The sequence below is a fragment of the Curtobacterium sp. MCJR17_055 genome, assembly GCF_003224335.1.
Classification (GTDB): domain Bacteria; phylum Actinomycetota; class Actinomycetes; order Actinomycetales; family Microbacteriaceae; genus Curtobacterium.
The window spans coordinates 568223-622309 of record NZ_QKLF01000002.1 but is presented as its reverse complement, the minus strand read 5'-3'; the positions used below and the strand labels follow the sequence as shown (position 1 = coordinate 622309).

General features: G+C 69.4%; 60 protein-coding genes and 1 tRNA gene (2 of these 61 only partly in view). 26 read left to right on the top strand and 35 right to left on the bottom strand.

Going from position 1 to position 54087, the window contains the following annotated elements; genetic code table 11:
• A protein-coding gene (locus DEJ16_RS07025) for a M81 family metallopeptidase (protein ID WP_110825625.1) crosses the window boundary here: on the top strand, window positions 1-1334 show its 3' portion. It extends 205 nt beyond the left edge of the window; only the last 1334 of its 1539 coding nucleotides appear in the window; its start codon lies beyond the left edge, outside the window; it ends in the stop codon at window positions 1332-1334.
• Complete coding sequence (locus DEJ16_RS07020) at window positions 1331-2104, top strand: copper homeostasis protein CutC (RefSeq protein WP_110825626.1); 774 nt, start codon at window positions 1331-1333, stop codon at window positions 2102-2104. The genes DEJ16_RS07025 and DEJ16_RS07020 overlap by 4 nt, the downstream gene beginning before the upstream one ends.
• 88 nt (window positions 2105-2192) lie before the next feature.
• Here the strand turns inward: DEJ16_RS07020 and DEJ16_RS07015 are convergent, their stop codons facing one another.
• Window positions 2193-3206, bottom strand: a complete 1014-nt coding sequence (locus DEJ16_RS07015) for an AraC family transcriptional regulator (RefSeq protein ID WP_220032666.1) — start codon at window positions 3204-3206, stop codon at window positions 2193-2195.
• 137 nt (window positions 3207-3343) lie between these two features.
• Here DEJ16_RS07015 and glgX point away from each other — a divergent pair, with 137 nt between their 5' ends.
• From glgX to DEJ16_RS15735, 3 genes are read left to right on the top strand one after another with little or no spacing between them, the layout of a single operon-like run.
• Window positions 3344-5362, top strand: a complete 2019-nt coding sequence (gene glgX, locus DEJ16_RS07010) for a glycogen debranching protein GlgX (RefSeq protein ID WP_110825627.1) — start codon at window positions 3344-3346, stop codon at window positions 5360-5362.
• Window positions 5363-5397: 35 nt separating this feature from the next.
• Window positions 5398-6285: an SDR family oxidoreductase gene (locus DEJ16_RS07005; protein ID WP_110825628.1), complete on the top strand. Its 888-nt coding sequence runs from the start codon at window positions 5398-5400 to the stop codon at window positions 6283-6285.
• 39 nt (window positions 6286-6324) lie between these two features.
• Entirely contained in the window at window positions 6325-6498 is a 174-nt protein-coding gene (locus DEJ16_RS15735; protein ID WP_181419503.1) for a hypothetical protein, read from the top strand.
• 105 nt (window positions 6499-6603) lie between these two features.
• Here DEJ16_RS15735 and DEJ16_RS07000 read toward each other — a convergent pair whose 3' ends face one another.
• Genes DEJ16_RS07000 through DEJ16_RS06990 form a run of 3 tightly spaced genes read right to left on the bottom strand, consistent with a single transcriptional unit; the run spans window position 6604 to window position 9502 of the window.
• Window positions 6604-7059, bottom strand: a complete 456-nt coding sequence (locus DEJ16_RS07000; protein ID WP_258365852.1) for a DUF4396 domain-containing protein — start codon at window positions 7057-7059, stop codon at window positions 6604-6606.
• Window positions 7056-9275 (bottom strand): cation-translocating P-type ATPase, encoded by a 2220-nt coding sequence (locus tag DEJ16_RS06995; RefSeq protein WP_110825629.1) that lies wholly within the window; start codon window positions 9273-9275, stop codon window positions 7056-7058. Before DEJ16_RS06995 ends, DEJ16_RS07000 begins: the two co-directional genes overlap by 4 nt.
• A complete protein-coding gene (locus tag DEJ16_RS06990) occupies window positions 9275-9502 on the bottom strand; it encodes a heavy-metal-associated domain-containing protein (RefSeq protein ID WP_181419502.1) in 228 nt (75 codons plus the stop codon). The genes DEJ16_RS06995 and DEJ16_RS06990 overlap by 1 nt, the downstream gene beginning before the upstream one ends.
• An 89-nt stretch (window positions 9503-9591) precedes the next feature.
• Here DEJ16_RS06990 and DEJ16_RS06985 point away from each other — a divergent pair, with 89 nt between their 5' ends.
• On the top strand, window positions 9592-9912 hold the full coding sequence (locus DEJ16_RS06985; RefSeq protein ID WP_110825631.1) for a metal-sensitive transcriptional regulator: 321 nt from the start codon (window positions 9592-9594) through the stop codon (window positions 9910-9912).
• Window positions 9913-10028: 116 nt separating this feature from the next.
• Window positions 10029-10493, top strand: coding sequence for a DUF4383 domain-containing protein (locus DEJ16_RS06980; RefSeq protein ID WP_110825632.1), 465 nt, complete (start codon window positions 10029-10031; stop codon window positions 10491-10493).
• An 81-nt stretch (window positions 10494-10574) separates the two neighbouring features.
• Here DEJ16_RS06980 and DEJ16_RS06975 read toward each other — a convergent pair whose 3' ends face one another.
• On the bottom strand, window positions 10575-10931 hold the full coding sequence (locus DEJ16_RS06975) for a VOC family protein (protein WP_110825633.1): 357 nt from the start codon (window positions 10929-10931) through the stop codon (window positions 10575-10577).
• 157 nt (window positions 10932-11088) lie between these two features.
• Here DEJ16_RS06975 and DEJ16_RS06970 point away from each other — a divergent pair, with 157 nt between their 5' ends.
• Window positions 11089-11388 (top strand): Dabb family protein, encoded by a 300-nt coding sequence (locus DEJ16_RS06970; RefSeq protein ID WP_110825800.1) that lies wholly within the window; start codon window positions 11089-11091, stop codon window positions 11386-11388.
• A 56-nt stretch (window positions 11389-11444) separates the two neighbouring features.
• Here the strand turns inward: DEJ16_RS06970 and DEJ16_RS06965 are convergent, their stop codons facing one another.
• The 5 genes from DEJ16_RS06965 to DEJ16_RS06950 all read right to left on the bottom strand — a co-directional run bounded on the left by DEJ16_RS06965 (window position 11445) and on the right by DEJ16_RS06950 (window position 14786).
• On the bottom strand, window positions 11445-11903 hold the full coding sequence (locus DEJ16_RS06965; RefSeq protein ID WP_110825634.1) for a BLUF domain-containing protein: 459 nt from the start codon (window positions 11901-11903) through the stop codon (window positions 11445-11447).
• Window positions 11904-12055: 152 nt separating this feature from the next.
• Window positions 12056-12787, bottom strand: a complete 732-nt coding sequence (locus tag DEJ16_RS06960; protein ID WP_110825635.1) for an OBAP family protein — start codon at window positions 12785-12787, stop codon at window positions 12056-12058.
• Window positions 12788-12790: 3 nt separating this feature from the next.
• Window positions 12791-12958, bottom strand: a complete 168-nt coding sequence (locus DEJ16_RS15730) for a hypothetical protein (protein WP_181419501.1) — start codon at window positions 12956-12958, stop codon at window positions 12791-12793.
• A 35-nt stretch (window positions 12959-12993) separates the two neighbouring features.
• Window positions 12994-13710 carry an NADPH-dependent F420 reductase gene (locus DEJ16_RS06955; RefSeq protein WP_110825636.1) on the bottom strand — a complete coding sequence of 239 codons (717 nt, stop codon included), beginning with the start codon at window positions 13708-13710 and terminating at the stop codon, window positions 12994-12996.
• On the bottom strand, window positions 13707-14786 hold the full coding sequence (locus DEJ16_RS06950; protein WP_110825637.1) for an LLM class flavin-dependent oxidoreductase: 1080 nt from the start codon (window positions 14784-14786) through the stop codon (window positions 13707-13709). Before DEJ16_RS06950 ends, DEJ16_RS06955 begins: the two co-directional genes overlap by 4 nt.
• Before the next feature lie 85 nt (window positions 14787-14871).
• Here DEJ16_RS06950 and DEJ16_RS06945 point away from each other — a divergent pair, with 85 nt between their 5' ends.
• Window positions 14872-15381: a MarR family winged helix-turn-helix transcriptional regulator gene (locus DEJ16_RS06945; RefSeq protein ID WP_110825638.1), complete on the top strand. Its 510-nt coding sequence runs from the start codon at window positions 14872-14874 to the stop codon at window positions 15379-15381.
• Between the two features lie 25 nt (window positions 15382-15406).
• Here DEJ16_RS06945 and DEJ16_RS06940 read toward each other — a convergent pair whose 3' ends face one another.
• On the bottom strand, window positions 15407-17134 hold the full coding sequence (locus tag DEJ16_RS06940) for an AMP-binding protein (protein WP_110825639.1): 1728 nt from the start codon (window positions 17132-17134) through the stop codon (window positions 15407-15409).
• Between the two features lie 199 nt (window positions 17135-17333).
• Between DEJ16_RS06940 and DEJ16_RS06935 the strand changes: the two genes are divergently transcribed.
• Window positions 17334-18323, top strand: a complete 990-nt coding sequence (locus tag DEJ16_RS06935) for an AraC family transcriptional regulator (RefSeq protein WP_146236376.1) — start codon at window positions 17334-17336, stop codon at window positions 18321-18323.
• 22 nt (window positions 18324-18345) lie between these two features.
• Here the strand turns inward: DEJ16_RS06935 and DEJ16_RS06930 are convergent, their stop codons facing one another.
• Window positions 18346-18681, bottom strand: a complete 336-nt coding sequence (locus tag DEJ16_RS06930) for a hypothetical protein (RefSeq protein WP_110825641.1) — start codon at window positions 18679-18681, stop codon at window positions 18346-18348.
• Between the two features lie 158 nt (window positions 18682-18839).
• On the opposite strand from DEJ16_RS06930, the gene msrA reads away from it, so the two are divergent.
• On the top strand, window positions 18840-19361 hold the full coding sequence (gene msrA, locus DEJ16_RS06925; protein WP_110825642.1) for a peptide-methionine (S)-S-oxide reductase MsrA: 522 nt from the start codon (window positions 18840-18842) through the stop codon (window positions 19359-19361).
• Between the two features lie 104 nt (window positions 19362-19465).
• On the opposite strand, the gene DEJ16_RS06920 is transcribed toward msrA, so the two are convergent.
• The gene (locus DEJ16_RS06920; RefSeq protein WP_110825643.1) at window positions 19466-19972 is read right to left on the bottom strand and encodes an ATP-binding protein; all 507 of its coding nucleotides are present in this window, start codon (window positions 19970-19972) and stop codon (window positions 19466-19468) included.
• Between the two features lie 120 nt (window positions 19973-20092).
• Between DEJ16_RS06920 and mtnN the strand changes: the two genes are divergently transcribed.
• The 6 genes from mtnN (at window position 20093) to DEJ16_RS06895 (ending at window position 28337) form a co-directional block, all read left to right on the top strand.
• Window positions 20093-20827, top strand: coding sequence for a 5'-methylthioadenosine/S-adenosylhomocysteine nucleosidase (mtnN, locus tag DEJ16_RS06915; RefSeq protein ID WP_110825644.1), 735 nt, complete (start codon window positions 20093-20095; stop codon window positions 20825-20827).
• A 562-nt stretch (window positions 20828-21389) separates the two neighbouring features.
• Window positions 21390-22502: a hypothetical protein gene (locus DEJ16_RS06910; protein WP_110825645.1), complete on the top strand. Its 1113-nt coding sequence runs from the start codon at window positions 21390-21392 to the stop codon at window positions 22500-22502.
• Window positions 22503-22540: 38 nt separating this feature from the next.
• A complete protein-coding gene (locus DEJ16_RS06905) occupies window positions 22541-24493 on the top strand; it encodes a hypothetical protein (protein ID WP_258365851.1) in 1953 nt (650 codons plus the stop codon).
• A gap of 4 nt (window positions 24494-24497) precedes the next feature.
• Window positions 24498-25565 (top strand): hypothetical protein, encoded by a 1068-nt coding sequence (locus DEJ16_RS06900; RefSeq protein WP_110825647.1) that lies wholly within the window; start codon window positions 24498-24500, stop codon window positions 25563-25565.
• On the top strand, window positions 25555-27399 hold the full coding sequence (locus tag DEJ16_RS15525; protein WP_146232837.1) for a hypothetical protein: 1845 nt from the start codon (window positions 25555-25557) through the stop codon (window positions 27397-27399). Before DEJ16_RS06900 ends, DEJ16_RS15525 begins: the two co-directional genes overlap by 11 nt.
• Window positions 27399-28337, top strand: coding sequence for a carbohydrate kinase family protein (locus tag DEJ16_RS06895; RefSeq protein WP_110825801.1), 939 nt, complete (start codon window positions 27399-27401; stop codon window positions 28335-28337). The genes DEJ16_RS15525 and DEJ16_RS06895 overlap by 1 nt, the downstream gene beginning before the upstream one ends.
• A gap of 375 nt (window positions 28338-28712) precedes the next feature.
• Here the strand turns inward: DEJ16_RS06895 and DEJ16_RS15520 are convergent, their stop codons facing one another.
• Window positions 28713-29009 carry a helix-turn-helix domain-containing protein gene (locus DEJ16_RS15520; RefSeq protein WP_146232836.1) on the bottom strand — a complete coding sequence of 99 codons (297 nt, stop codon included), beginning with the start codon at window positions 29007-29009 and terminating at the stop codon, window positions 28713-28715.
• A gap of 288 nt (window positions 29010-29297) precedes the next feature.
• Window positions 29298-30422, bottom strand: coding sequence for a hypothetical protein (locus tag DEJ16_RS15515; protein WP_146232835.1), 1125 nt, complete (start codon window positions 30420-30422; stop codon window positions 29298-29300).
• A 420-nt stretch (window positions 30423-30842) separates the two neighbouring features.
• Here DEJ16_RS15515 and DEJ16_RS06885 point away from each other — a divergent pair, with 420 nt between their 5' ends.
• Together DEJ16_RS06885 and DEJ16_RS06880 are read left to right on the top strand one after the other, a co-directional pair.
• On the top strand, window positions 30843-31082 hold the full coding sequence (locus DEJ16_RS06885; protein ID WP_110825649.1) for a hypothetical protein: 240 nt from the start codon (window positions 30843-30845) through the stop codon (window positions 31080-31082).
• A 139-nt stretch (window positions 31083-31221) separates the two neighbouring features.
• Window positions 31222-31416, top strand: coding sequence for a hypothetical protein (locus DEJ16_RS06880; RefSeq protein ID WP_110825650.1), 195 nt, complete (start codon window positions 31222-31224; stop codon window positions 31414-31416).
• A 165-nt stretch (window positions 31417-31581) separates the two neighbouring features.
• On the opposite strand, the gene DEJ16_RS06875 is transcribed toward DEJ16_RS06880, so the two are convergent.
• On the bottom strand, window positions 31582-31932 hold the full coding sequence (locus DEJ16_RS06875) for a hypothetical protein (RefSeq protein WP_110825651.1): 351 nt from the start codon (window positions 31930-31932) through the stop codon (window positions 31582-31584).
• A gap of 192 nt (window positions 31933-32124) precedes the next feature.
• Here DEJ16_RS06875 and DEJ16_RS06870 point away from each other — a divergent pair, with 192 nt between their 5' ends.
• Window positions 32125-32622: a hypothetical protein gene (locus tag DEJ16_RS06870; protein WP_110825652.1), complete on the top strand. Its 498-nt coding sequence runs from the start codon at window positions 32125-32127 to the stop codon at window positions 32620-32622.
• Between the two features lie 172 nt (window positions 32623-32794).
• Here the strand turns inward: DEJ16_RS06870 and DEJ16_RS06865 are convergent.
• Window positions 32795-32884 (bottom strand) — tRNA-Ser (locus tag DEJ16_RS06865).
• Between the two features lie 141 nt (window positions 32885-33025).
• Here DEJ16_RS06865 and DEJ16_RS06860 point away from each other — a divergent pair.
• Complete coding sequence (locus DEJ16_RS06860; protein WP_181419500.1) at window positions 33026-34054, top strand: SGNH/GDSL hydrolase family protein; 1029 nt, start codon at window positions 33026-33028, stop codon at window positions 34052-34054.
• A 9-nt stretch (window positions 34055-34063) separates the two neighbouring features.
• Window positions 34064-35425, top strand: a complete 1362-nt coding sequence (radA, locus tag DEJ16_RS06855) for a DNA repair protein RadA (RefSeq protein WP_110825654.1) — start codon at window positions 34064-34066, stop codon at window positions 35423-35425.
• 22 nt (window positions 35426-35447) lie between these two features.
• On the opposite strand, the gene DEJ16_RS06850 is transcribed toward radA, so the two are convergent.
• Genes DEJ16_RS06850 through DEJ16_RS06840 form a run of 3 tightly spaced genes read right to left on the bottom strand, consistent with a single transcriptional unit; the run spans window position 35448 to window position 37324 of the window.
• Window positions 35448-36563, bottom strand: coding sequence for a VanZ family protein (locus tag DEJ16_RS06850; RefSeq protein ID WP_110825655.1), 1116 nt, complete (start codon window positions 36561-36563; stop codon window positions 35448-35450).
• Window positions 36564-36609: 46 nt separating this feature from the next.
• The gene (locus tag DEJ16_RS06845; protein ID WP_110858042.1) at window positions 36610-36993 is read right to left on the bottom strand and encodes an SseB family protein; all 384 of its coding nucleotides are present in this window, start codon (window positions 36991-36993) and stop codon (window positions 36610-36612) included.
• Window positions 36994-37036: 43 nt separating this feature from the next.
• Complete coding sequence (locus DEJ16_RS06840) at window positions 37037-37324, bottom strand: hypothetical protein (RefSeq protein ID WP_110825657.1); 288 nt, start codon at window positions 37322-37324, stop codon at window positions 37037-37039.
• Window positions 37325-37518: 194 nt separating this feature from the next.
• Between DEJ16_RS06840 and DEJ16_RS06835 the strand changes: the two genes are divergently transcribed.
• Together DEJ16_RS06835 and DEJ16_RS06830 are read left to right on the top strand one after the other, a co-directional pair.
• On the top strand, window positions 37519-38625 hold the full coding sequence (locus tag DEJ16_RS06835) for an acyl-CoA desaturase (RefSeq protein WP_110825658.1): 1107 nt from the start codon (window positions 37519-37521) through the stop codon (window positions 38623-38625).
• A 122-nt stretch (window positions 38626-38747) separates the two neighbouring features.
• A complete protein-coding gene (locus DEJ16_RS06830; protein ID WP_065963953.1) occupies window positions 38748-38954 on the top strand; it encodes a cold-shock protein in 207 nt (68 codons plus the stop codon).
• 129 nt (window positions 38955-39083) lie between these two features.
• Here DEJ16_RS06830 and DEJ16_RS06825 read toward each other — a convergent pair whose 3' ends face one another.
• Together DEJ16_RS06825 and DEJ16_RS06820 are read right to left on the bottom strand one after the other, a co-directional pair.
• Window positions 39084-39770 (bottom strand): hypothetical protein, encoded by a 687-nt coding sequence (locus DEJ16_RS06825; protein ID WP_110825659.1) that lies wholly within the window; start codon window positions 39768-39770, stop codon window positions 39084-39086.
• Between the two features lie 64 nt (window positions 39771-39834).
• Window positions 39835-40377, bottom strand: a complete 543-nt coding sequence (locus DEJ16_RS06820; RefSeq protein ID WP_181419499.1) for an amino-acid N-acetyltransferase — start codon at window positions 40375-40377, stop codon at window positions 39835-39837.
• Between the two features lie 125 nt (window positions 40378-40502).
• Here DEJ16_RS06820 and DEJ16_RS06815 point away from each other — a divergent pair, with 125 nt between their 5' ends.
• Window positions 40503-40955 carry an SRPBCC family protein gene (locus tag DEJ16_RS06815; protein WP_110825660.1) on the top strand — a complete coding sequence of 151 codons (453 nt, stop codon included), beginning with the start codon at window positions 40503-40505 and terminating at the stop codon, window positions 40953-40955.
• Between the two features lie 140 nt (window positions 40956-41095).
• Here the strand turns inward: DEJ16_RS06815 and DEJ16_RS06810 are convergent, their stop codons facing one another.
• Window positions 41096-43618 (bottom strand): ATP-dependent Clp protease ATP-binding subunit, encoded by a 2523-nt coding sequence (locus tag DEJ16_RS06810; protein WP_110825661.1) that lies wholly within the window; start codon window positions 43616-43618, stop codon window positions 41096-41098.
• 237 nt (window positions 43619-43855) lie between these two features.
• On the opposite strand from DEJ16_RS06810, the gene DEJ16_RS06805 reads away from it, so the two are divergent.
• Window positions 43856-44788, top strand: a complete 933-nt coding sequence (locus DEJ16_RS06805; protein WP_110825662.1) for an NAD(+)/NADH kinase — start codon at window positions 43856-43858, stop codon at window positions 44786-44788.
• Window positions 44789-44966: 178 nt separating this feature from the next.
• Here DEJ16_RS06805 and DEJ16_RS06800 read toward each other — a convergent pair whose 3' ends face one another.
• The 12 genes from DEJ16_RS06800 to ftsH all read right to left on the bottom strand — a co-directional run.
• Window positions 44967-46019, bottom strand: a complete 1053-nt coding sequence (locus DEJ16_RS06800) for a sigma-70 family RNA polymerase sigma factor (RefSeq protein WP_110825663.1) — start codon at window positions 46017-46019, stop codon at window positions 44967-44969.
• Window positions 46020-46361: 342 nt separating this feature from the next.
• Window positions 46362-46493, bottom strand: a complete 132-nt coding sequence (locus DEJ16_RS15940; protein ID WP_258365850.1) for a hypothetical protein — start codon at window positions 46491-46493, stop codon at window positions 46362-46364.
• Window positions 46494-46602: 109 nt separating this feature from the next.
• Window positions 46603-46806 carry a hypothetical protein gene (locus tag DEJ16_RS06795; protein WP_110825664.1) on the bottom strand — a complete coding sequence of 68 codons (204 nt, stop codon included), beginning with the start codon at window positions 46804-46806 and terminating at the stop codon, window positions 46603-46605.
• Window positions 46807-46883: 77 nt separating this feature from the next.
• Window positions 46884-48428, bottom strand: a complete 1545-nt coding sequence (gene lysS, locus DEJ16_RS06790) for a lysine--tRNA ligase (protein WP_181419498.1) — start codon at window positions 48426-48428, stop codon at window positions 46884-46886.
• Window positions 48429-48501: 73 nt separating this feature from the next.
• Window positions 48502-49194 (bottom strand): Rossmann-like and DUF2520 domain-containing protein, encoded by a 693-nt coding sequence (locus DEJ16_RS06785; RefSeq protein WP_110825805.1) that lies wholly within the window; start codon window positions 49192-49194, stop codon window positions 48502-48504.
• Window positions 49191-51008 carry a PH domain-containing protein gene (locus DEJ16_RS06780; RefSeq protein WP_110825665.1) on the bottom strand — a complete coding sequence of 606 codons (1818 nt, stop codon included), beginning with the start codon at window positions 51006-51008 and terminating at the stop codon, window positions 49191-49193. The genes DEJ16_RS06785 and DEJ16_RS06780 overlap by 4 nt, the downstream gene beginning before the upstream one ends.
• A gap of 6 nt (window positions 51009-51014) precedes the next feature.
• Window positions 51015-51536, bottom strand: coding sequence for a PH domain-containing protein (locus tag DEJ16_RS06775; protein WP_110825666.1), 522 nt, complete (start codon window positions 51534-51536; stop codon window positions 51015-51017).
• Between the two features lie 50 nt (window positions 51537-51586).
• Complete coding sequence (locus DEJ16_RS06770; protein WP_146232834.1) at window positions 51587-52063, bottom strand: DUF3180 domain-containing protein; 477 nt, start codon at window positions 52061-52063, stop codon at window positions 51587-51589.
• On the bottom strand, window positions 52060-52596 hold the full coding sequence (folK, locus tag DEJ16_RS06765; RefSeq protein WP_110825668.1) for a 2-amino-4-hydroxy-6-hydroxymethyldihydropteridine diphosphokinase: 537 nt from the start codon (window positions 52594-52596) through the stop codon (window positions 52060-52062). The genes DEJ16_RS06770 and folK overlap by 4 nt, the downstream gene beginning before the upstream one ends.
• Complete coding sequence (gene folB, locus DEJ16_RS06760) at window positions 52593-52985, bottom strand: dihydroneopterin aldolase (protein ID WP_110825669.1); 393 nt, start codon at window positions 52983-52985, stop codon at window positions 52593-52595. The genes folK and folB overlap by 4 nt, the downstream gene beginning before the upstream one ends.
• Entirely contained in the window at window positions 52982-53944 is a 963-nt protein-coding gene (gene folP, locus DEJ16_RS06755) for a dihydropteroate synthase (RefSeq protein WP_181419497.1), read from the bottom strand. The genes folB and folP overlap by 4 nt, the downstream gene beginning before the upstream one ends.
• Before the next feature lie 6 nt (window positions 53945-53950).
• Window positions 53951-54087, bottom strand: partial view of an ATP-dependent zinc metalloprotease FtsH gene (gene ftsH, locus DEJ16_RS06750; protein ID WP_110825670.1) — the 3' end only. 1852 nt of this gene lie beyond the right edge of the window; only the last 137 of its 1989 coding nucleotides appear in the window; its start codon lies beyond the right edge, outside the window; its stop codon occupies window positions 53951-53953.

Sequence of the window (54087 nt, the reverse complement as noted above, 5' to 3'; positions counted from 1 at the left end):
CGCTGCCCGGTGGCGTGGTCCTCCGCGAGTCCTTCGAGGAGCTCAGCACCGAGATCACCGACCGGCTGTCCGCGATCGCCGCCGAGACGATGATCGACGGCCTGTGGTTCGACATCCACGGCGCCATGGTGGTCGAGGGGCTCGACGACGCCGAGGCGACACTGCTCGAGCGCATCCGCGTCGTCGTCGGGCCGGACGTCGTCGTCTCCGCGTCGATGGACCTGCACGGGAACGTCTCGCGGGAGCTCGCCCACCAGTGCGACCTCATCACCTGCTACCGGATGGCCCCGCACGAAGACGCCCTCGAGACGAAGGAGCGCGCGGTCCGCAACCTGGTCGACGTGCTCACCACCCGCCCGGCCGGAGCTCGACGCCCGGTGAAGGCGTGGATCCCGGTCCCGGTCCTGCTGCCGGGCGAGAAGACCTCCACCCGCATCGAGCCCGCGGCGTCCGTCTACGCACAGGTGGCCGACATCGAGGCGACCGACGGCGTGCTCGACGCAGCGATCTGGGTCGGGTACGCCTGGGCGGACCAGCCGCGGAACCGTGCCGTCACCGTCGTCACCGGGTGGGACGAGGCCGCCGTCACCGCCGGTGCCGAACGCCTGGCCCGGGCGTTCTGGGACGCCCGCGATGACTTCGCGTTCGTCGCCCCGACCGGGACGTTCGACGAGTGCCTGGCCGCCGCCCTCGCCCCCGGTGCCGCACGTCCGTACTTCGTGTCCGACTCCGGCGACAACCCGACCGCCGGCGGCTCGGGCGACATGACGTGGGGGCTGACGCAGCTGCTCGCCCGGGAGGAGTTCCAGAGCGCCGACGGCCCGGTCGTCCTCTACGCCAGCGTCCCCGGCCCCGCCGCGGTCGCCGCCTGCGTCGAGGCCGGCGTCGGGGCGACCGTCACCGTGACCGCCGGTGCCGAGGTCGACGACCTGCACGCCGGGCCGCTCACGATGACCGGACGCGTGCACGCGGTCAAGCACGGCGACCGGGACGCCCGGACCGAGGTCGTGCTGCAGGTCGGCAGCGTCTTCGCCGTCCTCACCGAGCTGCGGAAGCCGTACCACCACGAGCACGACTTCACCGACCTGGACCTCGACCCGCGGAGCGCCGACCTGGTCGTCGTGAAGATCGGCTACCTCGAACCCGAGCTGTACGACATGGCCGCGGACTGGATGCTCGCGCTCACGCCCGGTGGCGTCGACCAGGACCTGGAACGCCTGGGCCACCACCGGATCGAACGGCCGGTGTTCCCCTTCGACCGGACGTTCCCGGAGCCGCCGGACCTGCACGCCCGGATCATCCCCGCGTCGGACCGACCGCTCGTGCACGCGTGAGCACCGACGACCGCCGGGCCCCGGCGCCGACCAGGCCACCGACACTCGAGATCGCCGTCACCTCACCGACCGGCGCCACGATCGCGCGCGCTGCCGGAGCCGACCGGGTCGAGCTGTGCAGCGCGCTCGAGCTCGGCGGCTTGACGCCCTCGCAGGGGCTCGTCGAGGCCGCCGTCGCCGTCGGACCGCCGGTGCACGTCCTGGTGCGCTGCCGCCCGGGCGGGTTCGTGCACGACCCCGACGAGGTCGACCTCATGGCGCGGGAGCTCGTCGCCGTCCTCCGCTCCGGTGCCGCCGGGGTCGTCGTCGGCGCGCTCCGCCGGGACCGCACGCTCGACACGGACACGCTCGCCCGGTTCATCGACATCGCCCGGTCGGAAGTGCCCGGTGCGGAGGTCACCCTGCACCGGGCGATCGACCACGCGGCCGACCCAGTGGCCGCGGCGGCGGGCCTCGGTGACCTCGGCTTCACCCGTGTCCTCACCTCGGGCGGCGCGGCGACCGCACTCGTCGGCGCGGACACCATCACGCGGATGGTCGCCGTCGCGGGGGACGTGCAGGTGATGGCGGGCGCCGGGGTCACACCCGCTGACGTCCCGGTCCTGCTCGGCACGGGGGCGGCGGCCGTGCACCTGTCCGCCAAGCGCCTCGCCGACACCGCGCACGGGGGCGTCCCGATGGGCGCCGGGGACACCGGGGCCGGGCACTTCGAGACCGACGCCGAGGTCGTCCGAGCAGCGCGGGCGGCGGTGGACGCGTACCGGGCCTGACCGCGCTGGCGACGGGCGGCGCGCCCTGACCGGACCGGTCGACACGGACCGCGTCCGGCCTCCGGTGCAGCCAGGAGCCGGTGCCGGTTCAGGAGCCGGCGCCGGCGCCGGCGCCGGTGCCGGTGCCGACCACCCCGTCGGTGTCCGCGCTGCCGCCGCGGTCGGCACGCAGGGACGCACTCGGCAGCTCGCCGAAGCGGTCGCGGTACGCGCCGGAGAACCGACCCAGGTGCGCGAACCCCCACCGCCGTGCGACCTCGGCGACCGACGCCGTGAGCGGCTCCGAGCGCACGAGTTCGTCGTGCACGGCGTCGAGCCGGACGTTCCGCAGGTGCGAGAGCGGGGAGACGCCCACCGACCGGTTGAAGGACTGCTGGAGTCCGCGTGCGCTCATCCCCGCGGCGGCGGCGATGTCCGCCAGCGTGACCACGGTGTGCGCGTGCTCCTGGATGTACGTCAGGGCGTCCCGCAGGCGTTCGCTGCTCGTGGTCGCCGGCACGTCGACCGGGAAGGTGCCGACGACGACCCGGGCGACCCGGGCGTTCAACTCCGCCCGCTGCCTGCCGGCCACGTCCGGGTCGGTGATCGTCCGCCCGAGGGACTGCAGCACGGTCCGGAGCTCCGCCAGGTCGGCGTCCGCGGTGGTCCGGCGGAACCGCAGCGGCCCGACGACCTGCGTGCCCTCCGCGGTGAGCGCCGCCCGGAGCAGCCGGTCGGACAGGTGCATCATCGAGACGCGGCTCGTCGCGGCCTCGAACCGGTAGCGGACGGTGGCGGCGAGGAGGAACGGTCGGCCGGGCCGGACCACGTCACGGGTGCCGTCCTCGTCCGTGATCGTCGCGGTGCCGTCGCCGATCCAGAACAGGATGTGCGTCGGTCGCGGCTCCATCGTGCCGGAGCGCCGGCCCTCGACCGCGGAGCCGCTCAGCGTGAGGTCGGCGTCACCCGCACCGGTGTACCGGAAGGCGGACCGCTCGTCACCGATCCCGGCACCGGTGCCGTAGGCGTCGTCGAGGACCGCGGGGCGGGTCGCACTGGTGCCCTCGAGGCGCACGGCACGGAACCCGTCAGGGCTCCCCGGTACCGGGTGGAGATGGGTCACGATCTGATCTTCCCATGCCCGTGCACCGATCGCGAGCGGCCCCGAGCCGGACCAGGCCCGTCGCCACGGGGCGGTACGCCCGGGCCCGGGGTACGCGGATCGGCGGCGGGCTCAGTCGGCGACCGGTAGAACGGATCATGACCTCTTCCACACGGAACCCGCTCGGCGTCACCCTCGTCGAGGGCGGCGCCAACGTCGCCGTCTTCTCCAGCACCGCCGAACGCGTCGAGTTCTGCCGCTTCGACGACGACGGCACCGAGCACCGGACCGAGCTGACGAACCGCACCGGCTACACCTTCCACGACGTCGTGCCGGACGTGACCGTCGGGACGAAGTACGGCTTCCGCGTGCACGGCCCCTGGGACCCGGCGAACGGCCTGCGCCACAACCCGGCCAAGCTCCTCCTCGATCCGTACGCCACGGCGATCGACGGCGACTACGCCTGGGGCCAGGAGCTGTTCGGCCACGACATGAACGAGCCGGACCAGATCGACGAGTCCGACTCCGCCGCCGCCATGCCCCGCTCCGTCGTGGCCGACCGCTCGTTCGACTGGGAGGGCGACACCCGCCTCGACACCCCGTTCGCGGACACGATCGTCTACGAGGTGCACGTCAAGGGCTTCACGAAGCAGCACCCCGACGTGCCCGAGGAGATCCGCGGCACGTACGCGGGCCTCGCGCACCCCGCCGCGATCAAGCACCTGACCGACCTCGGCGTCACCGCCGTCGAACTGCTGCCGATCCACCAGTTCGTGCAGGACTCCACCCTGCAGGACAAGGGCCTCCGGAACTACTGGGGCTACAACAGCATCGGCTTCTTCGCCCCGCACAACGAGTACGCCGCCTCCGGCACCGCCGGCCAGCAGGTCGCGGAGTTCAAGGAGATGGTGAAGGCCCTGCACGCCGCGGGCCTCGAGGTCATCCTCGACGTCGTCTACAACCACACCGCCGAGGGCAACCACATGGGCCCGACGCTGTCCTTCAAGGGCATCGACAACCAGTCGTACTACCGCCTGGTCGAGGGCGACGAGGCGAACTACTTCGACACCACCGGCACGGGCAACAGCCTCAACGTGTCGCACCCGTCCGCGCTGCAGCTCATCACCGACTCGCTCCGGTACTGGGTCGAGGAGATGCACGTCGACGGCTTCCGGTTCGACCTCGCGACGACGCTCACCCGCCAGGACGGCGCGGCCGAGAAGCACTCCGCGTTCCTCGACATCATCCACCAGGACCCGGTTCTGCGCGAGGTGAAGATGATCGCCGAGCCGTGGGACACCGCGGGCTACCAGGTCGGCGGGTTCCCGGCCGACTGGTCCGAGTGGAACGGGAAGTACCGCGACGACCTCCGCGGGTACTGGCGCGGCGACGAGGGCACGCTCGGCGACGCCGTGCTTCGCGTCCTCGGCAGCCCGGACGTCTACGAGGGGTCGCGCCGTTCCCCGCTCTGCTCGGTGGACTTCATCACCGCACACGACGGCTTCACGCTCGCCGACCTCACCATGTACGCCGAGAAGCACAACGAGGCGAACGGCGAGGACAACAACGACGGCGAGAGCAACAACACCTCCTTCAACGGCGGCATCGAAGGTCCGACCGACGACGGGAGCGTGAACGACTACCGCAACCGCCAGCGCCGGAACTTCCTCGGCACCCTGCTGCTCTCGGCCGGTGTGCCGATGATCCTGGGCGGTGACGAGATCGCCCGCTCGCAGGGCGGCAACAACAACGCGTACTGCCAGGACGACGAGATCTCGTGGTTCGACTGGGCGGCCGCGGACCAGGACCTGCTCGCCTTCACCACCGCCGCGATCGCGTTCCGCAAGGAGCACGTCGCCCTGCGCCCGCAGTGGTACCGCACGGCTCCCGGCATCTCCCCCTCGACCGTGCAGGTGCTCCGCGCCGACGCGAACGACTTCGAGGAGGGCGACTGGACCGACGGCGGCAACCGTGCCGTGATCCTCGTCCTCAGCGAGGGCGACGACTCGGTCGCGGTGCTGCTGAACGCCTCGGAGACGACCGTCGAGTTCACGCTGCCGGAACGTCCGGGTGGCGGCACCTGGACCCTCGGGCTGTCGAGCGACCCCGACCAGGCCGTGGACGGCGACGCGACGACCCTGCTCGTCCGCGACGCCTCGTTCACCGCGCTGCACTAGAGCCCCGTCAGCCGACCGAGAGGACAGTGGCCCCCATGAGCCAGTACGAGAAGAAGGACCCGACCACCCTCTACCCGGTGCCGCCGTTCCCGAAGCAGGAACAGTCGCTGCCGGGGGCCGCGTGGAAGATGGACCCGAAGCCGGACCACGGCGAGGAGAGCTACGTCGGCAAGGGCCGGCTCGAGGGCTTCCGCGGCATCGTGACCGGGGCGGACTCCGGCATCGGCCGCGCCGCCGCGATCGCGCTGTCCCGCGAGGGCGCCGACCTCGTCCTGTCGTACCTGCCGGACGAGCAGGAGGACGCCGAGGAGGTCCGCGACCTGCTCGAGGGCGAGGGCCGCAAGGCCGTGCTGTTCCCGGGTGACATCTCCGACGAGCAGTACTGCATCGACCTCGTGCAGAAGGGCGTCGACGAGCTCGGCGGACTCGACACGCTCGTGATGGTCGCGGGCCGGATGGACAGCAACGACGACATCCTCACCCTCGAGACGTCGATGTTCGACTCGACCTTCAAGACGAACATCTACTCGCTGTTCTGGCTGACGAAGGCCGCCGTGCCGCACCTCGAGCCCGGCTCGACGATCGTCACGACGGGCTCGATCCAGGCATCGACCCCGTCGCCGGACAAGATCGACTACGCGGTGTCGAAGGGCGCGATCAAGCTCTTCACCGAGGCCGTCGCCCAGCAGCTCGCACCGAAGGGCATCCGGGTCAACTCGGTCGCGCCCGGTCCGGTGTGGACCCCGCTGCAGCCGGGCTCCGACGACGCCGAGACCGTCTCGACCTTCGGGCAGCAGTCGCCCTTCGGCCGACCGGGTCAGCCGGCCGAGCTCGGTGCGGCGTACGTCCACCTCGTCAGTCCAGAATCGAGCTACCAGTCCGGGTCGACGATCACGATCGCCGGCGGCACCCCCGCCTTCTGACGGTCGTCGCACCCGGCCAGCACTGCGAAGGAGCACACGATGAGCAACGACAGCACGGCGCACGACCCCGAGGGCACGCCGAAGGCGGACGGCCTGGGCGACGACGGCACGGTCCCCAACGAGCCCGAGGGCCTCGCGGCCGGGTTCGTGGGCGACGCATCGCACTTCAACCCCGAAGAGGACGACGCCGCCGAGGGTGACTCCGAGGCCTGAGCGACGCGGCGCACGCGCGACCACACGACGACGGGAGGCCCGGTACCAGCTGGTACCGGGCCTCCCGTCCGTTCCGTGGTCCGTCGCGTCGGCGATGTCCACCGCTCAGTGGTGCGCGTGCACCTTCGCGTGCCCGAGCCCGCGGCGCATCAGCGCCCGGTTCACCGGCGTCGTGACCACGAAGGCGATCGCGAGCGACAGCGCCAGGGCGCCCCAGAACAGCCACTGGTCGAGCCCCGCGTCGAGCGCCCCCGGGATCGCGACGACCACGGTGTTGTCGACGACCTCCATGACGGCGATGGACACCGTGTCCGCGGCGAGCGCCACCCGGAGCGCCGCGCCGAGCGACAGCCCGGACCGGAGCACACCGCGCATGGTGAGCGCGTACCCGAAGACGAAGGCCAGCACGATCGACAGCACCACGGTGCCGGCGTTGTGCAGACCGGTGGCGCTGCCGATCACCATGCCGAGGACCTCGCCGATCGCACACCCGGTCAGGCAGTGCAGCGTCGCCTGGGCGGCCATCGACCACGTGGTCGTGCCGTGCGCGTGCCCGCTCACCGTGCGCTCCCGTCGACGGACCGGAAGCGGCGGAGGCGCAGGCTGTTCGTCAGCACGAAGACCGACGACAGTGCCATGGCGGCTCCCGCGATGACGGGGTTCATCAGGCCGGCCATCGCGAGCGGGATCGCGGCGACGTTGTAGGCGAAGGCCCAGAACAGGTTCGTGCGTATCGTCCGGAGGGTCCGGCGGGCGAGCCGGACCGCGTCGACCGCTGCCCGGAGGTCGGCGCGCACGAGGGTGATGTCCGCGGCCTCGACCGCGGCGTCGGTTCCGGTGCCCATGGCGATGCCGAGGTCGGCAGCGGCGAGCGCCGCCGCGTCGTTCACCCCGTCGCCGACCATGGCGACCGTCCGGCCCGCGGCCTGCAGCTCGGTGACGATGCGGTACTTGTCCTCCGGTCGGACGCCGGCGGTGACGCGGGTGATGCCGACCTGTGCGGCGACGCTCCGGGCGACCCCGTCGGCGTCACCGGTGAGGAGCATGGTCTCGAGACCGAGCTCGTGCAGGTGCCCGACGGCTTCGGCGGCACCCGGCGCGACCGTGTCGGCGACGACGACGAGGCCGCGGATCCGACCGTCCCAGGCGACGGCGACCGACGTCCGACCGGACCGCTCGGCATCGGCGGCCGCGGTGGCGAGCGCGCCGGTCATCGGGACGGACCACGCGTCGCGCAGCCAGGTCGGCCGCCCGACGAGCACGAGGACGCCGTCGACGACGGCCTGCACGCCCAGACCCGCGGTGGACGTGAACGCCTCCGGTCTGCCCACGTCGGGGACCGCGGCGACCAGGGCCCGGGCGATGGGGTGCTCGGACCCGGACTCGGCGGCGGCCCCGGCGCGGAGGACCGCGTCGGGGTCCTCGCCGTCGGCCGGCAGCACCTCGGTGACCCGCATGATGCCGGTGGTGACGGTCCCGGTCTTGTCGAGCAGCACGGTGTCGATCCGCCGCGTGGCCTCGAGGACCTGCGGCCCGCGGATGAGGACGCCGAGCTGCGAGCCGCGACCGGTGCCGACGAGCAGCGCGGTCGGCGTCGCGAGGCCGAGCGCGCAGGGGCAGGCGATGACGAGTGTGGCGACGGCGGCGGTCAGGGCGGCCTCGACGTCGCCGGTGAGCAGCAGCCACCCGACGAGGGTGAGCGCGGCGAGCCCGAGCACGACGGGGACGAACACGCCGGAGACGCGGTCGGCGAGCCGTTGGACGTCGGCCTTGCCGGTCTGCGCCTCGGTCACGAGCTTGCCGATCCGCGCGAGCTCGGTGTCGGCGCCGACGCGGACGGCCTGCACGGTGAGCATGCCGCCGACGTTCACGGTCGCGCCGGTGACGGGGGCACCGGGTCCGACCTCGACGGGGACGCTCTCCCCGGTCATGACGCTCGTGTCGACGGCGCTCGTGCCCGCGACGACGGTGCCGTCGGTGGCGATGCGCTCCCCCGGGCGGACGACGAACCGGTCGCCGACACGGAGCGACCCGACCGGCACCTCGACCTCCCGGCCGTCGCGGAGCACCCGTGCGGTGCTCGCGCCGAGTGCCAGGAGCGCACGGAGCGCCGCGCTGGACCGGGTCTTCGCGCGGCCCTCGGCGTACCGGCCGGCGAGCAGGAACACCGTCACGGCGGCGGCGACCTCGAGGTACGGCTCCGGAGCAGCACCCCGGGGCGCCGTGAACGCGAAGGCCATGTGCATGTCGGGTCCACCGGCGCCGCCGAACACCAGCGCCCAGACCGACCAGAGCCCGGCGGCGACGACGCCGAGGCTGACGAGCGTGTCCATCGTCGCCGAACCGTGCCGGGCGTTCAGCGCAGCCGCACGGTGGAACGGCCAGGCGCCCCAGGTCGCGACCGGGGCGGCGAGCACGAGTGCGACCCACTGCCACCAGGGGAACTGCAGCGCGGGCACCATCGACAGCGCGACGACGGGGACCGCGAGCGCGGTGGAGACGACCAGGCGACGCCGGAGCGGAGCGAGCGCGTCGCCGTCCGGCTGCTCGGGCTCCGGCAGCCGCGCGCCGTACCCGGCCTGCTCGACCGTCGTGATGGCGTCGTCGACCGCGGTGCCGTCCGGCAGCGAGACGGTGGCCGTCTCGGTGGCGTAGTTCACGGTGGCCGAGACACCCGGCATCCTGTTGAGCTTCCGCTCGATGCGGTTCGCACACGAGGCACAGGTCATGCCCTCGATCGCGAGCTCGACCGGGGTGCCCGTGGTCGTGCCCGCCATCAGCGCGCGACCAGGGTGTAGCCCGCCTCGTCGATCGCGGCGCCGACGGCGTCGTGGTCGAGGGGTCCGGTGCTCGTCACGGTGGCGGTGGACCGGCCGCCGGCCACCAGGTCGACCCGGACGTCGGTGACCCCGGGGAGCTCGCGGAACGCCTCGTCGACGCTCATCACGCAGTGGTCGCAGGTCATGCCGTCAATGCCGTAGGTGACGGTCTGCTGGTCGGTCATGGCGGTCCTCCTCGTCGTGCACCCCGGATCGGGCGGATACCCTAGGGGGGTACCACTACCGTAACGCCGACGACGAGGATCTGTTCCCGATGCCCGAACCCACCGCATCCGACACGACCGAGCACCAGCACCACGGCTACATCTCCGCGAAGGACGACTACCTCACGCGGCTGCGGCGGATCGAGGGCCAGGCGCGCGGACTCCAGCGGATGGTCGAGGGCGAGGAGTACTGCATCGACATCCTCACGCAGGTGTCCGCGATGACGAAGGCACTGCAGGCGGTGTCGATGGGCCTGCTCGAGGACCACCTGCGCCACTGCGTCACGGACGCGGTCGCCCAGGGCGGACCGGCTGCGGAGGAGAAGATCCAGGAGGCGACCCTGGCCATCAAGCGCCTCCTCCGGTCATGACGACCACTTTCCGTGTACTGCTGGGTTCTCCCACCAAACCGACTGCTGGTCCACTCCGAATGTCCTGCGAGGCGCATGGCAACCGACCGCGTCGACTCCTGACGAAAGGTTCCTTCATGACCACCAACGCATCGACCCGCACCGACCACGGCTACGGCCGGACGCTCACGCAGAAGGGCGCGCTGGTCTTCGGCGTCGTCTTCCTCATCGTCGGCATCGCCGGCTTCATCCCCGGCCTGACCATGGACATGGGCAGCATGATGGCCGCCGGCAACGACTCGAACGCGCAGCTCCTGGGCCTGTTCCAGGTGTCCGTCCTGCACAACATCGTCCACCTGCTGTTCGGCATCGTCGGCCTGATCGCCGCGCGCTCGTTCGGCTTCTCGCGCCAGTACCTGCTCGTCGGCGGCATCATCTACGCCGTGCTCTTCATCTACGGCCTCTTCACCGCCGGCATGTCCAGCGCCGCGAACTTCGTGCCGCTGAACAGCGCCGACAACGTGCTGCACCTGATCCTCGCCGTCGCGATGATCATCCTCGGCATCGTCCTCCCGCGCTCCGGGGCCCGCACCGCCCGCTGACCCCAGCGTCGGACGCACCCCACCAGCAGCATCGACAGAGCCCCCGGGTCACCCCGGGGGCTCTGTCGTGTCCGCGGCCGCTCAGCCCTGCGGCGGCGTGTACAGCTGCAGGTCATTGCCCTCGCTGTCCTTGAACGGGATGATCTTGCCCCACGGGTGCTCGCTGATCTCGCCCTGGATGTCCGCGCCGCGGCTCCGCAGCGCGGCGACCTCGTCCTCGATGCTGCCGTCGGGCTGGAACGAGACGACCGCGCCGCCGGAACTCGACCCGCCGGCCGACTCGCGCCCGTTGAGGCCGATCATGAGCCCACCGGCATCGATCTCGCTCCAGTCCTCCGACTGGTCCTGCACGGTGAGACCGAGGGTGTCACGGTAGAACGCGACCGCGCGCTCCATGTCGCTGACCGGGACCCAGACTGCTGCGACTCCACTTGCCATGGTGTTTCCTCTCGTCGTGGTGTGCCCTGGACGGTAGGCCGCGCCGTGCCGAGGACACCCAGTCCGGCGGCGCTCCGGGGTACGTCCAGGCCCCGCGGCGCAGGCTCGGTCCGGACACCGTCGGACGGCCGGTGGTGCAGTGGAGGAGGGGTCGCCGATGACCGAGATCGTGCACGTCGTGCTGGTGGAGTGGGACACGGAGGACACTGCCGTGCCGGAACGGGCGACGGCGCTCGCACACGAGCACCTGCCCGGCATCGACGGCGTGGTGTCCGTCGAGACCGGCCCGAGCGTCAGCCCCGAGGGGCTCGAGGGCGGCTTCGACTGGATGCTCGTCGTCAGGTTCCGGGACGCCGCTGCGCGGGACGCGTACCTGCCGCACCCGGCGCACCAGCCGGTCGCCGACCACATCGGCGCGCACAACGGGCGAGTGGTCGTGTTCGACGTGGCTGCCTGACGGACGGGAGGCCCGTGGCACGCTCGCCACGGGCCTCCCGTCCGGCGCACGCCCGGTCAGGCGGTTCGGAAGCGGTCCGGTCGCGCCTCGAACCAGCGGATGAGCTCGCGGAGCGCCGGCGAGGCCACCGACGAGACGGCCCCCGGTGCCGGCGTCTCGGTCGAGACGGCCTCGACGTCCTCGAAGGTCGAACGGTACCCGGGCACGTCGTCGAGGTCGGCCTCGGACGTCGGCGCGAACGCCATCGTCCACCCGGGGAACTGTCGCTCCTCGATGAGCTCCTCGACCAGCATGGTCACCTTCGTGTGCCGCGGGTCGGTCTTGATCGTCGCCATCTTGCCGCGGACGGCTGCGTCGGGACCCTCGAGCAGCTGCAGGAAATAGCCGTTCCGGAACAGCAGCATGCCGGTGACGTCGTTCCGCTCGTTCGCGTCCCGGCTCTGCGTGAGCAGGTCCGCGAGGGCATCGTCGTCGAACACGTCCGTCGCGACGCTCGAGTAGATCAACGACAGCATCTGGGCACCGCTTCCGGTCGACCGGCCCGGCACACCCGTGGTGGACGGGCGAGGAACCGGATGCCAGCGAACTCCGGCACGGCTGGGAGGACCGTCCCGCTGTCCGATCAGGGACGGTCGCGCCGGCGCGGGCGCCGGCGCCGGCGCGACCGTCAGGGTCGGCCGTCCTCCGCGTCCACGACGCCCGGCGTCGGGGTCGTGCCGGTGAAGTCGTCGCGCATCGTGCCGACGCCACGCTGCGGGTGCGCCCGGTCGAGGTGCTTCGCCCGCGAGGCCTTCCGCGGCTCGGGGTCGGTGTGCATCGCGGTGTTCCGGTCGTCCTGCAGCGCGGACTGCACCTCGCCCTCGCGGTTGAACGACCACATGAGCATCGGGTCGCCGACGGGCAGCGGGTCGGCCTCGTGCCCACCCATCGGGGCGCTGTGCCAGGTGTGCCAGGTCTTGCCGTACGAGTTGACGAGGTGCCCCATCAGCTCGGTCTCGACCGCGATCGGCAGCCCCGGGGCGACGAGCTCGCCGGAGAAGACCTCGTGGTTGTGCGGGTGCCACGACGGCTTCTCGTCCTCGGGCAGCCCGTCGAACAGCCGCTCGGAGACGATGTACTCGACGCCGATCAGGTTCGCGTCCGCGGTGTTGCCGTCGAACAGGACGCACTGCAGCATCTCGGCGTTCACGACCTTGCAGTAGTGGTGGGCCTCCATCTGCACGTCGGGCTCGCCCTTGACGCAGTGGAACCCGACGACGTAGACGTCGAACCCCTTGAGCGGGTCCGTCGGCTGCAGCAGGTCGGCGCCACGGTCGAGCAGGGCCAGGCGGAACCCCCGGTCCGCGCCCGGTGGGGTGACGCCGGTGGCACGGGCCGGGACCGCGGGGTTCCGCGGCACGGGTCAGCCCTCCTCGGGCTCGGTCGGCTCCCCGCCGGAGTCCACGTCGCTGTCCTGCTGCGGGTCCTGCGTGGCGTTCCCCGAGGCGGAGCCGTCGGGCAGCTCCTCGGTGCGCCGGGCCTCCTCGTCGGAGATGTCGTCCGGGCCGGTTCCGTTCGTCGTGTCGCTCATGGACGCGACCGTACGCGGTGGCGGTCCTCGCCGGTTCAGGCCGGGAGGCCCGCCCGCGCCGCCGCGACGGCCCGCCCCCGGTCCGTGGTCGGGAAGCGCTCGATGAGCGCCACGAGTTCCGGAGCCGGGACGTTCGCCCCGAAGGCCTCGGCGTGCGGTTCGAACGCCACGCTGTCGCTGAGCGAGCCCGCGGCGACGGCGTCGAAGCCGAGCTCGTCGACGAGCGCCGCGACGGCCGCCACGGCCGCCTCGTCGTCGCCCGCGACGGCGATCGCCTTCCGCTCGGGGTCGCCCGCGGGACGCGCGCCGGCGTCGAGGTCGTGGTACCCCATGTGGTTGAACGCCTTGACGACGGTGGCTCCCGACAGGTGCTGCTGCACGAGCGCACTCGTCGACACGCGGCCGTCCTCGAGGTCGGGGCGGTGCCCGTCGACCTCCCACCAGTGGTTCATCGCGTCGATGACGACCGTGCCGCGGAGCCGCTCCGCGGGGATCGTGTCGAGGCGTCCGAGCGGCAGGGCGAGCACGACGACGTCGGCCTGGTCGACGGCGTCGGCGGCGCGGACCGCCTCGGTCCCGGGTGCCACGACGGACAGGATCAGGCGGATGCGGTCCGGGTCGCCCGAGCCCGCGACGAGGACGCGGTGGCCGGTGTTGACGAGCAGGCGACCGAGGACCGTCCCGAGCTTCCCGGCGCCGAGGACCGCGACGGTCCGGAACGGCTGGGTACCGGTGGTGTCCGTGCCGCTCATGCTGCGGCCTCCTGGCGATCGGTGTCCTCGGTCCGGGCGGTGTCGCCGCGGTCGGCGAGCAGTTCGCGCACCCGCGGGACGACGACGCCGCCGTACAGCTCGACGGCTCGGGTGCGGGCCCGCATCGACTGGCCGCCGGAGGTGTAGATCATGTCGAAGCGGCCGACGCCCATCGTGTCGACGGCGTGGGCGATCCGCTGCGCGACGGTCTCCGGCGAGCCGATGTACATCGAGCCGGTGGCGACCTCGCGGTCGAACTCGGCGCGCGTCACCGGCGGCCACCCGCGCAGGGCGCCGATCCGGTCGCGGACGACCCGGTAGTGCGGCCAGAACAGCTCCGTGGCCTCCTCGTCCGTGTCGGCGACGAAGCCGGGCGAGTGCATGCCGACCGGGTGCGCCGTCGTGCCGAACTGCTCGGCGGCCCGGCGGTACAGGTCGAGGTACGGCGCGAAGCGCTCGGGCTGCCCGCCGATGATCGCGAGCATGAGCGGGAACCCGTACTGCGCGGTCCGCACGACCGACTGCGGAGACCCGCCGACGCCGACCCAGGTGCGCAGGCCGTGCTCGGTCTTCGGGAAGACGTCGGCGTCGACGAGCGGCGCGCGGGTCGTCCCGCTCCAGGTGACGGGCTCCTCGCGCAGGAGCTGCGCGAACAGCTCGATCTTCTCCTCGAACAGGACGTCGTAGTCGGCCAGGTCGTGGCCGAACAACGGGAAGGACTCGGTGAAGGACCCGCGGCCGAGGATCACCTCGGCACGACCACGGGACAGCGCGTCGACCGTCGCGAAGCGTTGGAACACGCGGACGGGGTCGTCGGAGGACAGGACCGTGACGCCCGACCCGAGGCGGATGCGCTTCGTCACCGTGGCGAGACCGGCGAGCACGGTCTCGGGGGACGACACGGAGTACTCGGGCCGGTGGTGCTCCCCGACCGTGAACACGTCGACGCCGAGTTCGTCGGCGATGACGGCCTCGTCGACGAGCTGCCGGATCGACCGGGCGTGGCTGACGAACGCGCCGTCGTCGTCCGTGGGGACGTCGCCGAACGTGTCGAGGCCGAAGGTGATGTCGGGCATGGTGCCTCATTTCGTTGTCGCTTCAACCAAGTGATTGACGTGTCAATCATGTGCCGCTACCGTCGAGGAGTCAAGAGGAGGCCGCATGGGTGACGACGGACAGCAGACGCGGGGCCGGCGATCGCCGACCGTCGACGAACTGGCGACCTGGCGCGACTACGTCGAGACGTCGGAAGCGGTCCGCCGTGCGCTCGCCGCGGCGCTCCAGTCCGCGTCCGGGATCTCCGACGGCGACTACCGCGTGATGCTCGCGCTGAGCGAGGCGCCGGAGCGCACACGCCGCTCCGCGGAGCTCGCCGACGAGGTCGGGTGGGAACGCAGCCGGCTCTCCCACCACCTCCGGCGGATGGAGGAACGCGGCCTCGTCACCCGCGACCGGGTCGGACCGGACGCCCGCGGCACGGCCGTGACCTTGAGCGCCGAGGGCGTCCGGCTCTACCGGAGCTCCTCGGCCGCCCACCTCCGCGCGGTCCGACAGGTCTTCGTCGACGCCTTCACGCCCGAGGAGCTCGCCGCGGTCCGCGTCGTGTCCGGGGCCCTCCGCCGCCACCAGGCCGCGGGCCTCCCGGACCGAGGCCGGGCCGACCGGACCTGACCCGTCCGGTCACACTCGCCGCGGGTCAGGCGTCGCGACGCCCGGTGCGGAGGCCCGGGAACTGCTCGTCGCGCCACTCCCCCTCGAGCTGCGGGCCGCCGAACGCCTCCTGTTCGCGGGCGCGCAGTTCGACGCGGCGGATCTTGCCCGACACGGTCTTCGGCAGCGCACCGAACTCCACGCGTCGGACGCGCTGCCAGGCCGGCATCGCGGAGCGGGCGTGCGCCAGGATGTCCCGCGCGGTCTCGGCGGTGGGCTCCCACCCGGACGCGAGCGTGACGTACGCCTTCACCACGGTCAGGCGCTCCTCGTGCGGCGCCGGGACGACCGCGGACTCGGCGACCGCGGGGTGCTGGAGCAGCGCGCTCTCCACCTCGAACGGCGAGACCTTGTAGTCCGAGGACTTGAACACGTCGTCGGTGCGGCCGACGAACGTCAGCGAACCGTCCTCGTGCCGGGTGGCGACGTCGCCGGTGTGGAAGAAGCCGCCGCGGAGCGCGTCGTCGGTCCGCTCGGGCGCGCCGAGGTACCCGGCCATGAGGTTCACCGGCGTCGTCGTCAGGTCGAGGCAGACCTCGCCCTCGCTGGCGCCGGGTTCGCCCGTGACCGGGTCGAGGAGCGTGATCGCGACCCCGGGCAGCCCGTGGCCCATCGCGCCGGGCCGCACGGTGTCACCCGGGGCGTTGCCGACGATCGCGGTGGTCTCGGTCTGGCCGTAGCCGTCGCGGATCGTGCGGCCCCAGGACTCCTCGACGAGCCGGATGACCTCGGGGTTGAGGGGTTCGCCGGCCGAGACGACCTCGCGGAGGGCGGTCGGCCGACTGCCGAGGTCGGCCTGGATGAGCAGGCGCCACACGGTCGGCGGGGCGCAGAAGGACGTGACCTGGGCCTGCTCGAGCTGGTGCAGCAGGCCCACCGGGTCGAAGCGCTCCTGGTTGTACACGAACACCGTGGCCTCGGCGATCCACGGCGCGAAGAAGCAGCTCCACGCGTGCTTGCCCCATCCCGGCGAACTGATCGCCAGGTGGACGTCGCCGGGCTCGAGCCCGATCCAGTACATGGTCGTCAGGTGCCCCACGGGGTAGGACGTCTGCGTGTGCACGACCATCTTCGGCTTGTCCGTGGTCCCGGAGGTGAAGTACACCAGGCACGGGTCCGTGGCCGCCGTCACCGCCTCGGGCTTCCACTCCCCCGCGGGTGCGGGTTCGCCGAGGTCGCTCGGGTACGTCGTCCAGCCGTCCACGGTGCCGCCGACCACGATGCGGGTGAAGTCCCCCGTCAGGTCCGCGTACTTCGGCGTCTCGCGCAGCGTGGTGACGACGTGTGCGACCTGGCCGCGGTCGATGCGGTCCTGCAGGTCCGCGGCGCCGAGCATCGTCGACGTCGGGAGGATCACCGCGCCGGCCTTCATGACGGCGAGCATCGACTCCCAGAGCTCGAGCTGGTTGTCGAGCATGAGCAGCACGTGGTCGCCCTTCGCGACGCCGAGGTCGTGGAACCGTGCCGCGAGCCGGTCGGAACGGGCGGACATCTCCGCGTAGGTGGTGTGCGACTCGCGCCCGTCCTCCTCGACGATGACCAGGGCGTCCCGGTCGTTGCCCGCCGCGATGACGTCGAACCAGTCGATCGCCCAGTTGAACGTGGCACCGACGTCCGGCCACCGGAACGTCTCGCGCGCCGCAGCGCTGTCGGTGCGGGCGGCGATGAGGGCGTCTCTGGCGGCGCGGAGGGCGGCGGCGGGTTCGGTGCGCATGTACCGACCTTGCCCCATCGAGGTGGGTCCGCGCACGGCCGACGCCCAACTACCACAGCATGGAGAAGCGATCAACCCCTCGCGGGGATGATTCCCGGTCCGTAACGTGCTCATGGAGGCACCGAACGTGTGCTGCTCGCTTCCGATGCGGGGCCGCCCGGGCCAGCACGACACCATGAGCGAGAGGATCGGACCGACGATGACACTGATCGACGAACGGCCCGGCCTGACGGGCACCGCCCCTCGCAGCACCGTCCGCATCGAGGCCATGGGGCATGCACCCGACGCAGCGGTCCTCGACCTCAGCGGGTTCTACGCCGGGCGGCAGTGGTCCGCCCGAGCGACCGAGCAGCCCTTCCGCTACCGCTACACCGCGGTCGGCGACGCCGACCTGACGCTCCGTCGGGCGCAGGTCTCCGGGTTCCTCCGCGGAGCCATCCCGGCGTCCGACGAGTACATCGTCCAGTGGCTCACCGCGGGGCAGGGCGTCCCCGACGTCCTGCAGGACCGCGTGCCGATGACCGGTGACGTGCCGATGCTCTTCCCGACCTGTCGGGACTTCGTGTTCGAGTACCAGGACTACGACCAGCGCGTCGTGCACCTGTCCCGACGGGTCGTGCACGAGGTCGCCGACGAGCAGTTCCACACCGGGCAGGTCGCGGACCTCGGCCTCGACCACCTGCGCACCCTCGACCCGGCCGCCGTGGCGCAGTGGAAGAACAGCCTGGCGCTGCTCTCCCGCGAGCTGCGGACGGGCGGCGTCGACTCCCTCCTCTGGCACACCCTCGTCCGCGGGACCGCAGGTGCGTTCCTCCGGATGTACCCGCCGACCGTGACCACGTTGCCGCCGGCCGTGCTCCTGCCCCGACGCGCACGCCTCCGCGCCGCCGTCGAGTACGTCCACGAGCACGTCGCCGAGCCGATGAGCGTCTCGGACGTCGCCGGTGCCGCCGGCCTCAGCGTCCGGGCGACCCAGGAGGCGTTCCAGCGCCACCTGGGGGTGACGCCCATGCAGTACCTGCTGCAGGTGCGCCTCGAGCAGGTCCGCCGCGAGCTGCTGCAGGCCGACCCGACCACCGCGGCCGTGCAGACGATCGCCCGACGGTGGGGGTTCGCGCACCTCGGTCGCTTCTCCGCCGCGTACCGGAACGCCTACGGCGAGTACCCGCGGAACACGCTGCGCCGCTGACGTCGGTCCGGACGGGGCGCGGTCAGTCGAAGTCGTAGTCCTCCGGGCGGACGTCCGGGTCCTCGTGGACCGGGCGCACCGGCCCGGCGATGTCCGCCAACCGGTGCACGTGCTCCACGAACGCGGAGTCGTCGACGTCGACACCCCGTCCGTCGTCGGGTGCCGGGCTCAGGGTGATCTGGCTCGACGGACCGATCAGCAGGGTCTCGACGACCGGCAGTCCCTGCTCGTCGACCGTCGGGACGTCCAGGGTGTCGGTCTTCCGGTTCGCCCCGAGCACCGCCGCGTAGTGGATGACGGCGTCGGCTGCGTCGTCGCTCGTCCGGATCGCCCGACCTGCGTACTGGATGTCCTTCATCCGCCCAGTCAACGCGCGACGCGTGCGGCGGGGCTCAGGTCCTCCACGAGACGCAACCGCCCGGCCGACGCGGCATCCGCTCGGATGGAACAGACGGAGCCGTCCCTCTGTTGCACCGGGTACTGTCGCAGCCAGCGTCACGAACCACGGAGGTACCGATGACCACCACCGAGACCGCGATCCTCGCCGGCGGGTGTTTCTGGGGAGCGCAGCAGCTCCTCCGCCGCCGACCGGGAGTCCTCAGCACCCGTGTCGGCTACTCGGGCGGCGACGTGCCGAACGCCACCTACCGCAACCACGGCACGCACGCCGAGGCGGTCGAGATCGTCTTCGACCCGTCGGTGATCTCCTACCGTGAGCTCCTCGAGTTCTTCTTCCAGATCCACGACCCGTCGACGAAGAACCGCCAGGGCAACGACGTCGGCATGAGCTACCGCTCGGCCGTCTTCTTCACCTCGGACGAGCAGCGCGACGTCGCCCTCGACACCATCGCCGACGTCGACGCCTCCGGTCTGTGGCCGGGCAAGGTCGTCACCGAGGTCACCCCCGCCGGCCCCTTCTGGGAGGCCGAGGAGGAGCACCAGGACTACCTCGAGAAGATCCCGAACGGGTACACGTGCCACTTCGTGCGCCCGGGCTGGGTCCTGCCGAAGCGCAGCGAGGCGGCCGCCACGGCCTGACCGGTCGCGCCGTCACAGCCCACGGACGGGAGGCCCGGTACCAGCTGGTACCGGGCCTCCCGTCCGTCGTCGGGTCGTCGCCGTCGCCCCGGCGACCAGGCGCGTCAGCGCGGGGCGTCGCCGCCGGTGTCCTCCGCGACGTCGTGCTCGCGCTGGAGCGATTCCGGGAGTCCCATCACGAGGCGCCACCGGTTGCCCTCGGGGTCCCGCTCGTAGGAGAAGTCGTCCATCAGGAGCTCGATCATCGCGATCCCGCGGCCGGACTCGGCCATCTCCTCGGGGTCCGGCATCTCGGTGCGGAACGGCACCTGCACCTCGGCGCCGCTGTCGCTGAGCACCGCCTCGAGCGTGGTCGACGTCCGCCGCAGCGTCAGCTGGCACACCAGCCGTTCGTTCCCCTCGGCGTGCTCGATGACGTTCCCGGCGAGTTCGAGCAGCGCGGTCTCGAACCGCATCCGCTCACCCGGGCCGAGGTCGGCGTTGCGGTGCCAGAGGTCGTCCACCGAGTCGTGCACCTCGTCCACGTCGTTCGGCGGCACGACGAGCAGCACGGTGCGCTCCCATGCCGGGCCGGAGATCGCCGAACCGTCAGCAGTGCCGTCAGTCACCATGCGCACATCCTCACATCTCGGTGGGGGTCTGCGGCAGTACCCCGAACGCCCTACCCCTCTCCTCGCTCGCTCACGCGCTCGCTCGCCGGGTCCGTGCCGTCCGTGTGGGAAGATCGCGGGGTGGACGCCACTCGACGACCCGCGGCCGTCGTCATCGCCGCGATGAGTGAAGAGGTCTCGGCGTTCACGGACCTGTTCGGCGGCGGCCCGGTCCTCCGCGGCCCGACCGGCGGCCACGACGAGCACCACCTCCTCGACGTCGGCGGCGCCACGGTCGCCGTCCGCCGGAGCGGGATCGGCTTCACGAACGCGACCGCTGCCGTCGCCCACGCCTTCCACGACTTCGGCCCCGGCGTCCCCGTCATCAGCGTGGGCACCGCCGGCGGCCTCGCCCAAGAGGTCCAGCTCGGCGACGTCGTCGTCGGGGACTTGTACGTCAACCTCAACGCCGATGCCACCGCATTCGGGTACGTGCTCGGTCAGGTGCCGGGCATGCCTCCCGAGTACGGCGCCGACGCCGATCTCATCCGTCGCGCCCGCGAGGTCCCGACCGACGACGTCGTCCGCACGGCGTCGATCGGCTCGAGCGAGGTCTTCGTCACCGACGGCCGGGCCCGGGACCTCCGCCGCACCTTCCCGACGGTCGCAGCGGTGGACATGGAGTCGGCGGCCATCGCGCAGTTCGCCTCCGTGCACGCCATGCCGTTCGTGTCGATCCGCGGCATCAGCGACCTGTGCGCCCCGGACGGCGACGAGTTCCGGGAGCACCTCGACGACGCGGCTGCGCGGGCGGCGCGGGTTGCGCACCGGGTCGTCGTGGGGTTGGCGCGGGGTGCGGTGCTGCCGGGGGGCTGACGTCTGTGCACATCGACGAGGAGGGACCTGATCACCTGGACCCCGGCACGGAGTCGCTCCACGACATCGCGCTCACCACGACCGGCCAGGGTGGCTCCGTAACGCTGCACATCCCGATGGGGCCGACACTCCACGAGCACGCAGTCCTGGACAGTCTGCATCCACCGGAGGCTCGATGAGAACACCCACCAGCCGAGTGGCTGCGACCGTCGCACTGCTCGTCGCCGTCCCGTTGCTCCTCACCAGCTGCCAGCGAGGACCGGCAGTGCAACGGAACGAAGCGAAGAAGGACGTCGTCGATGTCTCCGTCGGCGGAAGAAGCACTTCGCCTCACTCGCGCCCAGGCGCTCCCCCATGCCAGAGTTCGTTCACGCTTCCAGCTCCCCGTAGTCGATGGTCTCCACTAACGCCCGCAGCACCGGCCCGCAGCGGAGTTCGAATGGCAAATCAAGACTCCGCGCCGACGGCACCCACGCCACCCCGATGGGGGCCAGCGGACACTAGCTGAGGAACACTACACTTTCCTTCGGTCAGCGTGAGATCACGCCGAGAACGGGGTAGCGTGCGGAATTCACTCGCGCAGACGGTCCTTGCTGAGGTGACATCAGAGCACGATCTCGAGCGCCTGAGCGAACTGCTGTCAAAGCTGCAGGTTCTCAGTCGAACCAAGTACGATGAATATGGCGGCTACATGCCCGGTGTGAAGTTCATCGAGTCTTTGGCAACATGGCTCGACTGCTTCGACCGAGGCGACCGGACCGTGGCGCTCGAGTTCGTTCTCCAACGCCTGGTGTTCATCTCGGCGGCCGAGATGGAGCATCTTGTATCGACTGTATACCAGGATTTTTTGAGACCCTGGTTCCGCCGACAAGCAGCAGAGCAGCTCGGGCTGCCTTTGTGGCAGGTTGCGCGCATAACTGCATCGGATGAGTTCAAAGCGGTGCAGCGGCGGACCTTGGTTCTTGGGATGAGTGACGGCGCGCGGCTTGATCGCCTCCGGCGGGCGAGCAACATGTCGACAGAACAGTTCCACCTCGACTACGTCATTGACACCGAAAAAGCGAAGGACATGCGGGCGACGCTCGAGGAGGCCCTTGAGAAGCAGGGTCTGCAGGCGGAGCCAACCTTCCAGTCAGTCCTCGTCGTCGACGACTTTTCCGGCTCCGGCGCGTCCATGCTACGTAAGGAACATGACGTGTGGAAGGGCAAGGTTCCGAAGATACTGCGCCAAGTCGACCTGTTGCACAGCGAGGGCGTAGTCGCGGATGATGTACAGGTCACGGGTCTGCTTTATCTGATGACAGAGAACGCCGAGTCTACCTTGCGGACCCGACTCATCGAAGCCGGGTACGCCGACCGTTTCACAGTCAAGTCTGCATACACGTTCCCCGAAACGTTCCCTCTCAGCGATGCCCGCGACAGCGACTTCCTCGCATTGTGCGATCGGTATTTCCGCGCCACGTGGGTTACTGACGCCACGAGAGTCGGGGGTGATGACCTCCGATTCGGATTCGGCGGCTCCGCTCTCCCGCTTGTCCTGCATCACAACGCGCCGAACAACGCACCGCCGATCCTGTGGAAGGATGACGGAGCAGACGCCGAACGCTCACCGGACGCGAGCCCGTGGACCGGCGTGTTCCCCCGGCACGAACGACACCACCCCGGACGACCATGAGCCCATCAGGTAACCCATTCCGATCCCGCTACACGGAAATGCAGCGGGACCGCGCCGGGTTCCTCACCACCTTCAGCACCACAATGCTCGAAGCGCTTCCGGACGCCGCGGTCGCATGGAACCGCCTGGTCGTCTTACGCAGCGCTCCCGGCGCTGGCAAGACGTCGATGCTTCGGATGCTGACGCCGGACAACCTCGCAGCGTTCCGGAGTCCCACTCGCGATGATCACCTCGAAGAGCTTCGATCCGCGCTGAATTCCAGTGGAGTCCTCAGCGACGGCAGGCCCCAGCTGCTCGGGCTGATGGTGAGTGTGGGACGCGACTATCGTTCCCTCGTCGATCTCGGACCGCAAGGCGCCGGTGCTCTGAAGATCTTTTTCAAGCTTCTCGACGCGCGAATATTGACGCGGGCGGTCGAAGCAGCTCTCACGGCGACTGATCAGCGCTTCCCCGACGGCGCCTCGTCGGTCGAGTTCCAACCGAACGCCGGGCCCGACACCGAACGCGCACGGGCACTCGCAAAACGTCTCTTCAACATCGACAACGCTCCCTTCAACGGGCAGCAGATCCTCGATCAGTTGCGCGAGAAGGAACGAACCGTTCTGGACTTACTCGGCTCTTTAATGCCAGTTGATTGGGAAAGCGTCGACGGTCACCCGGATCTTCTCTCGCTGGAATTCCTCGCAACGACAAGAATCTTCATCAATGGCTCTGAGCTTCACGCCCGGCCGGTGCTGCTCTTTGATGACGTGCACGACCTTGACCCCGATCAGAGAACCGCTCTCTACAACGCGCTGATCGTCCGAGAACCGCGAGTTGGCCGTTGGATTGCGGAACGACGGTCGGCCGTCCCTCTCAATGAACTGCTGATCGGTCGAACGGAGGGCCGAGAATACAGCCTCATCGAGATTGAGAAGCATCTCGACCGACCGTTCAAGCAGCGGCAGATCATGACCGCAATCGCTGACAGCAGAGCGATGCGCCCGTTGCTGTCACAGGGCAGGAATGAGCTATTCTCGATGCTTTTGAGCAACACTGAGTCTATCCCGGATGGTCTCATGGAACGTGCTCTTGCGGAAGCGGAACGGGATGCCTCCGCCGCGGTCGAGGCGCACCCTGAGCATCGGCAATGGCTCGCACGCTTGACCGAGCAAGGTGAAGCACAATCGGTTCTTGAACGCGCAGTCGGATTTCGCGAGCTACGAATCCTAATTGAACGGAACTTGAACCGTCAAGCTCCTACATTGTTCGATTTTGTGGAAGAACTTGACCCGGACCGCGCTGATAAGCTTTCAAGCAGCAGCACCCGCGCAGCTGCAAAATTATTCCTCGCTCGTGAACAAAATATTCCTTATTACTTCGGGCCGAACGTCCTTGCGGAACTATCCAGCAGAAACATCGAACAGTATCTCGCTCTCGCCGGTGACCAGTTCGACCTCATCCTCTCGGCGTTAATGATCCGGGGCCGCTCCCCGTATTTACTTGCCTCTGAACAGGATGTCCGCGTGCGGCGAGGCAGCAAGGAGATGTGGAACACTATTCCACGTCGAATACCCAACGGCATGGATGTGCAAGCTCTGCTGTACTCCATCGCCGAGCGCGGGCGAGCCGAGACGTATCAGCCGACCGCGCCATACGCGCCGGGTGTGACCGGCATGGCTCTTGAATGGTCAGAAGCGCAGCGCCTGTTCCGCGCACCGCAACAGGACAGCAACCTGGAGCGCCTTCGAAACGCCTTTGGCCAAGCAGTGGCCAACAACTTGTTGGAGACCACCGCCGAACCGCAGTCAGTGAAGAACAGCCGCTTCCAAGTGTTCTATCTCAATCGGATGCTGCTTCCGCATTTCTCGCTACCGCTGCAACGAGGCGGGTTCCGAGAACAGAGCGTCGCACGGACTCTGAACCGTTGGACGCGCGCGGCCGCCCGGCTTGGCGGGCACCTCCCGGACATCGATGACGACGTCAGCCTCCCAGACGAACGGCTTCTGTAACCCCATGGCTCCTGATCTGAGATGGCTTGACTACGTCTTTGCCGATAGTTCCGATGAGTCCGTCCACTTCTGGCGCGCCGCCGCGGAAGCGGGCGGCCGAACACTGCTGCTCTGCGGCGCCGGCTTCGACCCGCGTACGCTCGACGTCCCCCACCGAGTCGCGCAAAGCATCACCGACCTAGATGTCCTCGCCCTCGAACTCGCACCGCCCGGCTCCCACGACACCGCCGACCAAGTGGCAGCTACGCACCAGGACGAACTGCGCAACCTGTTCTCATCCCAACTTCGGTTCGTTCCACGAGTCACATCCTCGGATCCGTCGAGCCAGTCCGCAAAGCTCACCCGGGCCCTCGTGCGGGACTACGCCCTTCTGCAGTACGACACCATCTTGCTGGACATGTCGGGCCTGCCTTCGATGGTGTCGTTCGCGATCCTGCAACTGCTGCTCACCCAGGCCGGTCAGCACATCAACCGATTCGCCGGAAACCTCCTCGCGATCGCATCCGAGGACCCCGTCACGGACAGCAGGATCATCGCGTCCGAGCTCGACGAACCCGAGATGCTCCCCGGGTTCGCGGGTGCCGATGAGACGGCGGCAACCACGATCTGGATCCCCGTACTCGGACGCAGCTCCGTCGATGAAGTCCAAGCTCTCAGCACCTTCCTGCAGCCTGAAGAGGTGTGCGCGGTCATCCCGTTCCCGGCCACCGATCCCAGGACCGGCGACGATCTCCTGCTTGAGCATCGGCAACTCCTTTTCGATGAGCTGCAGCTCGAGCAGCGGAACGTCTTCTACGCGAGCGAGTCCAATCCCTTCGATCTGTACCGTCAGCTGGTCAACCTCGCGGACCGGTACCGCCAGGCTCTCCGTCCGCTCGGGTCGACCGCCGTTGTCGTCAGTGAACATACGAGCAAGATGCTCGGACTCGGCGTCGTCCTCGCTGCGCACGAACGAGGTCTCTCTCTAGCGCATGCCCGTCCCATGTCGTACCGGCTGCACGAGGCACCTCCGGGTAGACGAACGGTCAATATCTCAACCGCATGGCTATTAGGAGCACCGTATGCCGTCTGATCCGACTGCGGACTACCGGGCCGAATCAGGCGAACTCCCGCAGGTGTACCGCCTCGCAGCTGCAGTGACAGTCGACAAAACGTTGCGCCGACTAATGTCGTCGCGGCATGCCTACATGATCGCGTCCGGAGGCGCCGCGCCCGCAGCAGCCATCGCAGCGAAGCTACATTCCGACAACGGCGCATCAGCGGAAGTCGTCTCCCCGCTCGCGTTCATCGAGCGCCGAGCATTACCAACTGATTCAATTGCCGTGGTGTTCTCGGCGCGCGCACGTCACCCGGACTCATCAATGGCGGTCAGTCACGCTCTCGCTCATGGCCTTCATGTCGTTCTGTTGACAACACGCTCACCATCGGAGCTCGCTGCCCCTTTCAACAGCTTTCGGGTGCACGTAATCACTGTACCGACCGCCCGACCCAAGGACGGGTTCCTTGCCACCGGGAGCGTGCTGTCGATGAGTACCGTGGTCGCACGCGCCTACGAAAGCACCCTTCCCCCCACATTAAGCCTTCCCGCCCTGCCAGAACTGACTTCTGAAGGGCCGTTGGTCGTCCTCTACGGCTCCGGGGGTTACCCGGCGGCGTTAGACATCCAGATCAGATACGAAGAACTCGGTTTGGCTCCGGTAGAGCTTGCCGACTACCGCAACTTCGCACATGGAAGGCATGTGGGATTGCAGCGGCGCGCATCGCACGCCGCAGTGCTAGCGCTGATCACTCCGGAAGTCGAAGCGATCGCTGAGCGCACGCTCCGCACCGTCCCGAGCGCCATCCGGATCGTCCGAATTCGAACGACTACACCAGGCGTTGCCGGATCACTGCAGCTACTCGCCGCCGCAATGCAGACGCCGACGCTGCGCGCCGCTGCGCAGAATTTGGCGCTCAGCAAGCCGCCGGTTCCCGCATTTGGGCGCGAGCTCTACCATCTTCCGTTCAAACGGTTGTTCCCGACCCCGGAGGACAATCCCGTCACGCGGAAGGCACGTGCCATCGGCACAACGTCGTCCGACGCGCTACCGCTAGTGCGGGTAGCGTACGACCGGTGGCGACTGTGGGTAGGGCGCCAGCGGTTCACGACGATCGTCTTGGACTACGACGGCACGTGCGTGGACACCACGGCTCGGTACGAGTTGCCCCGGGCAGAAATCCGGGACGCCCTTCTGCAACTCCTACAGAACGGCCTTCAGCTTGCGTTCGCTTCTGGCCGTGGGAGCAGCCTCTACACGGCGCTTCAAGCGTGGGTGCCGGAGCATCTCCGCTCGCAAGTTCAGCTCGGGTTACACAACGGCGCTTGGGAGCAGGCGCTCGACGCGCCGCTGACCCCGCCAAAAGATGAATCCGCGTGGGTTCAAGAAGTCTGTGCTTCCCTCGCTGCATTTGTTGAACTCGGCGCCATCGTCGTCCGGCAAGGGCACCAGCAGGTCGGCGTCGAGCCCGCCGGGAACGGCGCGTCCGTCGCCGCTGCGCGGAGCATTGTGAACTCTGTCGTTGAGCTCCTCGACGCGCCCGTACAGGTCGTATCTAGCGGCCACAGTGTTGATGTTGTTGCAGCTGACAGCGGTAAGGCACCGTTCCTTCGGAAACTACAACAGCGATCCGGAGCCGCGCTGGCCGTCGGCGATCAAGGCGCGCCCGGCGGTAACGACTTCGCGTTACTCACGGCAACAAAGCTGAGTGTCAGCGTCGACCGGTGCTCGCCTGCGCTGGATCGTTGCTGGCCGCTTGGCCGGTCTGGCCAGCGTGGACCAGATGCTCTCCTCGATGTCGTCGGAATGCTGCACACTTCTAACGGGGTGACAAGACTGGTCCCTCCGAAGGTGAAGAATGGGACGTGATGAGCTACTCCGAGTTGCCGGCAACGTCCCACACCGTCGTGACCAGCGGCTTCGCCGCCGTCGACGTGATGATCAACGGAAGCGTCTGCGCCTCTCCGGGCGGCACGGCGGTGAACGTGGCCGCAATCCTCGCGCGCCTTGGATGGCACTCCGAAGTGGCAGGAACCATCGGCACCGACCCAGCTGGACTCTTCCTTGCGGAATCGCTGGAAGCCGACGGGGTAGGAACGCATTCGCTGCGGCTTTTTGACCAGTGGAAGACCCCCATCGTCGTGCAGGAACGCCGCCGCGATGACCACGCGTGGCGCTTCGCGTGTCCAGCGTGCGGCGCCAGGTTCGCCAAGCACCGGCCGTCAGAGGTGGCATACGCTACGGCGGTGGTTGAGCAGTTGCCCGCTCCCGACGTCTTCTTCTTCGACAGAGTCAGCCTTTTCACCATCGAACTTGCTCGTCGGTGGAAGGAAGCTGGGTCGCTGGTCTTCTTCGAACCGGCCGGACTGGGTCGGCCTGCGCTTTTCGACCGGGCGGTCGACGTGTCTGACGTCGTGAAGTACAGCGCCGAGCGCGCCCCTGCCTTCGCTGAGCGGCTGCCGACGGACCTGACGACCCTGATTGAGACCCTCGGACCGGCTGGCGCACGAATCCGTATCGACGGCGTGTGGACCGACGTTCCGGGTCATCCGGTAACAGCTCTTGTTGACTCCGCTGGAGCCGGCGATTGGACATCCGCTGGCATCATCGATGCTCTGTTCACCTCAGGAGGTGAACCGGACTGGGAAAGGGCGTTGGTCGCAGGGCAGCGGCTCGGAGCCGACGCTTGCGGTTGGGAGGGAGTACGGCCGGAGCCGGCAACACATATCGCCGGCGATTTCGAGGCGTTCGGATGCCCGCGGATGCTCTCAGAACGGCGCACGAACGCGCAAATGTCCCTCGGATAACCGACCGGCCCGCCACCCCGGCGTGCATCTCAGCCCGGTGGACCCCACCGCGCATCGGTCCCCACACGGCTAACACCGCACAAGCTGCATTGCTCATCGAACGCACCGACCATCGCCGCACTACGACTTCTCGAACGCCTCGGACGCCGACCTCGCTCGTCTGTTGCTCGCGGCAGCAGACGTCCTCCTCCAGGACTTGCGTGCTCACCGACAGTTCATTGCACAGCTGCGCATCGCTACCGCTGCAACGCCATGTCAAGAAGGTGAACTCGCCGGTCTGCGTTGTTGCCTCTCGCAGCTCGAGGAAGCAAAGACGGCTCTCCTGTGGCCATCAGTTGGCCGTCGTAGATCGTCTCTGAGATGAACGTCGAGGCGTCAGAGTGGGCCGGCGTCGGGCGCTGCGGTCAGGACGGGGAACGACCGGTAGTACCGGTCGAGCCCCTTCTCCACGACCACTCCGTTGTAACGGCTTGCGATGAGTCTTTCCGCGCAGAGGCTTTCTGATGGCAGCTCTCTTCCGTCTTCGAGTGCCCGGACGACGCGGTGGTCTCTGCCGACTGCGGCGGCAACGGCCTCGACGCTCAGCCCGAGCGCCTCATCGCGCAGCCTGACTTCCCAGCCGAGCTGCTGCTGGGTGTCGTGGCGGGCTGGTTCGGGTCGGGGTCGCGGCATGCGGTCATTCTGTCGTTGGGGCAGGTATCCCTCAACGGGCCGGTCTCTTCCTGCTGTGAGCACCCTTCATCTGGAAGGTCAGCGTAAGGAGTCGAACGTGATGGAGGCAGCTCTTCCCCACTTGGTGACCGTCCTGGTCGCGGCCGGATTGATCGCCGGCGCTTACGTCGCCGCAGCAGCCCAGCGTCGGCTGCAACGCGCCTCGATGGCATGGACATCCGACGTGTCTGCGCAGTGCAGAACAACGACTCGTGGTGGGTGCCTACGCTCGTTGCGCAGAACGCTTCGTCAGTTCGATAGTTCCCACACTTGAGCGGCGGTCTGGGCTTTCACCTCATGAAGGGCGCCCGTCGGGTCAACCTTCTTTGCCCACCGCGGCCTGATTCTTGTCGAACCCTTCTCGAGTCCGTATGTGAACACCGCATGATCCGGATTGAACAGGTTGAACAGCGCTATGTTGTGGCCGTTCATTGATCCGTGGTGAGGAGCCGTCACCACGCACGTCCGAACGGGCGACGGCAACCACTTATGCCATTCCGCCGCGAATGCATGCCAGACAAGACCGACATTGAGCGGCAAATCCCCCGTGTGGACCCATCCATCTGTGCATGAATGTGCGAAGTGTCCTGGATTCGACGGAACAAAAGGGTGTTTGGCAGGAGGCTTTGTAGATCCGCTGTACAGGCTTATTGATGACCAGTTGGTAATGGTCGTTCGACCGCGCGGGATCCCGTGAGCATGCGCAACCTCTTCCATGATGGCGCGAGCAGCGCGTCGATGGGCGTGCGACCGGACCACGCTCTGGCGGGCCGCTTCCAGGCTGACGTCGAGCTTCAGTTTCGATTTGATCCGCTTCGCCACCTCTTTCAAGGTCTTCTTCGGAACCGTGAGTTGTGTGACGAGCAGCATCCACGGCATACCTGCCGGAGTGAGATCTGTTCCCGAGGCGATCGTTCGTACTGGTGCGGCAACAACCGCTCCGTCGGCGTCTACCTGCTGGGCAAGGTCAACAGCAACGTCCGGGTCGGCTGCGTTGAGGCCGTCTTGCACCAAGAGAACTTCCGCGAATCCGAGGTTTGCCGCGAACGCAGCGATGCTTGCGTCAGATTGCAGGAGGCTCATGCTCGCAGCGTTCCCTGCTCGATGAGATTGTCGGAGCATGCCGAAGAGCCTCGATACGGGTCCGAGCCAGGGTATGACAAGCCTCCCGACCGATATCGTTGACCGACTCATCTCCCTCGCAAGAAACTGCAACCTATTCACATGATCTTCGTCGAGATGTGATACGAAGATAAAGTCAATGCGCGCCACGCCTCGATCAACTAGGTCCTTCGCCAAGTCACGAATGGCTGATTCAAGTTTGCCCACACGCGGCGCCGCACCGACGTCGTAGATGTAGGTCAGCGGACTCACCCCCAGTTGCGCGACAGTAGTGGCATGGAACCCACCGTGCCCGACCCGATACTGCACTCGGTGCGCACTAAGCGGCGCCCCGCCCCCTGCTACTGACATTCGCTCAAGATAGCGTACTTCTCTGCCCGCGGAGACTGGAAGGTCTTCGGTCGCAGCTCCCGCACTGCGTCCACGTCTGCCTCGTCGAGGACACACAACGACCCGAATGAGCTCGCGAAAATCCACGTCTGGGCGATGGCGGACGAATACGAGGTCGCAGCCCGTGGCCGCATCCGTCAGCGGGTCCGCCACGCGTCCGACGCGGCAAACTGACCGTGCCGCTCGTTGACGCCTGGCTCGCCACACACGATGGCGTCGACCTTATGCGCGGATCGAAGGCACTCCCGCCGACGACGCAGAGTCCCATGAGCAGCGTTGCTGATGGATATCATCAGCCACCTCCCTCTCCCCGTCGTCTTGTCTGTCGCCGGGGGAGGACTCAGTTCGTTGCAGCGCTACCTCGACGCAGCCTCCTTCGACGTCTTTGGCCAGTACGAGACGGCGCTCCGCACGCCAGCGCGGGACGACTCAATCATCACGCACGAGACGAACATGTCGCAGGTCCGCGGCCTCGGCCACAATGACCCCTCCGCCACCATCGGCGTAGGTGACTTCCGATGAGCGCCTATGACTCCGGAAACATGTGGGACACGCAGGTCGCCGCGAGCCTGCCCCCGCTGCGCCAGGCCACCGGCGACTCAGTCACGGACAGGGAAGTGCAGCAGGTGCCGGCGCTCGGTCCCTCATCGACGCGGACCTGGTGCTGACGTGGCTCAGCCGGGTGCACATGTCGAAGGTGATTTCGCGCATCCAACGGTGGCGAGCCGAGGACCGCGCTGCTTCCGGCGCAGCCCCTGGCGGGCGCAAAGCACACATCGACGACAGCTACACCAAGCAAGAGCTGCCGATGCAGAACGAGTACACCGGCAAGGAAGTCGACAAACCCGTTCTCTAACTCGAAGCAGACCTCTTCCCACATAAGAAGAGCCGAAAGAACCGCGATGCCGCAGAAGAAGGAGGCACATCAAAGCCTCCGATTGGGAGATGGTGTTCATGGCGAACATCATCATGGACGTCCACGAAGACCCCTACGCGGACAAGGAAGGCGCTCCGCCGCCGCTCATCCGCGCTGCGAGCCCCGGCACGCCCAACAAGCACCGGCGAGCACAGCATCGCCCTCGTCGACTCGCTCCTCGACAGCGGATACGACATCACCCGACTCGTCTTCGACGCCGGCTACAGCCAGCTCACAATGGAGCAGTTCCACCAGCCCCTCGCCGGCAAGCACGGCTCGCGACTCGGTATCAGCAACGGCGTCGGCGTCGCCCCCTTCGCTGGCGACCGTTTCTTCTGCGCCGGAACTGCGAAGCATCTGCTCGCGACTGGGAAGCACTTCGACGAAGGCACCATCACCGGAGAGCTGCACCGGAAAGAGGTCCTTTAGCGCGAGGACTACGAGCTGCACCTGCACGACCGCGTGAAAGACGGTTCGAAGATGAGGTTCGTCTGACCCGCATTGGGACCGTCATCGACGGTCGACTGCCCCCTGCGTGAACTGCTCCAAAGCAAAGCCGTCTGAAGAAGCGGACCGGCCGCGAATCTACGAGCGGGACATGCCGCAGCTCGCGGCCGAGAACCGGGTCTGCTGCAGAACACCATCACGGTGAAGGCGAGCGACAACGTCAAGAACCGGCAGAAGCTTCGCTGGCACAGCAAGGAGTGGTGGCGCACGTACCGGGTTGGCCGGAACACCGTGGAGAGCCTCAACGACACCGTCAAGGACGACATCGAACTCGACAAGTCCTCCCACCGCCCCATGCGCGGTATGGCCGGACAGCAGTTCGCCTTCGCGCTTCTCATGGTCGCCGCGAACATGAAACGCATCATCGAGTTCGAGCACCAGCTCTACATCCTCGACAAGCGCACCCAAGAAGGACGAGCACCACAGCGCCGCAAGCAGAAGCACGAACTGCTGCCTCGCCGACGTGACCGGCTCAACCGCTCGAACTGCAAGGCCAACCCCGACCCCCGTAAAGCTCATCCCCCCAGCGGACGTAAACCGGCACGCCGCTCCGAACCGAACAAGCACCACCAGCACCCCGGACGCTTCACCGCCCAGAAACGCTCCAGAGGCGTCCGAGGTGCTTTGGCGCGCCCGTAAACTCGAGCGCGCAGCCCTCTGACGGCAGGACAAGACCGGAATGGCCCACTGACGGCCGCGATCGTCCGCCAGAACACCCCTGAGAACGAGAAGAACCCCCGGCCGGAGCCGGGGGTTCTTCTTTTGGGCTGAGTTTCGCAAACCGTTGAGGTCAGAAACACAAACGGCCCTGTGGCGGTACCGGTGGGATTTGAACCCACGGTGGAGTCGCCCCCACACATGTTTTCGAGACATGCTCCTTAGGCCGCTCGGACACGGTACCGGGAAAGAGTTTACACGATCCGGGAGGCCCGTGACGACACCCCGTGCACCTCCCCTCCACATGCGGCTGAGTCCGCCTTCTCCTCCCCAAGCCGCCACGACCGTGGCCGTAGACCGAGGCACCGCGCGTACCGTCTCCGCCATGAGAACGCGCACCCTCGTCGCCCTGCTGTCCTCCGTCGTCGGCGCGGCCGTCGTCAGCGGAGCCGCCGGCATCGGCGCACGGGCAGGCATCCGCGGGCAACGGGCAGCGTCCCAGCGGATCGTCGACATGCTCCCCGTGCACGCGGACTGGTGGCGCGAACGCCTGCACCACGACGGCCAGCTCACCTACGTGGCGATCGGCGACTCCGCGGCGCAGGGGGTCGGCGCGACGGCCCCGGGTCGCGGGTACGTCGGCCTGCTCGCTCGTCGCATCCGACACCGTTCGCGGTTGACGGTGCGGGTCGTGAACCTCAGCGTGTCCGGTGCGACGACGTGGGGGGCGAAGCAGCACCAGCTCCCGAAGCTGCACCAGTACAGCCCGGACGTCTGCACGGTGTCCATCGGAGCCAACGACATCGCGGACTTCCACCCGGACAAGTTCGAGCGGAACATCCGAGCGATCTACGGAGCCGTGCCGTCGCACGCGATCGTCGGGGAACTCCCGTGCATGTTCGTGCCGGACCGGGAGCGCAAGGTCGCGGTCGCGAACGAGATCATCCACCGGGTCGCGGGTGAGCTCGGTCTGACCGTGGCACCGCTGCACGCGATCACGAAGCGTGTCGGCATCCGGCGCACCTTCTTCAACACGTACGGCGACCTGTTCCACCCGAACGACCGCGGGTACGAGATCTGGGCGAGCGCCTTCGAACCGGCGGTCGACGCACGGGTGGACACAGTGGCCGCCATCCGTCGGTACCTCTCCGCGCGGGAAGCCGAGGAGCTCGGGAGCCAGGCCGGCGACGTCGCGCACGCCCGTGCAGAGCAGGACACCGACGACGCCGCGGCGCTCGACACGGCGAACCGACCGAATCCACTCGACCGCCTGCGTCAGCGTGTCACCGGCTCGGTCCCGCTGCCGGGTCCGCACGCCAGCGGCGACCGCGATGACGAGGGATCCGACGACCGAGCCGACGAACCGACCGATGTCTGCCGAGCCGACCGGACCGATGTCGGCGGAGCCGCCTAACCTCGTCCCATGGCCCGTCCCCAGTCCTCGTTCCGCTGCACGGAGTGCGGGTGGACCAGCATCAAGTGGGTCGGTCGCTGTGGCGAGTGCCAGTCGTGGGGGACGGTGGAGGACGCGTCGGCTGCGACCGCCAGCACCCGCGGGACAGCGTCGATCGCCGTCACCGGCAGCCGCATCGCCCGGCCGATCACGGAAGCCCGCGGCGGTACCGTGCAGCGCTGGCAGACCGGCATCGGCGAGTTCGACCGGGTGCTCGGCGGCGGGATCGTCCCCGGAGCCGCGGTCCTGCTGAGCGGCGAGCCCGGGGTCGGCAAGTCCACGCTCCTGCTCGAGGTCGCGTCCCGTGCGGCCTCGATGGGCAAACGCGTCCTCTACGTCAGTGCGGAGGAGTCCGTCGACCAGGTGCGCCTCCGCGCGGAACGCACCGGCGCCATGCACGACGAACTGTTCCTCGCGAGCGAGGTCGACCTCGGCGTCATCCTCGGCCAGATCGAACAGGTGCAGCCGGACCTGCTCATCGCCGACTCGGTGCAGACGATCTCGTCAGCGTCCGTCGACGGCATCGCCGGTGGGACGTCGCAGGTGCGCGAGGTGGCCTCCACGCTCATCCGGGTGGCGAAGCAGGCGGCGCTCCCGGTGCTCATCGTGGGTCACGTCACGAAGGACGGCACGATCGCCGGACCCCGTCTGCTCGAACACCTCGTCGATGTGGTCTGCCAGTTCGAGGGTGACCGCCAGACCGCACTCCGGTTCGTCCGGGCTCTGAAGAACCGCTTCGGACCGACGGACGAGGTCGGCTGCTTCGACATGGCGGGCGACGGCATCCACGAGGTACCCGACCCAAGCGGCCTCTTCATGTCCCGCAACGGCGCCCCGGTGTCCGGCACGTGCATCACGGTGGCGATGGAGGGACGGCGGGCGCTGCCGGTCGAGATCCAGGCCCTCGTGGTCCCCAGTTCGGCACCGCAGCCGCGTCGCGTCGTGAACGGGGTGGACGCATCCCGTGTGGCCATGCTCCTCGCGGTGCTGGAACGACGAGCCGGCATCAAGCTCTCGGACGCCGACGTCTACGTCTCGACCGTCGGCGGTATGAAGCTCACCGAACCCGGCGCCGACCTCGCCATCGTATTGGCGCTCGCGAGTGCGGCCCGTGACCGCCCGTACCCGCACACGCTCGCTGCCGTGGGCGAGATCAGCCTCGCCGGCGAGATCCGGACGGCGACCGGCGCGAAACAGCGCGTGGCAGAGGCTGGACGACTCGGCTTCACGACGGTCCTCGGAGCCGACGCGGAACACCTCCGGGAAGCCCTGCGGGTCGCGTTCTCGATGACGAAGTCCCCGCGGGAACGCGAGCTCGACGCCGCCTTCTGACCGCGCGAGAGAACCGACGCCGTCACGGTCGCTGGTCGCCGGCGACCACTTCGGCGGCGGGCACCTCGGTGTCCACGTCGTCCTCGATCCCGGTGCCCGCGACGGCGGAGGCGAACCCACGCCGGTCCCGCGTCGCCCACACGCCGATGACCGCTGCCACCGCGAGCGCGAACGCGATCAAGCCGGAGAACGGCAGCCCGCTGGCGGTGAGCGCCGACCACCCGCCGGAGCCGAGCGCCCACCGCACCAGCCGAGCCGCGCCTCCCGGGACGGGCACCGGTCGGAGCCGCACGACGTGCTCACCGAAGGTCCGCCCCGACACCAGGACGATGACGAGCTGCAGCGCGGGCGCGGTGACGGCGGCGACGATGCCGAGACCGACGGCGAGCGGCCCGCCGTCCGGCACCCCGAGCAGCGCGAGGCCGACCGAGGTGACCGACGTGAGCAGGCCCGTCGTGAACCAGATGGCCAGGACGTCGGCGAGGATGCCGAAGAACCGCCGGCCGGCCGTGACCGGTCGCGGCACCCGGGCCTCCTCCGTCGTCCGCGCCGATCCGGCGAGCAAGCCGACGACGGGTGCGAAGAGCGTGCCGAGCAGGGCGCCCGCGGTGTTCGCGATGAGGTCGTCGACGTCGAACAAACGGTAGGCGCACGGGTACAGGAACCAGTCGCCGGTGAGCTGCGTGAACTCGATGAGCAGCGACAGCACGAAGCCCGCGGCACCGCCGACGAGGAGGCCCACGACGAGTCGGCGGCGGAGCACCGCGTGCCGGACGAGCGCACCGAGCGGGACGAACAGCAGCACATTGAGGAGCACCTGCGCCACGGCGGGGTTCCCGAGCAGGGACCGCGGGCCGGTGATGCCGCCCTCGCGGGCGATGTCACCGACGAAGGTGAACGGCCGGAGCTGCGGCTGGGGATCGGCACGGCAGACGGCGGCGATGTCGTCTGGCAGCGGGAGGAGCGTGTAGGTCACGAGCGCGAGCGCGTAGACGAGCGTCCCGAACGCGAGCAGGCCGCGTCGGACGCCGAGCTTCCCGTGTCGCCGGTACTCGCGCGCGGCCCACGGGACCAGCCCGGCGACGGCGAGCACGGTGCCGAGGGCGAAGGCGATGACGCCGGGCACGATCGATCCCATGGACCGACGCTATCCGGAGGGACCGGGTCCGGTACGGGACCGGTCGTTACGCGCGCAGTGCCGCGAGCAGGTCGGCGGGTTCGGCCTGCATGGTGTGCGGACCGGCGATGTCGAAGAACACGCCTTCGAGGGAGTCGAGGTGCGCGGCCAGGAACTCCTCGAGCCGCTCGGCGTCGTAGACCATGACCTGCCGGAGCTTCTCCCCCGGCACCATCGCGGTGTAGGCGTCCGCCGACGAGAACAGCAGCAGGATGCGCTTGTCCGACCCTTCCCGGCCGAACACCCGGACCTGCATGTCCTTCTTCCCGGTGACGAGCCGCGGGACGATCACGATGTCGTTGCGCAGGGCGTACGCGACCGCGGCCACGTCCTGCTTCGCGAGGGCCTCCTCGAGCTGTTCGCTCCGGAAGCGCTGTTCCTTCTGTGCCATCACCCCTAGTCAAGCAGCCCGACGCTGCCCGCGGGGCGTCCGCTCAGGAGGCGCGACCCGCCTGGACGGCGTGGGTGCGGCACCGCAGGTCGGCGGTGAAGGCGTCGGTCTCCGGTGCCAGCTCGTCGTCCGGTGCTGACTGGACCAGCACACCGATCGCCGGCGCGAGGACGAAGCTCGACGTGGCGGCCATGCCGTAGTCGTCGACCGACGGGACGTCCACCCGGTCCGCGAGTCCGGACTGCGCGAGCGCCGTCGCGTAGTCCAGTACGGCGTACGCCGCCTCGTCGCTCGTCATGACCGAGGCGACCCCGTAGATGAGGTACTTCATGGCCCAGCCCTTCGTCGATGGTCGTGACGTTACGCCGCGATGATCGGAGTCCAGCCCGCGATGATCCTGTAGGCGCACTCAGGCCACCCCTCGGGGTGAGAACTCAGCCAACGCCACTAGCTTCGGAGCAATCGCAATCGCGGGAACTCTCGTTGTACGGCCGAAGGGCTGTTCCTGATGGGGAAGCAGCTTCCATGCCGGCACCATCGCCCACCCTCTACCGACCGACCACCGCCCGGACCCCGGGAGCGCCGACACCGACGTCGACGTACAAGGACCTGCTCGAGCGGGTCCGCACCGAAGGCCTGCTGGAACGCCGTGTCGGCTTCTACTGGGCCGTCTTCAGTGTCCTGACCGTCCTCACCGCCGCGACCTTCGTCGTGTCCGTCATGCTCGGGGCCTCCTGGTTCCAGCTCATCCCGGCCGCGGTGCTCGGTGTCCTCTTCACGCAGTTCGCGTTCCTCTCGCACGAGGCCGCGCACCGCCAGATCTTCGCCTCGCGCAAGTGGAACGACCACGCGGGTCGCTGGCTCGGCGTCTTCGTCGTCGGCCTGTCCTACTCGTGGTGGATGAACAAGCACAACCGCCACCACGGCAACCCGAACACCATCGGCAAGGACCCGGACATCGCGCCGGACGGCGTCGTGTTCATCGAGGAGGACGCCGTCGAGCGTCGCGGACTCCTCCGCCGCCTCGCGATGGTCCAGGGCTGGGCGTTCTTCCCGCTCCTGACCCTCGAGGGCGCCAACCTGCACTGGCTCTCGATCCGCGCGGTCGTCACCGGCAAGGCGGCGAAGGGCACCCCGCAGGAGCGCCGGTTCGAGGCCGTCCTGCTCCTCGCGCGCTTCGCCCTGCTGGCCTGGTTCGTGTTCGCCGTGATGCCACTCGGCATCGGGTTCGCCTTCCTCGGCGTCCAGATGGCGGTCTTCGGCGTGATGATGGGCGGGTCGTTCGCACCCAACCACAAGGGCATGCCGGTCATCGCCGAAGGTGCCAAGATCGATTTCTTCTCGCGCCAGGTCCGGACTTCCCGTAACATCACTGGTGGCGTGTGGGTGGACCACCTGCTCGGTGGCCTCAACCACCAGGCGGAGCACCACCTGTTCCCGAGCATGGCGCGGCCCAACCTGCGTCGTGCGAAGGCCCTCGTGCGTGAGCACTGCGAACAGCACGGGGTCCCGTACACGGAGACCACGATCTTCCGCTCCTACGGGATCGTCGTCCGGTACCTCAACCGGGTCGGTCTCGCAGCGCGCGACCCGTTCACCTGCCCGATGGTCAGTGCCTACCGATTGCACTGAACCTCTGATCTCCGTCGCCCCGCTCGATGCCGGGTGCCGCACACAACTCGATGGCAACGTCGTCGAAACCCGCGGTGGTGGAATTCTCTCGCCGCGCACGTAAGAAAGTAAGGAACGCCGAAATGGCAACTGGAACTGTCAAGTGGTTCAACAACGAAAAGGGCTTCGGCTTCATTGCGCCGGACGACGGCAGCGCTGACGTCTTCGCCCACTTCTCCGCGATCGGTGGCAACGGCTACAAGTCGCTCGAGGAGAACCAGAAGGTCGAATTCGAGATCACCGAAGGCCGCAAGGGCCCGCAGGCGGAGAACATCACCGTCATCGGCTGACCTCGGTCATCGTGAGCGCCGGGTCGGAGGAGCAATCCTCCGGCCCGGCGCTTCGTCGTCCCACCGACGCCCGGCGCTTCGTCGTCCCACCGACGCCCGGCACCCACCAGCGTGCGACGACCGGCTGCGTCACTCCAGCACGAACTGCACCGACTCCGCCGACTCGATCTCCCCCACCGTGACCTGCAGGTGGTAGCTGGCCCCGCCCGCCGGCACGGCCGCCCGTGCGGCGTCGCACGTCGTGGCCGACGACCGGGTGCGGTCCCAGGTGATCGCCGGCGTCGTGAGCTCCTGACCGGCCTTGAGCGTGACGTCCTGGTTCGTCCCACCGGTCTGGCAGTCCTTCGACGTCCAGTACTGCTCGGTGCCGGACGTGATGGTGAGCACCTGCTGCGCGGACCCGAGGTCCATGTGGCAGGAGTTCGACCCGGTGTTCTCGATGGTCATGGCGATCTGCGGGTCGTCGGTGGCCGCGTAGACGCGCTCGTCGACGACGGGCGTCAGCGTGATCTGGTCCTCGGCGCACGCCGCTCCGTCCTTCCGCGCCGGAGCGGACGACGCCGGAGCGGACGACGCCGCAGCCGACGACGACGGGGCGGACGGCGCTCCAGCGGCCGGCGTCACGCCCGCGCCAGGGGCGGCGGACGACGCGGACGGGGATGCGGTCGGCCCCGCACCGGGAGCCCCGTTCCCCCGTCCGACGACGATGAGGACGACGACGACCACGACGAGCAGGACCACCCCGAGCACGAGGGCGCGGCGGCGCCAGTAGACCCCGGGGCGCTCGGGACCGACGGGGTGGCGGATCGACGACATGCGCGCAGGGTAGACACCTGCACGGCACGTGTCGGGGACCCCCGCCGAGGCAGGGGCGGAGCCGTCAGAGGATCTTCAGCATGCGGGTGTTGCCGAGGGTGTTCGGCTTGACCCGGGCGAGGTCGAGGAACTCCGCTACCCCTTCGTCCGACGAGCGGACGAGTTCGGCGTACACCTCGGGCGGGACGACGGTCTCGCCGATCTCGAGGTACCCGTGCTTCGCGAAGAAGTCGACCTCGAAGGTCAGACAGAAGATCCGCGCGATGCCGAGCTCCCGGGCGTCGTGTTCGAGCGCTTCGAGCATGCGGTGGCCGACCCGCTTGTGGATCCAGTCCTGGTCGAGCGCGAGTGTGCGGACCTCGGCGATGTCGTCCCAGAACACCGCGAGGGCTCCGCAGCCGATCGGCACGCCGTCCGGTCCCTCGGCGATCCGGAACTGCTGGATCGAGCCGTACAGGACGACGTTCTCCTTGCCGAGCAGGATCCGCCGGTCGACGTACGGCGCGATGAGCCGCTGGATGTGCGGGACGTCGGACGCCAACGCGGGGCGCACCAGGATCCCGTGCTCGTCCCGTTCGGAGAACGCATGCCGTCCGTGCTCAGTCATCCGCCACAGCCTACGGCGCGGGCGACGATCGGGGCGCGTCATCGGGGGACACACACCGGGACGTCCCACAGCCGCACCGGCCTACCGTCCCAGGTACACCAGTACGACGAGCAGGAGGAGCACCAATGCCCCAGATCATCGAGACCGTCGACGTCAACGTCCCCGTGCGTGCGGCTTACGACCAGTGGACCCGCTTCGAGGAGTTCCCCACGTTCCTGGACGAGGTCGAGAAGATCGTCCAGGTCGACGACACCACCACCGACTGGACCGTCAAGGTCGCCGGCCAGGAGCGTTCGTTCCGCGCCCTCATCACCGAGCAGCACCCGGACGAGCGCGTCGCGTGGACCGTCAAGGACGGCGAGACCGAGCACGCCGGTGTCGTCACCTTCCACAAGCTCTCGGACGCCGAGACCCGCGTCACCGTGCAGATCGACTGGGAGCCCTCGGGCATCCTCGAGAAGCTCGGATCCGCGGTCGGCGTCGGCGGCCACGCCGTCAAGAAGGACCTGCAGAACTACAAGGAGCGCGTCGAGGCGGCCCCCACGGCCGACGGCTGGCGCGGTGACGTCCAGGCGTAGGACGCACCCGCAGCGCTGACAGGAGGCGCGGTACCGCTCGGTACCGCGCCTCCTGTCATGTCCGGACTCTGCTCCCACACGGACGGGAGGCCCGGTACCAGCTGGTACCGGGCCTCCCGTCTGTGACGTGCCTGGGCTGACTAGCCCTCGACCTCGCCGGTCGGCGCCTCGGGCGCCTTCTCGAGCGAGGGGGCGCCGGCGAGGACCTCTTCGCGACCCGGCTGACGCCCGGTCTCGAACTGGAACGCACCGTCCGCGAAGTCGACCTTCACGTGGTCACCAGCGGTGAGCTCACCCTGCAGGATGTGCTCGGACAGCTGGTCCTCGACCTCGTGCTGCATCGCGCGGCGCAGCGGTCGTGCACCGAGGGCGGGGTCGAACCCGACCTTGATGAGCTGCTCCTTGGCCGGGAGCGTGAGCTCGACGGTCATGTCGCGGTCGAGCAGACGGTCCGACAGGCGCTTCACGAACAGGTCCACGATCTGCAGCAGCTCGGACTGCGAGAGCTGCGGGAACACGATCGTGTCGTCGACGCGGTTCAGGAACTCGGGCTTGAAGTGCTTCTTGAGCTCCTCGTTCACCTTCGAGCGCATGCGGTCGTAGCCGACGGCCGAGTCACCCTCGACCTGGAAGCCCACCGGACCACCGGCGATGCCCTGCGAACCGAGGTTCGTGGTCATGATGATGACGGTGTTCTTGAAGTCGACCACGCGGCCCTGACCGTCGGTCAGACGACCCTCTTCGAGGACCTGCAGCAGCGAGTTGAAGATGTCCGGGTGGGCCTTCTCGATCTCGTCGAACAGGACCACCGAGAACGGCTTGCGGCGCACCTTCTCGGTGAGCTGGCCGCCCTCCTCGAACCCGACGAACCCGGGAGGGGCACCGAACAGGCGCGAGACGGTGTGCTTCTCGCCGAACTCCGACATGTCGAGGGAGATGAGCGCGCCCTCGTCGTCGAACAGGAACTCCGCGAGCGCCTTGGCGAGCTCGGTCTTCCCGACGCCCGTGGGGCCGGCGAAGATGAACGAGCCCGAGGGGCGGTTCGGGTCCTTCAGGCCGGCACGGGTGCGGCGGATGGTCTTGGAGAGTGCCGAGATGGCCTCCTCCTGACCGATGACGCGCTGGTGCAGTGCCTTCTCCATGAAGACGAGACGCGAGGTCTCCTCTTCCGTGAGCTTGAACACCGGGATGCCCGTGGCCTGCGCCAGGACCTCGGCGATGATGCCCTCGTCGACGGTGCCGGATGCGGCGACGTCACCCGCACGCCACTGCTTCTCGAGGCGGAGACGCTCGCCGAGGAGCTTCTTCTCCTCGTCGCGCAGGCTCGCGGCCTTCTCGAAGTCCTGCTCCTCGATGGCGGCTTCCTTCTGGCCGCGGACCGTCGAGATCTTCTCGTCGAACTCGCGGAGCTCCGGCGGTGCCGACAGGATCGACAGGCGCAGGCGGGCGCCGGCCTCGTCGATCAGGTCGATGGCCTTGTCCGGAAGGAAGCGGTCCTGCACGTAGCGGTCCGCCAGGTTCGCCGCGGAGACGATCGCCCCGTCGGTGATGGACACCTTGTGGAACGCCTCGTACTTGTCGCGGAGGCCCTTGAGGATGTTGATCGTGTGCGGCAGCGACGGCTCGTTGACCTGCACCGACTGGAAGCGACGCTCGAGTGCGGCGTCCTTCTCGAAGTGCTTGCGGTACTCGTCGAGCGTGGTGGCACCGATGGTCTGGAGCTCACCGCGGGCGAGGAGCGGCTTGAGGATCGACGCGGCGTCGATCGCGCCCTCGGCGGCACCGGCACCCACGAGGGTGTGGATCTCGTCGATGAAGACGATGATGTCGCCGCGGGTGCGGATCTCCTTCGTGACCTTCTTCAGGCGCTCCTCGAAGTCACCGCGGTAGCGGGACCCGGCGATGAGCGACCCGAGGTCGAGCGAGTACAGCTGCTTGTCCTTCAGCGTCTCGGGCACGTCGCCCTTGACGATCGCCTGGGCGAGGCCCTCGACGACGGCGGTCTTGCCGACACCCGGCTCGCCGATCAGGACGGGGTTGTTCTTGGAGCGGCGGGAGAGGATCTGCATGACCCGCTCCATCTCCTTCTCGCGCCCGATGACCGGGTCGAGCTTGCCGTCGCGCGCGGCCTGGGTGAGGTTCCGACCGAACTGGTCGAGGACCTGCGAACCCTGCTGCTGGCCGTTCTGCTGCTGCTCGCCGCCGACGGCGACCGCTTCCTTGCCCTGGTAGCCGGACAGGAGCTGGATGACCTGCTGGCGGACCCGGTTCAGGTCGGCGCCGAGCTTGACGAGGACCTGGGCGGCGACACCCTCGCCCTCGCGGATGAGGCCGAGCAGGATGTGCTCGGTCCCGATGTAGTTGTGGCCGAGCTGCAGCGCCTCGCGCAGGGACAGCTCGAGGACCTTCTTGGCGCGCGGCGTGAACGGGATGTGCCCGGTCGGCTGCTGCTGGCCCTGCCCGATGATGTCCTGCACCTGCTCGCGCACGGCGTCGAGCGAGATACCGAGCGACTCCAGCGCCTTGGCGGCGACGCCCTCGCCCTCGTGGATGAGGCCGAGGAGGATGTGCTCCGTACCGATGTAGTTGTGGTTGAGCATCTTCGCTTCTTCTTGAGCGAGGACGACAACACGACGGGCCCGGTCGGTGAATCTCTCGAACATGTGCTCTCCCTTGGCCCCGCTGGGACGGGGGCCGACAGCCGGACTCGTGTGAGTCCGGTCACGTACATCGAGACTAACCAGCGCTCCCCGTCAGGGCTGCCCCTGTTCGCCGTGGGCGTGACCTCGGTGCGTGCGGCGCACCGGCCCTGCCGGGAGGCCCGCCCCGGCTCCCGCGGACGGGTCCCGCAGGCAGGCCCGCCCGACGATTCCGGACCGCCGCCGGGTACGATCCGCACCATGGAGCAGCCCGTCGTCGGCCTCGTCGTCCACCCGTCGAAGAACGTCCAGGAGTCCGTCGACATCCTGGACCGCTGGAACGCGTCCGGCGCGGGCCGGCTCATGGCGCGGAGCATCGACGCCGCTCGGCTCCGGAGCGACATCGACGTCGTGGACGACGACGAGTTCACCGACCGGGTCGACCTCGTCGTCGCGCTCGGTGGGGACGGCACGATGCTGGGCGCGATGCGGCTCGTCGCCCGTCGGCCCGTGCCGGTGCTCGGCGTCAACTACGGCAACGTCGGGTTCCTGGTGGAGATCGAGCCGCCCGAGCTCGAGGCCGCGCTCGAACGGCTCTCGGCCGGGCAGTACCAGCTCGAACCGCACCACGCCCTCGAGGCCCGGCTCTCCTGGGGTGGTGCCCGGACCGACTACCTGGCGTTCAACGACATCACGATCGTCCGCCGCCCCGGTGCCGGTCAGGTGTCCGCGGACCTCAGCGTCGGCGGGCTCATGTACGGGTACTACCGCGCGGACGCCGTCGTCGCGGCGACGCCCGCCGGGTCCACCGCCTACAACTACGCCGCGGGCGGCCCGGTCCTGTCCCCCGCACTGTCGGGCTCCGTCGTCACGCCGGTGGCCCCGATGGCGGGGATCGACCGCTCGGTGGTGCTCGCCGCCCGTGAGCGCTACCGGTTCGACATCGCCGAGGGCACCCGCAGCGCGGCGCTCGAGGTCGACGGGTTGGTCGTCGGCGAGGTCGCGACCGGCGCGCAGCTCGAGGTGCGGCTGCGCAAGGACGCCGGCAGCGTGGTTCGGCTCGACGCGGAACGGCACGGTCGGACCGGACGGCTCAAGCTCGGCCTCCTGGACCTGCCGCTGCGGCCGGACCAGCTCATCGAGCTCATCCCGCACGACCTGCGGCAGAAGCTGCGACGCGAGACCGAGGACTGACGCGGTCCGCGCCTCCCGGCCCGTCCCCGGCGCGTCCCGGTCGCGCGTCCCGGGGACGACGGAAGGCCCGTCCGGTTCGCACCGGACGGGCCTCATCCCATCACCCCACGGATCGTCTTCCCACGGACCGACCCGGATCCCCTGGCCGACCCGTACGGGCCGACCGGAGTCTGCTGACCTACTCGGTCAGGTACAGCTGCATGTCCTGCGAGACCGCCTTGGCGAACAGGCGCAGCTTGGCGCGCGACTCGACACGGCTCACGGCCTGACGGGTCGTGTGCACGATCTTCGAGATCTCGTCGAGCGTCATCGGCTTGTCGTCGTCCAGGCCGTAGCGCATGCGGATGACGTTGGCCTCGTCGCTCGGCAGCTCGGCGACGATGGAGCGGATGTCGCGGTGCAGGAGCGTCGTCTCGGTGAGCTCGTTCGGGCTCGCGGCGTCCTCGTCCTCGATGAAGTCACCGAGTTCGCTGTCGTCGGAGTCACCGACGACGGTGTGGATCGAGACCGGCTCGTGCGAGCGGCCCTTGAGGTCGACGAGTTCCTCGACGCTCATGCTCAGCTCGGCGGCGACCTCGTCGGGCATCGGCGCGCGGCCGAGGTCGACGGTCAGGTCGCGCTCGGTGCGCGAGATCTTGTTGATCAGCTCGACCGTGTGCACCGGGATGCGGATCGTGCGTGCCTTGTCGGCGAGACCACGCGAGATCGCCTGGCGGATCCACCAGGTGGCGTAGGTCGAGAACTTGTAGCCCTGCGTGAAGTCGAACTTCTCGACCGCACGGACCAGCCCGAGGTTGCCCTCCTGGATGACGTCCATGAACGGCAGGCCGCGCTGCGAGTAGCGCTTCGCGATGCTCACGACCAGGCGGAGGTTCGAGGTGATCATCCGCTCCTTGGCGCGCTCACCGTCGCGGACGAGCCAGCGCAGCTCACGCTCGAGGGACTTCTCGAGACCCGGCTCGTTGTGCAGCTTCTCCTCGGCGAACAGGCCGACCTCGATGCGGCGGGCGATGTCCGCCTCTTCCTCGGCGGTGAGGAGGGCGAGCCGGCCGATGTGGCGGAGGTAGTCGCCGACCTGGTCGACCGATGCGCCGCGGACGCCGGCGAGCTGCTCGTCGGCCTCGACCTCGGCGACGGTGTCGAGGGTGGTGACCTCGGCGGAGGTGGTCTTGGTCGCTGCCTTCTTGGTGCGGCGCGAGGTGGTGCTGGGTGCGGCCGTTGCGATCGCCATGGTGACTCTCCCTGCCTGTGACGGATGGTCCTTCGTGGGCTGAGACCGAGTTTGGCGGTCGGGGGCTGTACCCCACAAACCCGCTGGATCGATTCCCAGGGATCTCCGTGGTTCATGACCGGGGGACAACCGGGCGGTGCTCCGTCCCGGCCCCGTGGTCCCGCCCTCGATCCCCGCCACGACGCCGATCGGCGCGGAATCACACGGGTGAAACTCCCGCTGAGCGCCGAGGGGGACACCTGTACCCCGGGGTGCAACGCCATCCGGACAACGGGAACGGGGTACGTCGTGCCGGATCGGGGGATCCGGTCGACGTACCCCGAAGAGGATGTCGCGGCGGTGTCACCAGGACGGTTCGAGCCACCCGTCCCTGGCCTTCGAGACCTCGAGGTCGGCGTCGCGGTCGAACTCGTCGTACTCGCTCTCGATGTCGCCGACGAGGCTGCGGGATGCGGAGGGCTGCAGGATGGACATGCCGACGATGCTCACACCGCACGGCGACGACGGCGTGAACGACGGGTGACCGGCAGGACACCGGCCGGTGCCGTGCGGGGACCGAGCGACTCCGCCGAGTCGGTCGGGACTACTCGGCGCTCGTGGGGGCCGCGGAGGCGGTGCCGCGCTCGCGCTCGAAGCGGGCGCGCTCCTCCGCCTCGATCTTCGCGTAGGCGGTGCGCTCGGTGCGGTCGGCGCGGATGATCGCGCGCATGATGAACCAGAAGATGAGCCCGAGCAGGACGGTCGGGGTCAGGGCGAAGACGATCCCACTCACGAGTCCATTCGGCACGCGTTCATGGTACCCCGCCCGGTCGGGAGGTCCGGCCTGCGTCCGACGCAGACCGGGCCTCCTCCGCGGGGTCGGGCCTACTTCACCAGCGGGAAGAGGATGGTCTCGCGGATGCCGAGGCCGGTGACGGCCATGAGCAGCCGGTCGACACCCATGCCCATGCCGCCCGACGGCGGCATCGCGTGCTCGAGCGCACGGAGGAACTCCTCGTCGACGCGCATCGCCTCCGGGTCACCGCCCGCGGCCAGTCGGGCCTGCTCGACGAAGCGCTCCCGCTGCACGACCGGGTCGACGAGCTCGGAGTAGGCCGTCGCGAGTTCGAACCCGCGGACGTAGAGGTCCCACTTCTCGACGACGCCCGGACGGGTCCGGTGCTGCCGGGTCAGCGGCGAGGTGTCGACCGGGAAGTTCATCACGAACGTCGGCGCGTACAGCGCGTCCGAGTTGAAGTGCTCCCAGAGCTCCTCGACGTACTTGCCGTGGGTGGCGTGCGCGACCTCGACGCCCTCGGCCTCGGCGAGCGCCTGCAGCTCGGACAGCGGGGTCTCCGGGGTGATCTCCCGACCGGCGGCCTCGGACAGCGAGCCGTACATGTCCATGCGCGCCCACTCACCACCGAGGTCGTACTCGGTGCCGTCGGGCAGCGTCACGACGAGCGGTCCGCCCGTGACCGCACGAGCGGCGTTCTGCACGAGCTCCTGGGTCAGGTCGGCCATCTGCTCGTAGTCGCCGTACGCCTGGTACGCCTCGACCATCGCGAACTCCGGCGAGTGCGACGAGTCGGCGCCCTCGTTCCGGAAGTTGCGGTTGATCTCGAACACCCGGTCGATGCCGCCGACGACCGCACGCTTGAGGAACAGCTCGGGCGCGATGCGCAGGTACAGCTCGGTGTCGAAGGCGTTCGAGTGCGTGACGAAGGGTCGGGCCGAGGCGCCGCCGTGCTGGGTCTGCAGCATCGGGGTCTCGACCTCGAGGTACTCGTGCGACGTGAAGGTCTGGCGGAGCGACGACATCACGGCGGCGCGGGCCCGCACGGTCTTCCGCGCGTCCTCGCGCACGATGAGGTCGAGGTACCGCTGCCGGACCCGGGTCTCCTCGTTCAGCTCGTTGTGCAGGTTCGGCAGTGGCAGGATCGCCTTCGCCGCGATCGCCCACTCGTCGACCATGATGCTCAGCTCGCCACGACGCGAGGAGATGACGCGGCCGTGCACGAACACGTGGTCCCCGAGGTCGACGAACTCCTTCCAGCGGGCCAACGACTCGTCGCCGACCTCGGCCAGGGAGACCATCGCCTGGATTCGGGAGCCGTCACCCGCCTGCAGTGTGGCGAAGCAGAGCTTGCCGGTGTTCCGGGAGAACACGACGCGCCCGGCGACGCCGACCACGTCCTGGGTCTCCTCGCCGGTCTCCAGGTGCGCGTACTGCTCGCGGACGGCCGGGATCGTCGTCGTGATCGGCAGCTCGGCCGGGTAGGCGTCGACTCCGGACGCCAGGAGTCGCGCGCGCTTGTCGAGTCGGACCTGACGCTGCTCGCTCGTCTCCTGCTCGGCCAGTGCGGCGGCGTCGGCGACCGCGGTCTCGGCCGCGGTGTCGGTGCGTGCGGGGGCGGTCTCGTCGGTCATGCTGGTGCGGCTCCGGAGGTCGTGGGGGATCGCGTCGATGCTACCCGCCCGGCTGCGCTCCCCCCGCCGTCCCTCAGAGCGTCGACTGCCCGTCGGCCGCGGTCAGCGCGTTGTCGACGGCCGAGCGCACGAGCGCGCCGAGCACCCGCCCGGGGTGTTCCACGCCGATGCCCGCCAGCGCGCCGACGGACTGGTCGATGATCGCCGTCGAGAAGCTCACCGCCGCGCGCACCCCGTCGGCGTACGCGGGTCGGTCCCGCTCGGCGACGACGAACGGCTCGGCACCCATCTCCACGACGAGGGCCTGCGCGATGGGGAGCACCGGCGCCGGCGCGGTCACGGCGCAGTACGCGTCCCGGAGCCGGGCGAGGTCCACGCTGGTCCCGGTGAACGCCATCGCGGGGTGGATCGCGAGCGGGATCGCCCCGGCGCGCATCGCCGGGGCGAGGACGTCGACCCCGTGGTCCGGGCTGGTGTGCACCACGAGCTGACCCGGCTGCCAGATGCCCGCGTCCGCCAGACCCTGCACGAGTGACGGCAGCTGATCGTCCGGCACGGCGAGGAGCACGAGTTCGCTGCGCTCGACGAGCTCCGGCGTGCCGAGCACCGGCGCCCCGGGGAGCATCGCCTCGGCGCGGTCGCGTCCGGCTTCGGAGACGGCGGTGATCCCGACGACGGCGTGCTCGGCGTTCGCCAGGGCGGCTCCGAGCACGGGGCCGACCCGTCCGGCGCCGATGATGCCGACACCGAGACGCCCGGCCCTCATCGCAGGGCTCCCGGCCACGGGACGGTGTGCCAGCCGGGAGGCCCGTCCTGCGTCAGCCACGCGGGTGCCGGTCCGCCGACGGCCTGGCCCCCGCCGTCCGGCTCGGTCACGTGCGGCCCGGGCGCGTGCGATCCGGGCGCGTGCGATCCGGCCACCTCGGGACCGTGCGCCGACGTGTCGGCGGTGGGGTGGGCCTCCTGGCCGTCCCGCCAGCGGTGCGAGGTGTCGGCGGCCGCCGCCTCGACCGCGCGCTCGGTCGTGCCGGACCAGAGCCGCTGCGCGTCACCGGCGTCGAGCGCCCCGACGCGGGCGGACACCGGACCGGAGACCGTGTGCACGTGCACCGACGCGACGCGCAGCGCGCGCTCGAGCGGTCCCTGCGTCACCTTGACGCTCTGCACGCGCGGCAGCGGGACCACGACGAGCGAGCGCCAGACGGCACCGAGCCGGAGCAGCACGGCTCCGGGCACGAAGCGGTAGCCGTTGCGCGACGCGGAGAACGGGCGCAGCCACCGGCCGCGACGGGGCGAGTGGACGAAACCGCCCTGGTCGCCCGTCGTCGTGAGGCTGTCGTCGACGACACCCACGGCCTCGGCCGACCCCTCGCGCAACCGCTCCATCGACGCCGCCGGTCCGACGACCGCCGCGCCGACGAGCTCCGGCAGGATGATCTCGAGCACCTGACGGACGTCGGCCGCGGTGCCGACGGGCAGCACGATCGACGAGGCCTGCTGGTTCGTCGTCGCGCCGTTGCCGGCGTTCGTCGCCCGGTTGATGCGGATGTCCCACCAGCCGAAGGGGCGCCAGAGCAGCGGCTGGGCGACGCTCACGGCGTGGATGCGACCAGGCGGCAGCGTCTCGTTCGAGGTGGAGAACAGCCCGAAGCCGATCCGGATGCCGTCCCGGGTCTCCGCGATCGTGTACCGGAGCGACTTCGAGAACTTGCGGACGTAATAGCCGCCCGCGCCGATGACCGCCGGGAACAGCGACACGAGCAGGAAGTACTGCCCGGTCAGGCTGATGCTCACGATGATCGCCACGACGAGCAGCAGGATGACGACCGTCGTGCCGGAGAGCAGCATCGACGCGATGAGCCGTCCGGGGTGCACCCGCACGACCCGGGTCGCGTGCACGGCCTCGGGGTCGAGCTCGGGCGCCAGGAACTCCCCCACGCGCCCGTACACCCCGCTGCCAGCGGCGGCAGCGGCCCGCGGGTCGCGTGCCGGGTCCTTCGCGCCCGAGGCGAGGACGAGGATGCGCTGCCGGAGGTCGTCCGCGGCCTTCGCCCCCAGGTACGCGAGCTGCACGTTGGCGTCGTTGCCGGCCTGCGCCACCTCGAGCTTGGCGGTGCCGAACAGCCGCGGGATGAGCGGCCGCGAGATGTTGATGCCCTGGATGCGGTCGAGCCGGGCCTTGCGGTGCGTGCGGAACACGACGCCCGAGCGCACCTCGACGATCTCGCCCGTGACGCGGAACTCGTGCATGCGCCAGGACAGGTGGAACAGCCCGATGAGCACGAGCAACAGGACCGCGATCCCGAGCAGCACCCAGCCGACCACGCCGTGTTCGTAGACGTAGCGGACGGGGTCCCCGTCCTCCTGCGGGCCGCCCTCGCCCGGGATGAACACCTCGACGATCTGGTCGCGCAGGTTGTTGAGGACGTAGCCGAGGATGACGACCAGGAAGATGCCGCCCTTGAGCAGCGGGGTGAGCGGGTGCAGGCGGTGCCACTCGCCGTCGGTGAGGGGCGCAGCCGCTGCCGCGTCGCCCTTGCGGGGCGGCGCGGGAATCGGGGCCTCGGGTCGGAACGTCACGACGGCCTACAGCCCCGCGCGACGGGACTCGGCGAGTTCGACGAGGCGGTCGCGCAGCTCGTCGGCCTGACTCGCGGGGATGCCCGGGATCCGGATGTTCGACGAGGCCGCCGCGGTGACGAACTTCAGCTCGCTCATCCCGAGCGCCCGGTCGAGCGGGCCCCGGTTCACGTCGACGAGCTGCAGCCGACCGTAGGGCACGGCCGTGAAGCGCTGCCACATCAGCCCGCGACGCAGCACCAGGTCGTCCTCGCGCAGCGCGTACCCGATGGACCGGATGCGGCGCGGGGTGAGGACGGCGGTGACGAGCGTGACGACGGCGACGACGGCGCCGAGGACGAACCAGACGAGGCCCGCCGTGCCGCCCGTGCCACCGCTCGCGACGCCGAGGAGCACGAGCCCCGCCGTGACGACACCGCCGACCAGGACGGTCCCGACGAGGTCGGTCCAGACCAGCTTCGCGGAGACCCGGGTCCACGTGACGTCGTGCAGACCCAGTCCGGTCTCGTCGAGGCGTTCGAGCGGCATCGGGGTCTCCTGGTCTGCGGGGATCGGTCCTCGTCGACCGGCAGCACCGGTCAGGCCGTGGTGGCGCCCCGCCCGTCGTGGTCGTCCTCGTCCGGGGGCGGCGCGATGCACATCCGCTCGGCGACGAGGGCGCACACGGTGAGCACGATCCCGCCGCCGAACGCCACCGCGTTCGGCAGGGTCGAGCCTAGCGAAGGCAGGACCGACCGGGTCAGGAGGTACACGAGCAGTCCGAGGGCGAACGCGCCGAACAGCGCACCGCAGATGCTCGAGGCCTTCGCGAGGAACACCACGCGGGTCGCGTACATCGGGTCGACCCGTCGCTCGGCGCGGCCCCGGGTCTGCCGACGGATCGGCGCGGCCATGAACAGCAGCGCGATGCCGATGAACGCGAGCGTCAGGCCGAGGGGCACCGACATGAGGAGCGTCGGGGACTGCCGTGCGGTCAGGGCGGTGTCGAGGGCGAACCCGGCGACCGCGGCGACGATCGCGACGCTGACCAGCGTGGAGGCCCGCGTCGGCTTCACGAGGCGGCTCCCGCCGCCGGCGCGATCGCGTCGAACAGCCGCGGCTCGTCGACCCGCTCGGTGTCGTCGCCGAGGGCTGCGAGCAGCGCCACGACGGGTCCGCGCCCGGGCAGGATCGCGTCCGGGTCGGCGTCCGCCCACGGCGCGAGGACGAACGCGCGCTCGTGCGCCCGGGGGTGCGGCACGGTGAGCGTCGCGGTGTCGATGTGCCGGTCGTCGACCGCGATGACGTCGAGGTCGAGCGTCCGGTCGCCCCACCGGACCTCCCGCGTCCGGCCGTGCTCGTCCTCGATGCCGTGCAGGGCGTCGAGGAGCTCGTCCGGCTCGAGGTCGGTGTCGACGACCACGACCGCGTTCCGGTAGCGGGGCTTCGCCGCGTCCGGACCGTCGAGGGTCACGGCGACGGACTCGACCTCGGAGCTCGACGCCACCGGACGGACCCCGGGCAGCGCGGCGATCGCTCGCGCGGCGGCGCGGAGGGTGCTCCCCCGGTCGCCGAGGTTGGCGCCGAGGGCGATGACGACGCGCGTCATTCCTCTTCCTCGGTCCCGTCGGCAGCGCTCGTGCGCTCCCGACGGATCGTGACCGACACGTCCGTGAAGGGCACCGGAATGGGAGCCTGCGGCTTGTGCACGGTGACCTCGGTCGCCAGGGCCGCCCGGTGCGTCAGGACGGCCGCGGCGATGCGCTCGGCCAGGGTCTCGATGAGGTCGACCGGGTCGCGTTCGATCTCGGCGACGACCTGCTCGGCGAGCACCCCGTAGTGCACGGTCTCGGCGAGGTCGTCCGAGTCGGCGGCCGCGGTGGCGTCGACCTCGACCGCGACGTCGACGACGAAGTCCTGCCCGTCGGCGCGTTCGTGCTCGAAGACCCCGTGGTTGCCGCGTGCGCGGACCCCGACGAGGCGGATGGTGTCCCTCATGATCGAGCTGCCCTCCAGGCGTCCCAGACGTCGAGTACGGCGCGGGTCGGCGCCGGGTCGTGCACGCGGACGCCCCATGCGCCGCGTTCGGCCGCGAGCAGGCTGATCGCCGCCGTGGCCAGGTCGCGCTCGGCCGGTGGCGCCCCGGCCGGACTGCCCACGCCGTCGAGGAACCGCTTCCGCGACGCGGCGACGAGCACCGGGAGCCCGATCGAGGCGAAGCGGTCGTAGCCCGCCAGGATCTCCCAGTTGTGCCGCCCCTGCTTGGCGAAGCCGAGACCCGGGTCGATGACGACCTGCTCCTGGCGGACGCCGAGGACGATGAGCTCCGCGACGCGCATCTCCACCTCGCGCCGCACCTCCTCGACCGCGTGCGTGTACTCGGCGTTCCGGTGCATCCGGTCGCTGTGGCCGCGCCAGTGCATGACGACGTAGCCGACGCCGGAGTCCGCGACGACGTGGACCATGTCCGGGTCGGCGAGTCCGCCCGAGACGTCGTTGACGATGACGGCACCGAGGTCGACCGCCCGTTCAGCGGTGCTGGCGTTCATGGTGTCGACGCTCACCGCGACGCCCTCGGCGACGAGCTGCTGCACGACCGGCAGCACACGCTGCTGTTCGACCTCGGCAGGGACCCGCTCGGCCCCGGGCCGGGTGGACTCACCGCCGACGTCGACGAGGTCGGCACCGGTCGCGACGAGGGTCCGGGCGTGCTCCAGCGCCGCGTCGACGGCCAGGTGCAGGCCGCCGTCGCTGAACGAGTCGGGCGTCACGTTGAGGATGCCCATCACACGGGTGGCGTCCCCGGTGGAGCGGTCGCGGCGACGGCCGGTCACGACCTCCGGCACCGGGGAGGGTGCTCGGAGGTCGATCGCGACCGTCGCCGGTCCTGCTGCTGCTTCGCGCGCTCGACTCACCTCGGCGAGCCGACGCGACCGTCTCGTCGGCAGGTCCGTCATGCCGGCCTACGCGGGGGCGATACCGGGGTTGCCGAACGGGCGGTGGCGACGGGGCTTCGAGGCGTCGATGCCGACGGGCTCCTCGGCCGTCGCGGCGGCCTTGCCCGGGACCTCGATCGCGGGCAGGTCGCTCACCGGGCGCT

Bases quoted from the DNA above. Each gene is read 5' to 3' on its own strand.
- DEJ16_RS15525 (WP_146232837.1), top strand. From the start codon at position 25,555: ATGCCGTCTGATCCGACTGCGGACTACCGGGCCGAATCAGGCGAACTC.
- DEJ16_RS06985 (WP_110825631.1), top strand. From the start codon at position 9,592: ATGCCCGAACCCACCGCATCCGACACGACCGAGCACCAGCACCACGGC.
- DEJ16_RS06850 (WP_110825655.1), bottom strand. From the start codon at position 36,563: ATGGGATCGATCGTGCCCGGCGTCATCGCCTTCGCCCTCGGCACCGTG.
- DEJ16_RS06845 (WP_110858042.1), bottom strand. From the start codon at position 36,993: ATGGCACAGAAGGAACAGCGCTTCCGGAGCGAACAGCTCGAGGAGGCC.
- DEJ16_RS06940 (WP_110825639.1), bottom strand. From the start codon at position 17,134: ATGCGCACCGAACCCGCCGCCGCCCTCCGCGCCGCCAGAGACGCCCTC.
- DEJ16_RS06990 (WP_181419502.1), bottom strand. From the start codon at position 9,502: ATGACCGACCAGCAGACCGTCACCTACGGCATTGACGGCATGACCTGC.
- radA (WP_110825654.1), top strand. From the start codon at position 34,064: ATGGCCCGTCCCCAGTCCTCGTTCCGCTGCACGGAGTGCGGGTGGACC.
- DEJ16_RS06945 (WP_110825638.1), top strand. From the start codon at position 14,872: ATGGGTGACGACGGACAGCAGACGCGGGGCCGGCGATCGCCGACCGTC.
- DEJ16_RS06950 (WP_110825637.1), bottom strand. From the start codon at position 14,786: ATGCCCGACATCACCTTCGGCCTCGACACGTTCGGCGACGTCCCCACG.
- DEJ16_RS06900 (WP_110825647.1), top strand. From the start codon at position 24,498: ATGGCTCCTGATCTGAGATGGCTTGACTACGTCTTTGCCGATAGTTCC.
- DEJ16_RS06785 (WP_110825805.1), bottom strand. From the start codon at position 49,194: ATGAGGGCCGGGCGTCTCGGTGTCGGCATCATCGGCGCCGGACGGGTC.
- DEJ16_RS06895 (WP_110825801.1), top strand. From the start codon at position 27,399: ATGAGCTACTCCGAGTTGCCGGCAACGTCCCACACCGTCGTGACCAGC.
- DEJ16_RS06805 (WP_110825662.1), top strand. From the start codon at position 43,856: ATGGAGCAGCCCGTCGTCGGCCTCGTCGTCCACCCGTCGAAGAACGTC.
- DEJ16_RS15735 (WP_181419503.1), top strand. From the start codon at position 6,325: ATGAGCAACGACAGCACGGCGCACGACCCCGAGGGCACGCCGAAGGCG.
- DEJ16_RS06980 (WP_110825632.1), top strand. From the start codon at position 10,029: ATGACCACCAACGCATCGACCCGCACCGACCACGGCTACGGCCGGACG.
- DEJ16_RS06920 (WP_110825643.1), bottom strand. From the start codon at position 19,972: ATGGTGACTGACGGCACTGCTGACGGTTCGGCGATCTCCGGCCCGGCA.
- DEJ16_RS06955 (WP_110825636.1), bottom strand. From the start codon at position 13,710: ATGAGCGGCACGGACACCACCGGTACCCAGCCGTTCCGGACCGTCGCG.
- DEJ16_RS06830 (WP_065963953.1), top strand. From the start codon at position 38,748: ATGGCAACTGGAACTGTCAAGTGGTTCAACAACGAAAAGGGCTTCGGC.
- msrA (WP_110825642.1), top strand. From the start codon at position 18,840: ATGACCACCACCGAGACCGCGATCCTCGCCGGCGGGTGTTTCTGGGGA.
- DEJ16_RS06820 (WP_181419499.1), bottom strand. From the start codon at position 40,377: ATGACTGAGCACGGACGGCATGCGTTCTCCGAACGGGACGAGCACGGG.
- folB (WP_110825669.1), bottom strand. From the start codon at position 52,985: ATGAGGGACACCATCCGCCTCGTCGGGGTCCGCGCACGCGGCAACCAC.
- DEJ16_RS15520 (WP_146232836.1), bottom strand. From the start codon at position 29,009: ATGCCGCGACCCCGACCCGAACCAGCCCGCCACGACACCCAGCAGCAG.
- DEJ16_RS06905 (WP_258365851.1), top strand. From the start codon at position 22,541: ATGCAGCGGGACCGCGCCGGGTTCCTCACCACCTTCAGCACCACAATG.
- DEJ16_RS06935 (WP_146236376.1), top strand. From the start codon at position 17,334: ATGACACTGATCGACGAACGGCCCGGCCTGACGGGCACCGCCCCTCGC.
- DEJ16_RS06995 (WP_110825629.1), bottom strand. From the start codon at position 9,275: ATGGCGGGCACGACCACGGGCACCCCGGTCGAGCTCGCGATCGAGGGC.
- DEJ16_RS06860 (WP_181419500.1), top strand. From the start codon at position 33,026: ATGAGAACGCGCACCCTCGTCGCCCTGCTGTCCTCCGTCGTCGGCGCG.
- DEJ16_RS06975 (WP_110825633.1), bottom strand. From the start codon at position 10,931: ATGGCAAGTGGAGTCGCAGCAGTCTGGGTCCCGGTCAGCGACATGGAG.
- DEJ16_RS06930 (WP_110825641.1), bottom strand. From the start codon at position 18,681: ATGAAGGACATCCAGTACGCAGGTCGGGCGATCCGGACGAGCGACGAC.
- folP (WP_181419497.1), bottom strand. From the start codon at position 53,944: ATGACGGACCTGCCGACGAGACGGTCGCGTCGGCTCGCCGAGGTGAGT.
- DEJ16_RS06815 (WP_110825660.1), top strand. From the start codon at position 40,503: ATGCCCCAGATCATCGAGACCGTCGACGTCAACGTCCCCGTGCGTGCG.
- DEJ16_RS06825 (WP_110825659.1), bottom strand. From the start codon at position 39,770: ATGTCGTCGATCCGCCACCCCGTCGGTCCCGAGCGCCCCGGGGTCTAC.
- DEJ16_RS06970 (WP_110825800.1), top strand. From the start codon at position 11,089: ATGACCGAGATCGTGCACGTCGTGCTGGTGGAGTGGGACACGGAGGAC.
- DEJ16_RS06835 (WP_110825658.1), top strand. From the start codon at position 37,519: ATGCCGGCACCATCGCCCACCCTCTACCGACCGACCACCGCCCGGACC.
- DEJ16_RS06965 (WP_110825634.1), bottom strand. From the start codon at position 11,903: ATGCTGTCGTTGATCTACTCGAGCGTCGCGACGGACGTGTTCGACGAC.
- DEJ16_RS06840 (WP_110825657.1), bottom strand. From the start codon at position 37,324: ATGAAGTACCTCATCTACGGGGTCGCCTCGGTCATGACGAGCGACGAG.
- folK (WP_110825668.1), bottom strand. From the start codon at position 52,596: ATGACGCGCGTCGTCATCGCCCTCGGCGCCAACCTCGGCGACCGGGGG.
- DEJ16_RS06800 (WP_110825663.1), bottom strand. From the start codon at position 46,019: ATGGCGATCGCAACGGCCGCACCCAGCACCACCTCGCGCCGCACCAAG.
- lysS (WP_181419498.1), bottom strand. From the start codon at position 48,428: ATGACCGACGAGACCGCCCCCGCACGCACCGACACCGCGGCCGAGACC.
- DEJ16_RS07005 (WP_110825628.1), top strand. From the start codon at position 5,398: ATGAGCCAGTACGAGAAGAAGGACCCGACCACCCTCTACCCGGTGCCG.
- DEJ16_RS06810 (WP_110825661.1), bottom strand. From the start codon at position 43,618: ATGTTCGAGAGATTCACCGACCGGGCCCGTCGTGTTGTCGTCCTCGCT.
- DEJ16_RS06775 (WP_110825666.1), bottom strand. From the start codon at position 51,536: ATGCCGCTCGAACGCCTCGACGAGACCGGACTGGGTCTGCACGACGTC.
- DEJ16_RS15940 (WP_258365850.1), bottom strand. From the start codon at position 46,493: ATGTCCATCCTGCAGCCCTCCGCATCCCGCAGCCTCGTCGGCGACATC.
- DEJ16_RS06885 (WP_110825649.1), top strand. From the start codon at position 30,843: ATGGATATCATCAGCCACCTCCCTCTCCCCGTCGTCTTGTCTGTCGCC.
- DEJ16_RS15730 (WP_181419501.1), bottom strand. From the start codon at position 12,958: ATGAGCGACACGACGAACGGAACCGGCCCGGACGACATCTCCGACGAG.
- glgX (WP_110825627.1), top strand. From the start codon at position 3,344: ATGACCTCTTCCACACGGAACCCGCTCGGCGTCACCCTCGTCGAGGGC.